32 protein-coding genes (1 of these 32 cut by a window edge) are annotated in these 41,757 nt (G+C 68.4%); 19 read left to right on the forward strand and 13 right to left on the reverse strand.

All coding sequences use genetic code 11. From position 1 onward, the window contains the following. Nucleotides 1–25: the final stretch of a microaggregate-binding protein 1 gene (gene mbp1, locus DMB80_RS14310; protein ID WP_046364325.1), read on the forward strand. 212 nt of this gene lie to the left of the window's left edge; the window shows 25 of its 237 coding nt (coding positions 213–237); its start codon lies off the left edge, out of view; it ends in the stop codon at nt 23–25. Nucleotides 26–113: 88 nt separating this feature from the next. On the opposite strand, the gene DMB80_RS14315 is transcribed toward mbp1, so the two are convergent. Continuing rightward, nucleotides 114–968: a type IV toxin-antitoxin system AbiEi family antitoxin gene (locus DMB80_RS14315; RefSeq protein ID WP_162938532.1), complete on the reverse strand. Its 855-nt coding sequence runs from the start codon at nt 966–968 to the stop codon at nt 114–116. A gap of 144 nt (nt 969–1,112) precedes the next feature. Continuing rightward, a complete protein-coding gene (locus DMB80_RS14320; protein WP_240431196.1) occupies nt 1,113–1,463 on the reverse strand; it encodes a helix-turn-helix transcriptional regulator in 351 nt (116 codons plus the stop codon). Between the two features lie 103 nt (nt 1,464–1,566). On the opposite strand from DMB80_RS14320, the gene DMB80_RS14325 reads away from it, so the two are divergent. Genes DMB80_RS14325 through DMB80_RS14340 form a run of 4 tightly spaced genes read left to right on the forward strand, consistent with a single transcriptional unit; the run spans nt 1,567 to nt 6,453 of the window. Continuing rightward, the gene (locus DMB80_RS14325; RefSeq protein ID WP_111510457.1) at nt 1,567–2,970 is read left to right on the forward strand and encodes a proton-conducting transporter transmembrane domain-containing protein; all 1,404 of its coding nucleotides are present in this window, start codon (nt 1,567–1,569) and stop codon (nt 2,968–2,970) included. After that, on the forward strand, nt 2,967–5,501 hold the full coding sequence (locus DMB80_RS14330; protein ID WP_111510458.1) for a DUF2309 domain-containing protein: 2,535 nt from the start codon (nt 2,967–2,969) through the stop codon (nt 5,499–5,501). The genes DMB80_RS14325 and DMB80_RS14330 overlap by 4 nt, the downstream gene beginning before the upstream one ends. A 44-nt stretch (nt 5,502–5,545) precedes the next feature. Beyond that, complete coding sequence (locus DMB80_RS14335; protein ID WP_046364320.1) at nt 5,546–5,845, forward strand: P-II family nitrogen regulator; 300 nt, start codon at nt 5,546–5,548, stop codon at nt 5,843–5,845. Nucleotides 5,846–5,868: 23 nt separating this feature from the next. Beyond that, nucleotides 5,869–6,453, forward strand: coding sequence for a carbonic anhydrase (locus tag DMB80_RS14340; protein ID WP_111510459.1), 585 nt, complete (start codon nt 5,869–5,871; stop codon nt 6,451–6,453). Nucleotides 6,454–6,463: 10 nt separating this feature from the next. Here the strand turns inward: DMB80_RS14340 and DMB80_RS14345 are convergent, their stop codons facing one another. Further along, nucleotides 6,464–6,820: a hypothetical protein gene (locus DMB80_RS14345; RefSeq protein ID WP_111510460.1), complete on the reverse strand. Its 357-nt coding sequence runs from the start codon at nt 6,818–6,820 to the stop codon at nt 6,464–6,466. Between the two features lie 68 nt (nt 6,821–6,888). On the opposite strand from DMB80_RS14345, the gene DMB80_RS14350 reads away from it, so the two are divergent. Next, nucleotides 6,889–7,449 carry a restriction endonuclease gene (locus tag DMB80_RS14350; protein WP_111510485.1) on the forward strand — a complete coding sequence of 187 codons (561 nt, stop codon included), beginning with the start codon at nt 6,889–6,891 and terminating at the stop codon, nt 7,447–7,449. Here DMB80_RS14350 and lat read toward each other — a convergent pair. The 4 genes from lat to DMB80_RS14370 form a co-directional block, all read right to left on the reverse strand. Next, nucleotides 7,418–8,782: an L-lysine 6-transaminase gene (gene lat / locus DMB80_RS14355; protein WP_111510461.1), complete on the reverse strand. Its 1,365-nt coding sequence runs from the start codon at nt 8,780–8,782 to the stop codon at nt 7,418–7,420. The two genes, DMB80_RS14350 and lat, sit on opposite strands and share 32 nt — an antisense overlap. Before the next feature lie 68 nt (nt 8,783–8,850). Further along, the gene (locus tag DMB80_RS14360; RefSeq protein ID WP_111510462.1) at nt 8,851–10,290 is read right to left on the reverse strand and encodes a mechanosensitive ion channel domain-containing protein; all 1,440 of its coding nucleotides are present in this window, start codon (nt 10,288–10,290) and stop codon (nt 8,851–8,853) included. Continuing rightward, complete coding sequence (locus DMB80_RS14365) at nt 10,257–12,392, reverse strand: adenylate/guanylate cyclase domain-containing protein (RefSeq protein ID WP_111510463.1); 2,136 nt, start codon at nt 12,390–12,392, stop codon at nt 10,257–10,259. Before DMB80_RS14365 ends, DMB80_RS14360 begins: the two co-directional genes overlap by 34 nt. A gap of 171 nt (nt 12,393–12,563) precedes the next feature. Beyond that, nucleotides 12,564–13,034 (reverse strand): Lrp/AsnC family transcriptional regulator, encoded by a 471-nt coding sequence (locus DMB80_RS14370; protein ID WP_046364323.1) that lies wholly within the window; start codon nt 13,032–13,034, stop codon nt 12,564–12,566. An 80-nt stretch (nt 13,035–13,114) separates the two neighbouring features. On the opposite strand from DMB80_RS14370, the gene hglS reads away from it, so the two are divergent. From hglS to DMB80_RS14410, 8 genes are all read left to right on the forward strand, one after another. Next, entirely contained in the window at nt 13,115–14,314 is a 1,200-nt protein-coding gene (gene hglS / locus DMB80_RS14375) for a 2-oxoadipate dioxygenase/decarboxylase (RefSeq protein WP_240431197.1), read from the forward strand. Then, nucleotides 14,311–15,855, forward strand: a complete 1,545-nt coding sequence (amaB, locus tag DMB80_RS14380; RefSeq protein ID WP_111510465.1) for an L-piperidine-6-carboxylate dehydrogenase — start codon at nt 14,311–14,313, stop codon at nt 15,853–15,855. The genes hglS and amaB overlap by 4 nt, the downstream gene beginning before the upstream one ends. Nucleotides 15,856–15,946: 91 nt before the next feature. After that, complete coding sequence (locus DMB80_RS14385) at nt 15,947–16,765, forward strand: SDR family NAD(P)-dependent oxidoreductase (protein WP_111510466.1); 819 nt, start codon at nt 15,947–15,949, stop codon at nt 16,763–16,765. A gap of 318 nt (nt 16,766–17,083) precedes the next feature. Further along, the gene (locus tag DMB80_RS14390; protein WP_111510467.1) at nt 17,084–18,844 is read left to right on the forward strand and encodes an NAD(P)/FAD-dependent oxidoreductase; all 1,761 of its coding nucleotides are present in this window, start codon (nt 17,084–17,086) and stop codon (nt 18,842–18,844) included. Then, nucleotides 18,841–24,342: a type I polyketide synthase gene (locus DMB80_RS14395; protein WP_111510486.1), complete on the forward strand. Its 5,502-nt coding sequence runs from the start codon at nt 18,841–18,843 to the stop codon at nt 24,340–24,342. The genes DMB80_RS14390 and DMB80_RS14395 overlap by 4 nt, the downstream gene beginning before the upstream one ends. Further along, nucleotides 24,339–25,187 (forward strand): ABC transporter ATP-binding protein, encoded by an 849-nt coding sequence (locus DMB80_RS14400; RefSeq protein ID WP_205538684.1) that lies wholly within the window; start codon nt 24,339–24,341, stop codon nt 25,185–25,187. The genes DMB80_RS14395 and DMB80_RS14400 overlap by 4 nt, the downstream gene beginning before the upstream one ends. Continuing rightward, entirely contained in the window at nt 25,187–26,035 is an 849-nt protein-coding gene (locus DMB80_RS14405; RefSeq protein ID WP_111510468.1) for an ABC transporter permease, read from the forward strand. Before DMB80_RS14400 ends, DMB80_RS14405 begins: the two co-directional genes overlap by 1 nt. A 1-nt stretch (nt 26,036) precedes the next feature. Continuing rightward, nucleotides 26,037–27,380, forward strand: coding sequence for a cation:proton antiporter (locus tag DMB80_RS14410; protein ID WP_111510469.1), 1,344 nt, complete (start codon nt 26,037–26,039; stop codon nt 27,378–27,380). On the opposite strand, the gene DMB80_RS14415 is transcribed toward DMB80_RS14410, so the two are convergent. Genes DMB80_RS14415 through DMB80_RS14425 form a run of 3 tightly spaced genes read right to left on the reverse strand, consistent with a single transcriptional unit; the run spans nt 27,377 to nt 28,409 of the window. Beyond that, a complete protein-coding gene (locus DMB80_RS14415) occupies nt 27,377–27,706 on the reverse strand; it encodes a heme-binding protein (protein ID WP_420812183.1) in 330 nt (109 codons plus the stop codon). The two genes, DMB80_RS14410 and DMB80_RS14415, sit on opposite strands and share 4 nt — an antisense overlap. Before the next feature lie 29 nt (nt 27,707–27,735). Further along, nucleotides 27,736–28,077, reverse strand: a complete 342-nt coding sequence (locus tag DMB80_RS14420; protein ID WP_111510470.1) for a hypothetical protein — start codon at nt 28,075–28,077, stop codon at nt 27,736–27,738. Beyond that, nucleotides 28,074–28,409, reverse strand: a complete 336-nt coding sequence (locus DMB80_RS14425; RefSeq protein WP_111510471.1) for a hypothetical protein — start codon at nt 28,407–28,409, stop codon at nt 28,074–28,076. Before DMB80_RS14425 ends, DMB80_RS14420 begins: the two co-directional genes overlap by 4 nt. A 126-nt stretch (nt 28,410–28,535) precedes the next feature. Here DMB80_RS14425 and DMB80_RS14430 point away from each other — a divergent pair, with 126 nt between their 5' ends. The 3 genes from DMB80_RS14430 to DMB80_RS14440 all read left to right on the forward strand — a co-directional run bounded on the left by DMB80_RS14430 (nt 28,536) and on the right by DMB80_RS14440 (nt 37,015). Beyond that, nucleotides 28,536–33,074: an ATP-dependent helicase gene (locus tag DMB80_RS14430; RefSeq protein WP_111510472.1), complete on the forward strand. Its 4,539-nt coding sequence runs from the start codon at nt 28,536–28,538 to the stop codon at nt 33,072–33,074. Further along, nucleotides 33,074–33,835 (forward strand): endonuclease VIII Nei2, encoded by a 762-nt coding sequence (gene nei2 / locus DMB80_RS14435; protein ID WP_111510473.1) that lies wholly within the window; start codon nt 33,074–33,076, stop codon nt 33,833–33,835. The genes DMB80_RS14430 and nei2 overlap by 1 nt, the downstream gene beginning before the upstream one ends. A gap of 69 nt (nt 33,836–33,904) precedes the next feature. After that, nucleotides 33,905–37,015: a bifunctional cytochrome P450/NADPH--P450 reductase gene (locus DMB80_RS14440; protein WP_111510474.1), complete on the forward strand. Its 3,111-nt coding sequence runs from the start codon at nt 33,905–33,907 to the stop codon at nt 37,013–37,015. A gap of 64 nt (nt 37,016–37,079) precedes the next feature. Here the strand turns inward: DMB80_RS14440 and DMB80_RS14445 are convergent, their stop codons facing one another. After that, on the reverse strand, nt 37,080–38,231 hold the full coding sequence (locus tag DMB80_RS14445; protein ID WP_111510475.1) for a fatty acid desaturase family protein: 1,152 nt from the start codon (nt 38,229–38,231) through the stop codon (nt 37,080–37,082). Nucleotides 38,232–38,290: 59 nt separating this feature from the next. Then, complete coding sequence (locus DMB80_RS14450; RefSeq protein WP_111510476.1) at nt 38,291–39,346, reverse strand: ferredoxin reductase; 1,056 nt, start codon at nt 39,344–39,346, stop codon at nt 38,291–38,293. 71 nt (nt 39,347–39,417) lie between these two features. Here DMB80_RS14450 and DMB80_RS14455 point away from each other — a divergent pair, with 71 nt between their 5' ends. Both DMB80_RS14455 and DMB80_RS14460 read left to right on the forward strand, forming a co-directional pair. After that, on the forward strand, nt 39,418–40,119 hold the full coding sequence (locus tag DMB80_RS14455; protein WP_046364774.1) for a TetR family transcriptional regulator: 702 nt from the start codon (nt 39,418–39,420) through the stop codon (nt 40,117–40,119). Nucleotides 40,120–40,129: 10 nt separating this feature from the next. Next, nucleotides 40,130–40,909: an enoyl-CoA hydratase/isomerase family protein gene (locus tag DMB80_RS14460; protein WP_111510477.1), complete on the forward strand. Its 780-nt coding sequence runs from the start codon at nt 40,130–40,132 to the stop codon at nt 40,907–40,909. On the opposite strand, the gene DMB80_RS14465 is transcribed toward DMB80_RS14460, so the two are convergent. Further along, nucleotides 40,906–41,676, reverse strand: a complete 771-nt coding sequence (locus DMB80_RS14465) for an SDR family NAD(P)-dependent oxidoreductase (RefSeq protein WP_046364776.1) — start codon at nt 41,674–41,676, stop codon at nt 40,906–40,908. The genes DMB80_RS14460 and DMB80_RS14465 overlap by 4 nt on opposite strands. Between the last annotated feature and the right edge of the window lie 81 nt (nt 41,677–41,757).

Consider the following 41,757-nt stretch of genomic DNA (forward strand, 5'->3'; position numbering starts at 1 on the left):
GAAGCGCCAGGAAGCCAACCAGTAAGACGACTTTCTCGACGGGCCCGACCGGACATGACCGGTCGGGCCCGTTTCTTGTCGCGTCAACTCCGTTGACTGCCACCCCGGCGGCGTCAGTAGCCCTGCTGCTCGAGAGCGAGACCAACGCGACCGAGAACCTCACCAAAGTTGCTCTGACGATGCAGGACCACAAGAACCCACCCGAACTCCTTCGAGTAGCGAATCTTGTGCGCGATCTCGGGGCGGCACTTGGTGCCGTACGGCATCTTGACGAAGAGGTCGACGCCATCCACGTCTTTGACGTCGACGCCGACCTTGAATTCTTCATAGCCGAGATCGACGAAACCCCAGGCCGCCGATCCGACACGCACCCCTGCCCGGGGCACCATGGGCCAGCACTTGCGCAGAATGAGCCGCACCCGCGTGACCGCCGGCGTGCGCGAAGCGCCGTCCATCAGATTCACGGTGTCTCGCGCGTGGTCCAGCAGACGCGCTGACGGATAGCGGTCGGCAAGCGCCTGTACCTCATCGATCTCGATACCCGTGGCGCGAGCGAGGTCGTCGAGGCAGGTCACGGCCTCGACGCGGGGGTGGTGACGGGCGAGATCGAACGCGGTGCGCTGCGGAGTGGTGACCGGAACTCCGTCGACTGAGCAGATCTCGTCGGGCTCGATGCTCTCGTTGCGAACGATGATTCCGTGTGGCGGTCGGGGGAAACGACGGATCATCTCGATCGGTACGCCGTCGTCGATCCACCGGGCGCCGTGCAGGGCGGCGGCCGCACGGCCGGCGATCACGCCCTGTCCGCGAGACCAGATCGACGCGGCGTGGATACGGTCAAGCAGCGTGGGCGCCGTCTTGGCCGGTATGTAGACGTCGGGGAAAAGCCTGCGGTATCGACTCCGAAGCACACCGCGGGTCAGCGCACCGGTGGACAGCGCTTCGCTGCCTCGAAGTATGTCTGTCACGCAACGAATCGTGGCCGAAGGCGCCGACATCAGGTGTCAGGCGCAGGCCAGGCAGCACCGCTGCTCGGTGTTGTGGGCGAGATTGCCTTGAGGGTCGCGCGGACGACCCTGACGGCAATCTCGGTTACAGCATCCGGCAGCGGGTCACGTCAGAGCGTCGATCAACTCCCCGACGGTGTGCGCCGATTCGACCGGGTGCCGCATCCGACCCTCGCGGTTGACCGTGTAGCTGTTGCGGCGACCGACCTTCGATTTGTCGACGTACCCATCGACGATGAGGTCGGCGAGGATCGTCTGAACCGACCGTTCGGTGATCCCGATCAACACACTCAACTCGCGCGCCGTCAGGGACCGCCCTTGCGCCAGGCACAGCAGCACGTGCCCGTGATTGGTCAGGAAAGTCCACGTCCGCGTCGCCTGCGCGGGCTCGGATGCGGGAGGGGCTGCCGCCTTACGCGGTGCCACCTTGCCAGTGCTTTTCCGTGTGGCGGGCATCGGCCACAGCATAGGTGATTCGCGTAGTCGGTTTCGGCAATTGGGCCACGTCACATTTTACGAAGCTTGACACGTGAGACGTAATACACGTAATTTACTTCGCATGTTAGAGATCTTCGCGGCTCCGGCTCTGACGACACTGATCGTCGCCCCTGCGCTCATGGCCCTGGTGTCCGCGACGCTCGGGCGGCGCGCACCCCTCATGTCGGCGCGACTCGGAACCGCCACTGCGGCGGCAGGACTGCTGATCGCCGCCATCACGGCGCCGATCGCAGCCGACCACCTGGCCACAGCTCTGCTACTCCTGATCTTCGGAGTGTCCGCCATCGCACAGGGTTTCGCGGTCCGCTATCTGGCGGGCGACGATCGTGCTCCCTGGTTCACCTGCGGCGCACTGCTCCTCACTGCCGCAGCGGCAGCAATGGCCATGGCCACTACGCTCGTCGGCCTCGCGATCGGCTGGACCGGTGTCGGCGTGGCCCTGTGCTTCCTGCTGGCCACCTACCGAGAGCTGCCGACCGCCCGCGACGGGGTACGGCGTACGGCACTTGCCTTCGGTATCGGAGACAGCGCACTGTGGATCGCGGTGGGACTCCACGAATTCGCTGGCGACACAACACAACCCCTCGTAGCCGTGCTGATCGTCATCGCCGCGCTCTCCCGCTCCGCGCAGATCCCTTTCCACCGCTGGCTACCGGCCACGCTGGCGGCGCCGACACCGGTGTCGGCGCTGCTGCACGCCGGTGTGGTCAACGGCGGTGGCGTGCTCCTGGTGAAGCTCGGCGCGCTGGGGACTCCCCTGGCCTCCGGAGTCGTGATCGCCGCCGGCATGGCGTCGATGGCCTACGGCGCGGTACTGATGCTGGTGAGGCCCGATATCAAAGGGGCGCTGGCCTATTCGACGATGGCGCAGATGGGCTTCGTGATGCTGACCTGCGGCCTGGGGCTGTGGGCCGCCGCGGTGATCCATCTGATCGGACACGGCTTCTACAAGGCGACGCTGTTCCTGTCCTCCGGATCGGCGATCGCACGGCACCGCCGCCATCACGTGCTGCCTCCGCCGCCCGACCTCACCCGTCCTCGACGGTGGACCCTCGCCGCCACCGCGGTCCTGTTGCCGCCGCTCACCCTTGCCCTCGGTGTCGCGCTGGTGCCGACCTGGCAAGAAGGGCACGCCGCGGAATTCGCCCTGCTGCTCTTCGCCTGGGTAACCGGGTCGACCGCACTCTGGGGTTGGCTGCGCCGCCAGCCCACGATCGGCGGAATCGTAAGCGCCACAACACTGGTGGCGCCCACCGCGATCGCCTACGTCGCGGTCGTCAGCATCGTCAGCCGGTACCTGCAACCGGCGCTGCCCCCGCCGACGGCGTCACCGGCCACAGTGTGGGCAGTGCTCGCCGCGGCCCTGATCCTGCTGGGTGCGGTCGCGAGTCTGCGCACCTCACCGCGGCTCTACACGCACGCCCTTTCCGCCGGAACCCTCCACCCGACAGGAGCACCTCGATGACCACCGCCCTCGCCACCCGGCGTGCCCAGCTCCGCAGCGACATCCGGTTGGCCGCCCGCGCGCTGCCCACCCACCATCCGCTCGGCACCTTCATCGCGGTGAACCCGCTGGCAGGCCTGCAGACCATGCCTTTCGAGCAGGCAGTGCGCCGCGCGAGTGACGTGTACGGGATGCGCGGCACGCTGCCCGAAGAGCTCTACCGGGCGCTGTACCGGCAGGGCCGTGTCACCGACGCCGACCTCGACGACGTCTTGATCCGCCGCCACCCCAACCTGGCCGACGAACCGAACCTGCACGTCGGCAACGCCGCGATGACCGCGATCGAACTCCTGCGCGCCGATCTGCTGCACGGGGAGACGGCCCCACAACCGCTGCGCCGCTTCGTCACCCACGCAGAGCGGGCTTCCGCGGCCATCGCCGCCGACATCGATGCGCACGCGGCGACCTGGTGCGCCGCATTCCTCGGCGGCGGCAGCTGGCCGATGCCGGGACGCGACAAGGGTTTCTATCCCGCGTGGCGCGACCTGGTCCGCACCGAGCGCACGCTGCCGCGCGCGGTGCGCCGGCAGATGATCGCCCTTCCCGAGCGCGCCGATGACGCCAGCCTGCGCGCGCTCGACGCGCTGGGCGTCGGTGACGACGAGCGAGTCACGTATCTGCAGGCACATCTGACCCGGTTGCCGGGCTGGGCCGCGCACATCCAGTGGGGCGCGGACCGGGCCACGGGCATCGACCTGCTCCAGTATCTGGCGATGCGGTTGAGCTACGAGGCCGCGTTCGTGCAGGAGCCCTCGCCCGCACCGGCCCAGGAGCCTCGCCGGCCCTCGACTCCCACCGCACGCGATCGCGCAGCTCTGCTGCTGTCCACCTCGACCGGCACCGCGGTACCGGAGAGTGAATTGACTGCGGCCGCACGCATTCTGGCTGCGATGCCGGTCGCGGCCCGCGAGATGGTGTGGCAGCAGGCGTTCGAGAGCCACTACCAGAATCGGCTGCTCACGGCGCTGGCGGATGCGACGCCGCCCGCCCGTACCAAAACCCACACGCAGCTCGTCACCTGCATCGACACCCGCTCGGAAGGGTTGCGCCGCCATCTCGAGAGCCAGGGCGGCTACGAGACCCTGGGCTTCGCCGGATTCTTCGCGGTCGCCATCCGGTTCACGGGCCTGCTCGGCGGGGACTCGGCCGACCTGTGCCCGGTGCTGATCTCGCCGAACCACGACGTCCACGAGCACGCCGCAGCCAACCCTGCACGCCAGATCCGCGGCGCCACCGAGCTCGCCGCCGCCGAGACCGCATTCCACCATGCCAAGCACTCACTGACGGGGCCCTTCACGCTCGCCGAAGCCGCCGGCTGGCTGGCCGCGCCACTCGCGGCGGCGAAAACCGCGGCACCGGCCACCGTCGGCAAGGTTCGGCATCGCCTGCGGGACCTCATCGCTCCGTCGACCGCGACAGTCCTCGCGATCGACGGCATGCCGCTGGGCGAGCGAGTCCTGTTCGCGCAGACGGTTCTCCAGTCGATAGGGCTGGTCCGCGATTTCGGCCGCCTGCTGGTGCTCTGCGGGCACCACAGCACGACGGAGAACAACCCGTATCAGGCGTCGCTGGACTGCGGTGCGTGCGGCGGGCAGGGCGGCGGACCGAATGCCCGCACCGCTGCGCTGATCCTCAACGATCCCGCGGTGCGCGACGAACTGCGGGGCGCAGGGATCGACGTCCCGGCGCAGACCCTGGTCGTCGCAGCGGTCCACGACACCGCCACCGACCGGGTCACGGTGCTCGACCACCACCTCATCCCGAGCAGTCATCGCGACGACATCGCCCGGCTGGAGGCCGATCTCGCCCGCGCGGGTGAGGCACTGGCTGCCGAGCGGTGCGCCGAGCTCCCCGGTGCCCCGCGCCGTCGGTCCTCTGCCAGGGCTGCGCGTCACGTCGCGTCACGCTCGCTGGACTGGGCGCAGGTGTACCCCGAATGGGGACTGGCGGGCAACGCCGCGTTCATCATCGCCCCGCGCGAGATCAGCGCCGGAATCGACCTGCAGCGCCGGGCTTTCCTGCACTCCTACGATGCGGACGTCGACGTCGACGGCACCGCGCTGGAGACGATCATGACCGCACCGCTCGTCGTCGCGCAGTGGATCAACTGCCAGTACTACTTCTCGACAGTGGCACCGGATGCATTCGGCGCCGGGAGCAAGACGATCCACAACGTCGTCGGAGACGCAGGGGTGCTCTCCGGACACGTCGGCGATCTACGCCTCGGACTGCCCCGGCAGTCGGTCCGATTCGGCGACAGGCTGATTCACGAACCACAGCGACTGCTCGCGGTGATCCAGGCCCCGCTCTCGCGCATCGACACCGTGATCGAACGCAACCCCGCGCTGCGGCAACTGTTCGACAACGACTGGGTCGCGGTCGCCGCACGCGAGAACTCCCACGACAGCTGGCGGCGTCGCACCCGAACAGGTTGGCGCAGTTGGCTCGACACCCGCGACACCACCACCGAAGACAAGGAGATGATTCCGTGACACCGTCTGAGACACCCCCCAAGACACCCAGCACTCTGACCCGGATGACGAAAGTCGAGGTCGTCGTCTCCGGGAACGACGCCGCCGCAGTGCGAGACCTGATCGCCGGTGTCGGCGCCACCGGTTTCACCAGCCTGTCGGGGGTGTCCGGCCTCGGCCACCACGGCTACCACCAGGGCCGGCTGCTGTTCAACCAGCAGGCGACGCTGGAACTGATCATCACCGTGGTGCCCGACGACAAGGTCGAGGCGTTGCTCGCGGGACTGCGCCGCCTGCTCGACTCCTCCCCCGGCGTGTTGTTCGTGACCGAGACCTACGTCAGCCGCCCCGAGTACTTCAGCTGAAACCCACGAAAGGAAACAGGAAAATGGCACATGACAGCAGTGATGCGACCACCGTCTGGCAGAAGCTGAAGGCCGGTGTGCCCGCACCCGGCGACGGGCCCGTGGCGGCGGTGTTCCGCTGCGCCGACGCAGGCATCAGCAGCGAGAAGGTGTTCGGCCAGTCCGCCGGCGCGCTGCTCGATGTCAGCACGTGGGGGCACACGGTCGACACCAGTGTGCTGGCCAGCCTGGAGTACGCGGTCGAAGCGCTCGGCGTCCCGCTGGTGGTCGTTCTCGGCCACGACGACTGCCCCGCGATGACTGCGGCGCTGCGGGCGTGGCAGCAGGCCCAGCTTCCCGACGGTGCGATGCGTGCCGCGGTAGAGCACGCGCTGCTGTCCGTGGTGCGTCGGGGCGCGGCGGCCGATTCCGTGGAGTCGGTGGCCTCGGCCCACATCGTCGAAACCGGGCTCGGCCTCACCCAGCGCTCACCCGCGCTGGCCCGCAGGGTGGACCGGGGCGAGTGCGGCATCGTGTGTGCGACTGTCGATCCCGCGAACGGCGAGATAAGGGTGCACGCAACGCTGGGCGTCGAAGAGACCAACGGCGTTCTGGTGGAGATGGTCTGACAGCGCGGGTTCAGGGCAGCGCCGGGAGGGCGGTGATCACCGTCAGCGCGATCAGCGTCCACCCGGCCCCCTGCCACGCCCACCACGCGGACGTCTCGCGCTGCACCCGGGCTCCGCGGAGCAGTGACACGGCGCCGCCGAACAGCAGGATGAGCGGCGCGCCGACCGCGGCGCCCGCACGTTGGGGTGCGCCGCACGCGATCGCATCGATGGTCGAGCCCGTGCAGGTGCCCATCCACAGCGACGCCGTCACGAGAAAGAGCAGACCCGCCACGGCGAAACCCAGTCCCGTGCGCATCGCATCGCGCACGCCTCGATCTGCGAGCTGGCCCCCGAGCCGGCGCTCGTGACCCGACAGGTCCGTCATGCGATCGTGACTTCCCCGTGATCTGCGCTGGTAAACGTGCTGTCGGGGCCGAGTCCTACGATCCGGTGGTGACGCGGACTCGGTGGCGATGGGCGGGTGCACTCGGCCTCGCCGCCGGAGTCACCGCAGCGCTGTGGGGCGTACCACCGTGGTGGTGTCTGGCCATCGCCGTCGCCACTCCGCTCGTGCCGGGGTTTCTCACCGCCGTCGTCGTCGGGGCCGCCACCCCGGGCACGCGTGAGACCGACGCCCGAGACGAGATGTCGGGCACCGAATTCGAGGACTACGTGGCCCGCATCGCTCGCTCGGTCGGGGTGCCGGTGATCATGACACCGCTGTCCGGCGACTGGGGTGTCGACCTGATCGTCGGGCATCGGCCGAACCGACTGGCGGTGCAGTGCAAGCGCCAGTCACGCCCGGTCGGCACCGGCGCCGTCCAGGAGGTGGTGGCCGGCGCGCCGATGCAGGACTGCACCCGCACGATGGTCGTCACCAATCACCAATTCACCCCTGCAGCAAGGAAACTCGCCGAGCGTCACGGGTGCGAGCTGGTGGGCGGTGACGAGCTGCCCCGGCTGCGTTCGACGATCCGCCGACTCACCCGGCCGATGGAACCGACATCGACCTGAGCACCGCACGCACCGCGTCGACCGCGGCGTCGATCTCCCCGCGAGAGACCGTCAGCGCCGGCCGGAAGCGGACACTGTCGGAACCGCACCCCAGCATGATCACCCCGGCGTCCCAGAGCCGGGCCACCAGCGTGTCGCGCTGCGCGGACCCCGGCAGACTGAACGCACACATCAAGCCGCGGCCGCGCACGTCACGCACCAACGCCGGGAACGCCGCAGCCACCTCGTCGAGCCGCGCGAGCAGGTAGCGGCCGTTGTCGGCGGCACGCTCGAAGAGTTCGTCGGACTCGATGACCTCGAGGATGCGGCGCGCGCGCACCATGTCCACCAGGTTGCCGCCCCACGTCGAGTTGATCCGCGAGCTCACCGCGAACACGTTGTCCGCGACCTCGTCGACCCGGCCGCCGGCCATCACCCCGCACACCTGGGTCTTCTTACCGAAGGCGACCACGTCGGGCTGCACGCCCAATTGCTGGTAGGCCCAGGCGGTTCCGGTGATACCGCAGCCGGTCTGCACCTCGTCGAAGATCAGCAGCGCGTCGAACTCGTCGCACAGCTCGCGCATCGCGGCGAAGAACTGCGGCCGGATGTGACGGTCGCCGCCCTCGCCCTGGATCGGCTCGGCGATGAAGCAGGCGATGTCATGCGGCGCAGCCTCGAACGCCGCGCGCGCCTGCCGCAGCGACTCCTGTTCCAGCGCTTCGATGCCGGCCCCCGATCGCAGGTACGGCGCATCGATGCGCGGCCAGTCGAACTTCGGGAAGCGCGCGACCTTGTTGGGGTCGGTGTTCGTCAGCGACATCGTGTAGCCGCTTCGGCCGTGGAAGGCACCACGCAGGTGCAGGACCTTGGTGCCCAACTCGGGGTCGCGACCGTGCGCCTCGTTGTGGCGGCTCTTCCAGTCGAACGCCACCTTGAGCGCGTTCTCGACGGCCAGCGCCCCGCCGTCGACGAAGAACAGATGCGGCAGCGCCGGATCGCCGAGGACGCGGGCGAACGTCTCCACGAAACGGGCCATCGGCACGCTGTACACATCGGAATTGCTCGGCTTGTTCAGCGCGGCCGCGGTCAGCTCCGCGCGGAACTGCTCGTCGTCGGCCAGCGCCGGATGGTTCATGCCCAGCGCCGACGACGCGAAGAACGTGAACATGTCCAGATAGCCGCGGCCGGTGCGCGCGTCGATCAGATAGGACCCGTGGGAGCGCTCCACGTCGAGCACGAGGTCCAGGCCGTCGGCCAGGATGCTGCGGGCCAGAACCGGCCGCACCTCGTCGGGCGTGAGGTCAGCAGTGATCCGGGATGCGACAGCGGGAGCCGCCAGGACGTCGGTCATTCGCCGACTATAACGCAAAAATTCCGTTAATAAACGGTCTGCGTCCGAAAGTTTCCCGTTGCGGACCGCTACACGCGACTCTTTTCCGGCTCGAGCGCCTCTTCGGCTGCCCGCCGGCGGATATCGATGGTTCCGCCGATCTGCCGGGCCAGACCGGGGTGGCTCTGCACCACCGGCGCGACGACATCGCGCGGAATCGAGAGCACCGTCGTCTCGGCCACCGCCACCGCGCCGGTCAGCACCCGCTGGCGGGTCAGCGCCGTGGCCCCGATGAAGTCACCGGTCTGCACCAGCCCGATCGGCATGCGCGCGCCATCTCGCGCGGTGGCCGTCAGCTGCAGCTCACCCTCGAGCACGAACCCCAGAGCCTTCGGAATCGACCCCGTCGCCTGCACGATCTCGCCCTCGGCATAGGACTCGAGCCGGCCCGCCTCGACCAGTGCGGCCGTCGTCTCGTCGTCGAGCCCCAGCCTCGCCCCGATCCTCATCGCCTGCGCGGCGAGGTGCGGTGCCATGTCGTCCTGCGGCTCCACGCCGTCCAGGCGCACCCCCGCGCGCCGAGCCGCATACCAGACTCGATGCAGCAGAAGGTTCTTCGTCGGGGACTCGTCGGACGGGCCGATCACCGGGACCGACACGCGGTACTCCCCCGCGCCGAGCGCGCTCACCTTCGACGGTAGATCGGCGACTTTCGAGGGCAACGCGTCGGCCACCGCGCGCAACATCTCGACGACGGTGGCGGGTCGGTCTCCCGGGCTGAACGCCAACGTCGCCGTCGCCTGGAACGCGGCACCGGTCACCCGACTCAGGTTCGTGAAGGACCCGGTGGCCAGCGACGCGTTCGGCACGATCTTGATCCCGTTGCCGGTGTCGATGTGCACCGACCGCCAGTTGACCTCCAGGACCCGGCCGCGGGCCTCCGACGTGTCGAGCCAGTCACCGATCCGGAACGGCTGCTCGAACAGCAGGAACAACCCCGCGATCACAGGGCCCACGGCCGACTGCACAGCCAGGCCGATGACGATCGAGGTCACTCCGACCGCCGCGAACAACCCTCCGACGTCGGTACCCCAGACCCAGGAGAACAGCAGTCCGAGACCGATCACGATGACGACGAGCCGACCCAGATCGATGAAGATCGTCGGTAGCCGCTCGCGCCAGCTGCCCGGCCGCGCTTCCCCGAACAGCGCCGCGTTGGCGCCCGAGAGTGCGAACAGGATGAGAAGGAAGCCGAAGACGGTCGCGGCGATCCGCGGCCAGGTGGCCTCGACATCGGAGTCGTTGAGCTGGTCGATGAGGATGTACAACGCCAGCGCCGGCAGAACCGCATTGCGCAGCAACAGAACCGGCCTGGCGTAGCTGCTTCCGCGCCGGGCCAGCCACTGATAGACCTCGGTCAGGACCAGCAGCGCCACCGGCAGCGCGATCACGACCGACAGGGTCGGCCAGAACCAGGGCTGGGAGGTCAGCCCGGTCACGCCGACCTCGCCGGAACGCGCAGCGACCACACCGGCTCCTCACCCTCGGGACCGGCCAGCCTGCCCTCCTCGGTGAAGGTGTAGAGCGCCGTGAGATTCGCGTGCACACGATCGCTGACGAAGATCCCCGGCCGATCGGTCGCGGCGTGCACGCGGTGCGCCAGATCGACCGCTTCACCCCACAGGTCGTAGATCCTGGTGCGCTGCCCGATCAGACCGCTCGAGACCTGGCCGCTGTCGATGCCGATGCGCAGGGCCAGCTCGGCATCGTGCCGATCGTTGAACACGTTGATCACCTCGACGAGGTCGACGGCGAAAGCGGCTGTCCTGCTGGCGTGGTCGACACGGGGCACCACCAGCCCGCAGGTGGCCAGGAAACCGTTGTGCAGGTTACGCACTCGTTCGATGCCGTGCCGCTCGGCGGCCGCGTCGAACGCCTCGATCAGATCGTTGAGGGTGCGCACGGATTCCTCGGCCGACAGCGCGCGGGCGAAGTCCTGGAAGTGCAGCAGCTCGGCATAGATCACCGAGACGTCGCGGTGGTCGCCGCCGATGGCCTGCTCGCCCTGGCGGAACCGCTGCGCGACCGTCTCGGGCATCAGGGTGCCCAGTAGATCGTCGATCTCGCGCCGCTGCTCCTCGATGAGCTCCTGCTTGGTGCGGAGGCTCTCCGACATGTCGTTGAATTCGGCTGCCAGATCGCCGAATTCGTCCTTGGTGGTGACCGGGACGCTGACGCCGACCTCGCCGCCCCGAACCCTGCGCACAGCGTCGGCGATGCGCGCGACCGGGCGGGTCAGCATCCGGCTCAGCAGGAGCGCGAGGATGCAGACGACAAGGACGATCGTCGCTGTCGACAGGGCGATGTTGCGCGCGAACTGATTGACCGGGGCCAGCGCCTCGTCCTCGTCGATCTTGGCGACCAGCACCCAGTTCAGTCCCGGGATGTCGAGCGGCATGTAGGACACCAGCGAGGCCGGACCGATGTAGTCGTTGTCGGTCACCGTGCCCGACTCACCCTCCAGCGCTCGATCCACCGCGACCGTGTTCACGGGCTGCAACAAGGTGCTGCCCTTGACGGCCACTTCGCGTTCGGCCACCTCGGTGGGCGTGCCGTTGTCGACGACCTCGCCGACGAAGGCCTGGGGGTCGGTGAGCAGCCGCCGCGACACCGACCGCATCAACCGGTCCGGCCCGGCGAGGTAGGTCTCGCCGGTGGCGCCCAGTCCGTCGGCCTCCCACTCGCGGTTGCCGGTCATCACGTCGTTGATGCCGTCGATCGACAACTGCAGGGCGAGCACGCCCTGGATGGCGCCGCCGTCGCCGATCGGCGAGATCACCCACAGCGTCGGCTTGTCGTACGCCGGCGGGTACCGCTCGAAGTCGGTGATGAAGGTCTGGTCGACCGAGGTCGCCTGCAGCGCCTTGCGGTAGCTGTCCGCCAGCAGGGTCGCCTTGTAGGGCCCGGTGAACAGGTTCGTGCCGAGATCGGCGCCCTTGTACGCGGTGTAGACGACGTTGCCCGACGTGTCGATCAGCAGCGAATCCTCGAACGCGAATCGCGTGGTCAGGTCGGCGAAGAAACGCTGATAGCGATCGTTGGTCTCCGACCAGGCATCCGGCGGCCCCGCCGCCCGCAGCGTCAGCGCCTTCTCGAAGTCACCACCCGCGGGCACCGTGTAGGCGTTCTGCAGCGCGATCGCGGCGTTGCCGTTGGGAACGAACAGCGTCGGGTCCGCCGGTTGGCCGGACTGCTTGCTCAGCTCCGGCGCGAACACGGTGTCGTAGTAGCGGCGCACGGCGTCGCGGTCCTCCGGTGTCGGAGGCGTGGCGTCCAGCTCGCGATAGGCGGCCGCGAAATCGCGGGTCGCATTCACCGTCGTCGCTCCGTGCGTCACGATCGACGCGGCATCGCTGACAGTGCGGAAGTACTGGGTTATCTCGCGTGCTCGCGACTCCCGCACCTGGGTCATGTTCTTGAACTCGGCGGCGCGGAGCGAATTCGTGCCGGAGACGTAGCCGATCGTTCCGGTGACCAACACCGACAGCACGCTGACGAGGAGAAGAGCAATCAGCACTTTGGACTGAACGCCGAGCCCGATCCGTCCGCCACGTCTCCTGAGCAGGCTCATTCGGCCACGCCCTCCCCTCCGTCAGGTGGCTACTGTGGCACGAGGCAAACACCTCGGCCTGATTCGTTACCGAACCGAGCTGGACCGAGATCAGGCCGCGGAGGACGGCGATTACGGACAGGCGACGTTTTCGATCTTGAAATGTTCTGCTCACAGGCCCCATTGCAGGAACTACTCCGGTACAGAGCGCCTATCGCTGTAAAATTTATGTAAGATGATCGTGCTGCGGGTCTTGACGTCGGCCGCGGTACGGATGCGTTGCAGCAGGCCTTCCAGCGCCTTGGCCGACTTCACATGGACCAGCAGCACATAGTTGTCGTCGCCGGCCACCGAATAGCACGCCTCGATCTCGGAGATGTGTTCGAGCCGGGCGGGGGCGTCATCGGGTTGCGACGGATCGAGAGGGGTGATGGCGACGAACGCCGACAACATGTTGCCGACCGCCTCGGGATTGATCCGGGCGGTGTATCCGGTGACCACGCCGCGCGATTCGAGGCGACGCACCCGCGACTGCACCGCCGAGACCGACAGGCCCGCCGTCGCCGCAAGGTGCGCCAGGGTGGCCCGTCCATCGGCCACGAGTTCGCGCACCAGCACACGGTCGATCTCGTCCAGCGGCTGGCATTCGTCGGGCCCGGTCATGGCCGCACTGTATCGGAGGACCGGTGTCTGACGTCCAAACCTGGCAACTGCGGGCGCAATTCGCCGCTGGGCTGTCCGCCATGTACGGCGCCGAAGTGCCCGCCTATCACACCCTGGTCGAGGTCAGCTCCGAGGTGAACCGGGGCGTCGCCGCCGCCGACGGCGACGCGGAGCGACTCGGCTCCCTCGACCGCGTCACCGCCGAACGACACGGTGCGATCCGCGTGGGCAACGCCGCCGAACTGGCCCAGGTCGCCGATCTCTTCGCCGCATTCGGCATGTTCGGTGTGGGCTACTACGACCTGCGCGAGGCGGCGTCCCCGGTGCCCGTGGTGTCGACCGCTTTCCGACCGATCGAGCCAGAAGAGCTGGCCCGCAACCCCTTCCGGGTGTTCACGTCGATGCTGGCCGTGGCCGACCGACGGTTCTTCTCCGACGACCTGGCGCAACGAGTGACCGGCTTCCTCGAGACGCGGCAGCTCTTCGACCCGGCCTTGATCGCGACCGCCCGCCGCATCGCGGCGCACGGCGGCTGCCCGTCCGCCGAGGCCCACGACTTCGTCACCGCCGCCGTCTCGGCGTTCGCACTGTCCCGCGACCCCATCGACCGTGGCTGGTACGACGAACTGTCGGCGGTGTCCGCGGTGGCCGCCGACATCGCCGGGGTGCGGTCCACCCACATCAACCACCTGACGCCCCGGGTGCTCGACATCGACGCGCTACAGCAGCAGATGACCGCGCGCGGCATCACGATGATCGACCACATCCAGGGCCCGCCCCACACCGACGGCCCGCAGGTGCTGCTGCGCCAGACCTCGTTCCGGGCGCTGGCCGAACCCCGGCGGTTCCGCGAACCGGACGGTTCCGTCGTGGACGGGACGCTGCGCGTGCGCTTCGGCGAGGTCGAGCAGCGCGGCGTGGCGCTGACCCCGCTGGGCCGCGAGCGATACGACGCGGCCATGGCCGGCTCGGATCCCGCCGCGGAGTGGGACCTGCACTTCCCCACCACCGACGCCGAACTCGCCGCCTCCGGACTGGCCTACTACCACGGCGGCGATCCGGCCCGCCCCGTCGTCTACGAAGACTTCCTGCCCGCCTCGGCAGCCGGCATCTTCCGCTCGAACCTCGACGGCGACTCCGCAACCGCAGCGGCCAATCATTCGGCCTCCGCCGAGGGCGGCGCCGACCACACCGACTACAGCCGCGACTGGATGGCCGCCACGATCGGCCACCACATCCACGACCCCTATCACCTCTACGAGAAAGCAGCCTCTTCATGACCTCGACCGTCACCTCGACGCTCCCCACTTCGGATGCGCTGCGCGCCCGCGCGACCGACGCGCTGGCCGCGGTGGGCGCCCAGGTCCAACTCGGCGCTCCGAACGCCGGCGGCGTGACCGCCAGCTCCCCGATCAACGGCGACGTGCTTTTCACGGTCGCCGAATCCTCCGCCGACGAGATCGACGCGGCGATCGCAGCGGCCGCGGACGCCTTCACGACATGGCGGACGACACCGGCCCCGGTCCGTGGAGCGCTGGTCGCCCGGCTCGGTCAGCTGCTGGTCGAGCACAAGGAGGATCTGGGCGCGCTGGTGACCATCGAGGCCGGCAAGATCACCTCCGAGGCGCTGGGCGAGGTCCAGGAAATGATCGACATCTGCGAGTTCGCCGTCGGCCTCTCGCGCCAGCTCTACGGCAAGACCATCGCCTCCGAGCGGCCCGGGCACCGGCTGATGGAGACCTGGCATCCGCTCGGCGTGGTCGGCGTCATCACCGCGTTCAACTTCCCGGTCGCGGTGTGGGCATGGAACACCGCGGTGGCGCTCGTCTGCGGTGACACCGTGGTGTGGAAGCCTTCCGAGCTGACCCCGCTGACCGCGGTGGCCTGCCACGCGCTGCTGGCCCGCGCGTGCGCCGACGTCGGCGCGCCCACCGGCGTCTCCCAGCTGGTGCAGGGCGGCCGCGAGGTGGGCGAGCAGCTGGTCGACGACCGCCGCGTCGCGCTGCTGTCGGCGACCGGCTCGGTGCGCATGGGCCGCGAGATCGGTCCTCGCGTCGCGCAGCGCTTCGGCAAGGCGCTGCTCGAACTCGGCGGCAACAACGCCGCCGTCGTCACCCCCTCGGCCGACCTCGACCTGGCGGTGCGCGGCATCGTGTTCTCCGCGGCGGGCACGGCCGGTCAACGGTGCACGACGCTGCGCCGGCTGATCGTGCACTCGTCGATCGCCGACGAGCTGGTGGGCCGGATCGTGGCGGCCTACGAGCAGCTGCCGGTGGGCGACCCGTCCGCAGAGGGCACGCTGGTCGGGCCGCTCATCCACGAGAGGTCCTACCGCGACATGGTCGGCGCGCTGCAGCAAGCCCGGGCCGAGGGCGGCGAGGTGATCGGCGGCGATCGGGTGGATGTCGGGGACGAGGGTGCGTTCTACGTCCGTCCTGCGGTGGTCCGCATGCCGGCGCAGAGCGAGGTGGTGCAGTTGGAGACATTCGCGCCGATCCTCTACGTGCTCACCTACGAGACGCTCGACGAGGCCATCGCGTTGAACAACGCTGTACCGCAGGGTCTTTCGTCGGCGATTTTCACCCTCGACGTGCGCGAGGCGGAGCGCTTCCTGGCTGCCGACGGGTCGGACTGCGGTATCGCCAACGTCAACATCGGCACCTCGGGCGCCGAGATCGGCGGTGCGTTCGGCGGCGAGAAGGAGACCGGTGGCGGCCGCGAGTCCGGTTCCGACGCGTGGAAGGCCTACATGCGCCGGGCCACCAACACGGTGAACTACTCCGCCGAACTCCCCCTGGCCCAGGGCGTCCACTTCGGCTAGGCCCCCTTGTGCCGCGAGTGAGCGGGTTTGTACGCCGACACGCCGCGTCCGGCGTACATTCTGCGCGCGCTCGCGGTCGAGAATCGTCGGTATGGAACTGGACGGCAAGGTCGCGATCGTCACCGGCGCGGCATCGGGTATCGGCGCTGCGCTCGCGAGCGGGCTCGCCTCGCGCGGCGTACGCGTGGTCATCGGCGATCTCGATGAGGCGGGTGCACACGCAGGCGCCGAGGCGATCCGGTCGGGCGGCGGCCAGGCCATCGGCCTGCGGGCCGATGCCTCCGACGTCGTCGACATCGAGGGCATGATCACGTTGGCGAGCCGCGAATTCGACCCCGTCGACATCTACATCGCGAACGCCGGAATCATCGGCAGGCCGGGGCTCGGCACGGAGCAGGACTGGGACACGATCCTCGACGTCAATCTGCGCGCCCACATCCGGGCCGCGAGACTGCTTGTGCCGCACTGGCAGTCGAAGGGCTCAGGCTACTTCGTGTCGGTCGCCTCGGCGGCAGGGCTGCTGACCCAGCTCGGCGCGGCAGGCTACGCGGTGAGCAAGCACGCCGTCGTCGGGTTCGCCGAATGGCTGGCGATCAGCTACGGCGACGACGGGATCGGGGTCAGCTGCGTGTGCCCGCTCGGCGTGGAAACACCACTGCTGCAGGCGGTTCGGAGCACCGACGACCCCGACGCCCGACTCGGTGCATCATCGATCGAACAGTCCGCCGCGGTACTGTCCGCCGACGACGTTGCGACAGCGACGATCGAGGCGATGCTCGCCGACCGCTTCCTGGTGCTCCCGCACGCCGAACTGCTGGACATGTACCGGCACAAGGGTGGTGACTACGACCGATGGATTTCGGGGATGCGGCGCTACCAGCGCGCGCTGCGCGCACAGGGCGAGACGTAAGAATCCCGTCATCAACGTCGCCCCGCGATCACGGACGAGCCTCTGAGGCTCGGGCGAACCACTCACAGCAAAGTCGCTGACACCTGTCAGACCAGCTAGATTGCCACTCTCTCGGCGGCCGCTAACCCACGCACGGGACACCTGTCCCAACCGACAACGGCCGGGTACCTCGCGGCGCGGCCACCGGCGCCGCGGGCCACCTGCGCGACCTGCGCATACCGGCCGGTCAGGTCGTTTCATCGCCCGCGAGGGCACCCTCGCCGCGTGTAATCTCCGAACTCTGGACACCCGTTTGGGCTCTACGAGGAAAGGACGAATGTGGACGTCCGCGCGCAATTGTCACAACTCGACGAGACAGCGCGAGACGCCATCGCGCGCCGCATCAAGGCCCGACTCGCTTCTCGCGACGACGACACGAGCGATCACCACGTCGCGATCATCGGCGGCGGTGTCGCAGCCTTGACTCTGGCGCTGGAACTGCGTTCCGCCCGCCCCGGCACCCGCGTCCTCGTCGTAGAACCCACGCCGCACCCCGTCCCCGAGATCACCCACACCGTAGGAGAGTCGACGGTCGAGATCTCCGCGCACTATCTGCGCGACCGGCTCGGACTGGCCGACCATCTGCAGAACCACCAGATCCGCAAGATGGGCCTGCGGATGTTCTTCAGCCAGGACGACAACACCGACATCAGCCGCCGTGTCGAAGTCGGCAGCAGCGCATTCGTCCCACAGACCACCTATCAGATCGACAGGGGCCGGCTGGAGAACGAACTGCACCGCCGATGCCTCACCGCCGGCGTCGAATTCGCGACCGGGCGAGTCCGTGCCGTCTCGCTGGGTGACGATGCGACACCGCACCGGGTGACGATCCAGCGCGACGACGACGACATCGAGAGGACGGCCCGCTGGGTCGTCGACGCGTCCGGCCGCAATCGGCTGCTGCCGCGCGAGCTCGACCTCAAGCGCGCCAACGGACATCACTGCAACGCCGCCTGGCTGCGTATCGCCACCGAGATCGACGTCGGCCAGTGGAGTGACGACCCCGCCTGGCACGCCCGCCTGACCGAGGGACGACGCGAATACTCGACGAATCATCTGATGGGCGAGGGCTACTGGGTGTGGCTGATCCGGTTGGCCTCGGGCGCCACCAGCGTCGGCATCGTCGCCGACCCGGCCTTCCACCCCTTCGACGGCTTCAACACCCTCGACAAGGCCATGGTCTGGCTGCGTGAGCGCGAACCGCAGTGCGCCGCGGTCCTCGACGAGAACGCCGGGCTGATCAAGGACTTCCGCGTCATGAAGCAGTACAGCCACACCGTCGAGAAGGTCTACGACGGGCAGGCACGCTGGTGCCTCACCGGCGATGCGGGGGTGTTCCTCGACCCGCTCTACTCCTCCGGTCTCGATCTGGTCGCCATCGGCAACGGTCTGGTCACCGACATGATCACCCGCGAACTCGAAGGGGCAGACGTCATCGCCCGCGCCGCGATCGGCGACTCGATGTTCCGCTCGCTGACCGACATGTGGTGCAACATCTACCGCGACCAGTACGTGCTGATGGGGTCACCGACGGTGATGTCGGTGAAGGTCATCTGGGACATCGCGTTCTACTGGGGCTTCATCGGATTCCTCTACAGCAACGACCGTTTCACCCAGGTTGCCGACGACCCCGAGCTGGTGCCCTATCTGCAGGGTCTGATCGATCTGAGCAATCGCATGCAGCTGTTCTTCCGCGAATGGGCCGCCGTCGAGCGCGATCCCGCCCCCGCCCGGTTCGTCGACCTGTACGTCCCGCTCAACTTCATGCCCACGCTGCACCACGCGATGATGGGGACCTCCGACGCGGTCCGCGAACAGTTCGACGCCAACGCCCTGCTGCTGCGCCAGATCGCGGGCCAGGTGATCGACACCGTCGTCGCCGACAAGGCCTCCCGGTTCTCCGACGACGACGTCATGGTCCAGGCGCAGGCATGGCAGCGCGACGGGCTGCTGCGGGAATTGCGCACCATCTTCCGTGAGCAGCAGGAGATCGATCCCATCTCCACCGGCTGGGTGCTGTGCGCCGCGGCAGCCCGATGACGACAGCTGACCACGACGATCGCGAGGCACTGGCGATCGTCGGCATCGGATGCCGGTTACCCGGGGGCGTCGACTCCCCCGACCAGTTCTGGCGGCTGCTGCTCGATGAAACCGACGCCACCCGCGAGGTACCCGAATCCCGCTGGCACGCCCCGCGATTCCACGACCCCGCGCCCGGCAAGGCCGGCAAGATGGTGACCCGCCGGGGCGGATACCTCGACGACATCGACCAGTTCGATGCGGCGTTCTTCGGCATCTCTCCCCGCGAGGCCAACCTGCTCGACCCGCAGCAGCGACTGCTACTGCACGCCACCTGGGAAGCCTTGGAAGACGGCGGAATACCCGCCGACACGCTGGCCGGCACCGACGTCGGGGTGTTCGTCGGCGGGTTCACGCTGGACTATCAGCTGCTCCAGAACCAGGGCCGCACCAGCAGATTCCGCTTCAAGCCGCATTCGGCGACCGGGATGATGATGACGATGCTCGCCAATCGCATCTCCTACGCGTTCGACTTCCGCGGTCCGAGCATGGCCGTCGACACGGCGTGCTCCAGCTCGTTGGTCGCTGTTCACCTTGCCGCACAAAGCATCTGGAACGGCGACTGCCGACTCGCACTCGCCGGCGGCGTGAACATCATCGTCGGCCCCAACACCGCGATCGCCGAATCCAAGAGTGGCTTCCTCTCTGGCGACGGCCGCTGCAAGGCCTTCGACGCCTCGGCCGACGGGTACGCCCGCGGCGAGGGCGGCGCCGTCGTCGTCATCAAGCCGCTACAGCAGGCGGTGCGCGACGGTGATCGAATCTACGCGCAGATCCTCGGTACCGCGGTCACCCAGGACGGCCACACCGACGGCATCACGGTGCCCAGCGAAGACGCCCAGCGCGCCGCGATCAGCACGGCGCTGCGACGGGCCGGTGTCGCGCCCTCCGACGTCGGCTACGTGGAAGCCCACGGCACCGGCACGCCGGTCGGCGACCCGGTTGAAACCCGCGCTCTGGCAGGCGCACTCGCGACCGACCGGACACCGCAGAATCCGCTGCTGATCGGGTCGGTCAAGACGAACATCGGTCACCTGGAAGCCGGCGCCGGGGTCGCGGGACTCATCAAGGCCGCGCTGACCCTGCAGCACGGCCAGATTCCCGCCAGCCTGCACCTGAGAACCCCGAGCAGCCCGCTCGCCGAGTTGAACCTCGACATCCCCCGCACGACGCGCCCCTTCCCGCCCGGGCAGCGGCGCATCGCCGGGGTCAACTCCTTCGGCTTCGGCGGCACGAACGCCCACGTCGTGCTGGCCGAACCCCCCACTGCCGCAACACCGTCCGACGAGCGCGCGACCGACGGGCTCACTCTGCTCCCGGTGTCCGCCCGCTCCCCGGAGGCGCTCGCCGCAACGGCGCGCCAGCTGGCCGACCACCTGCTGGCCCACCCCGACATCCGCCTCGCCGACCTCGGCTACACCCTGAGCCGGCGCCGCAGCCATCTGAGTCACCGCCGAGCGCTGACCGTCGCCGGGGTCGACGAAGCGCGCGAGCAGTTTCTCGAACTAGCCGATACCGGCGGGGACTCGGCGATCGGTCGCACCGGCGCCGACGCCCCGAAGCTGGCGTTCGTCTGCACCGGCATGGGCCCGCAGTGGTGGAAGATGTGCCGCGGCCTGCTCGACACCCACCCGGTGTTCGCGGCCAGCATCGAGCGCACCGATCGCGAACTCTCCCGCTACACCGATTGGTCGCTGCTCTCCGAACTCCGCCGTGACGAAGCCGATTCGCGGATGGGCGAGACAGAGGTGGCCCAGCCGGCCAACTTCGCCATCCAGATCGCCCTGGCCGAGCAGCTCGCCCACTACGGCGTCACGCCCGATGCGGTGATCGGGCACAGTGCCGGCGAAGTGGCTGCGCACCACCTCGCCGGCCTACTCACCTTCGAGCAGGCAGTCGAGGTGATCTACCACCGCAGCCGCCTGCAGCAACGCACCACCGGCATGGGACGCATGCTCGCGGTGGGCCTCAGCGCCGAGACCCTGATGCAGACTCTCGACGCCGATGCTGCCGCCGAATTCGGGCACCGCGTGTCGATCGCCGCGATCAACAGCCCGTTCGCCGTGACGGTCGCGGGCGACGAGGACGTGCTCGCCGAGATCGTGCGCCAGCTCGACGAGGCAGAGGTCTTCAACCGTTATCTCGCGGTCAAGGTGCCCTACCACACGCACTACATGGACCTCGTCCGCGACGACCTGTTCGCCGCGTTCGACGGATTGTCCTCAGCTCAGAGCCGCATCCCGCTGTACTCGACCGTCACCGGGGAACGGCTCACCGACTACGCGGCAGGTGCCGCGTACTGGTGGCAGAACTGTCGTGCCACAGTACTTTTCGAGGCCGCCGCCCGGCGGATGCTCGACGACGGTTACACCCACTTCATCGAACTCGGGCCCCACCCCGTGCTGGCCTCGTCGATCCTGGAGATCGCCGGATCGCAGGGCGTCGCAGTGGTGGCGACCCAGCGCCGAGGGGACGACGACGCCCGCACCCTGCTGGGTGGTCTGGCGGCGCTGTACAACCACGGCCACGACATCGATTGGCAAGCATTCCATGGCGACGGCGATGCCCATCTGCTGAGGCTGCCGACCTATCCGTGGCAGTCCAAACGCTTCTGGCACGAAACACAGGAGGCGGCCGAAGACCTGCACTACACGCCGGTGCACCCGCTGCTCGGCCAGCCCGTGGCCGGTCCTCACCCCACCTGGGAGGTCGAGCTCAGCGTCGTCTCGCTGCCCTTCCTGGCCGACCATCAGGTACAGGGTGCGGTCGTGGTGCCCGGCGCCGTCTACCTCGAGATGGCGCTCGCAGCCGCCAGCGAAACCTATGGGAGCGCCTGTAGCGTCGACGATCTGGTGCTGCATCGAGCGCTCCTGCTCGACGACACCTGCGATCCGCTGGTGCGGACCACGCTGAACGAGGACAACGGCAAGATCGAGTTCACCGCGTTCACCGGGATCGGAGACGGGGACTTCGGCTGGATCGTCACCGCGACGGCCGAACTCAACACCCTTCCCCCCATCCCGACCCACGACCACGGAGCCGAAGACCACTCCGTCGCCGCGCTGGACTCCGACGAGTTCTACGCGCGCACCACGACTCTCGGGTTCGCCTACGGAGACGCCTTCCGGCCGGTGCGCGACGTCACCGGTGGCGACGGCTGGGCACGAGCGCGGTTGCGTCTACCCGCCGCGGTGGCCGACGAGATCGACATGTTCTCCTTCCACCCGGCGCTGCTCGACGGCGCGCTGCAAGGCTTGTTCGGCACGTCGACGGTGGCCGAGAATGCCACGCAGGCAACATACCTGCCGACCCGCATCCGGCACTGCGCGGTCTATGGGCGTCCTGAGTCCGACATGACCGTGCACGTGCGGGTGGTCGCCGCCACCCGGGAGGAGATCGAGAGCGACATCACCGTCGTCGATCGACTCGGTCAGGCACTGGTGGTCCTGCAGGGATTCACCGTGCAGTCACTGAGCGCCTCGTCGGCGATGTCGACCGAACGCATCGACCGGGGCCTCTACAGCGTGCAGTGGCGCGACAGTGCACCCGCGCAGATGCCTGCCGAGCCCACCACCGGGACCTGGGTGATCCTCTGCGACACCATCGGATTCGGCTCGGCACTGGCCCGTCAGCTGTCCGGGCACGGGCACCGGGTCATCGAGGTGGCCCACCAATCGGTGGCCGACATCACCGAAACGGACACCGGATACGCCGTCGATCCGCTACGCGGAGAACAGCTTCGAGAGCTGATCACGCAGATACACCAGCGCGAGGGCGGGCTGAGCGCCGTCGTCGATCTGTGGCCGGTCGACATCTACTCCGGTTCCGATCACCGCCTCGGTGTGCACACCCTCCTGCACGCGATCAACGCCCTGGCCACACGCGACGGCTCGCCGCCGCGCGTGCACATCGTCACCGCGAATGCGCAACCCGCCCTCGGCACCGAGGACCTGGCCGTGGATCAGGCCACCGTGTGGGGACTCGGCAGAGTGGTCGGGCACCAGGAGTTCCCCGAGATGTGGGGCGGTCTGGTCGACATCGACGACGCCGACGATCCCGACGTGGTCGCCGGGCGCCTCTACGCACACCTGCTCGACGAGGACGCCGAGGACCAGATCGCGCTCCGCGGTGACCGCACCCTCGCGCCGCGCCTGCTTCCGTGCCCGGGACTGACAAAGCCCTTCCCCACCAAGCTCAATGCCACCGCGACCTACGTGGTGACCGGTGGCACCGGTGCGCTGGGACGCAGTGTGGCGCTCTATCTCGCCGAGCGCGGGGCTCGACACATCACGTTGCTCAGCCGTCGTGAGCTGCCGCCTCGCGCCCGCTGGTCGCACCTCGACCCCGCGGACGCCCAGCACGCCACCGTCGAGACGATCCAACGCATCGAACGGCTCGGCGCCCAGGTGCGCTGCGTCGCTGTCGACATCACCGACGCCGAGCACGTGGAACGCTGGCGCGACGAGCACGACGGGGCCGGTTGCCCGCCGATCCGTGGCATCGTGCACGCCGCCGGGTCGGTCGACGACCGCCTCCTGGTCAGCATGACCAAAGACGACTTCGCCACCGTCATGGCGCCCAAGGTGATCGGTACCCGCCTGCTCCACAACGCATTCGAGAAAGAAGATCTCGACTTCTTCGTGATGTTCGGCTCCGCCGGTTCGGTGATCGCGTCCCCGGGGCAGGCCAACTACGCCGCAGCGAACGCCTTCCTGGACGCCTTCGCCCACTTCCGTCGAGCCCGCGGCTTGCCGGCGCTGACCATCGGCTGGGGACCGTGGTCGGTCGGGATGGTCGAGGAACTCAAACTCGAGAAGATCTACGCCAACCGGGGTATCGAGTTGATCACCCCGCGGGCCGGGGTTCGGATACTCGATCGTCTGCTGTCCCAGAAGGTGGCCCACGTCGTCGCGATCACCGCGGACTGGAATCGCGCCCGCCAGGGGTTCGGCGCGCACCTGCCGGCGATCTACCGGGACCTCGAGACCGGCGGCGACGCGTCCGGCGAAGCCGGGGCGGCGTCCCTGCTCGACGCACTCTCCGCACTTCCGGACGCCGAGCGGCTCCCCGTCGTCACCGAGCACGTCCGGGGCATCGTCGCCGCGGTGTTCGACTGCGCGGCAGACGATGTCGAGCCCGATGCCATGCTCGACGATCTCGGGCTGGACTCGATGATGGCGATGGAGTTCCGCGTCCGCATCAACACGATGTTCTCGATCGACCTGCCGGTGCTGGAGATTCTGCGTGGGGTCAGCGTGAACTCGCTCGCCGCGCGAATTCTGGCGGAGCTGCGGCAGATCCACGCCGAGAGTGTCGAGACCGAAGCAGTCACCGTGCCGTCTGAGATGGCGGCCTCCGATGAACTCGACGACCTCATCGCCACCCTGTCCGACGACGAGCTGCGGGCGCTGCTGGCCGATATCGAAAGCGGTGCCGAAGGAAGTCCGGACACGCAGTGACCGCAGCAGAACTCGCACCGGCCGTGCAGGTCCGGGGACTGAGCAAGTCCTACGGCCGGTTGCAGGCCGTCCGTGACCTCGACCTCGACGTCGCCTACGGCGAGGTGGTCGCGATCCTCGGGCCCAACGGCGCGGGCAAGTCGACCACCATCGAGATCCTCGAGGGCCACCGCCGACGCGACGCCGGGGAGGTCCGGGTGCTCGGCGAAGACCCCGGCACCGCCGACCGGGACTGGCGCTCACGCATCGGCATCGTGCTGCAGGACGCCAGTGATTTCGGCACATTGACCGTGGCCGAGACCATGCGCATGTTCGCCCAGTGCTACGGCAGAGCCCGCCGACCCGGGGACGTCCTGGAGCTCGTCGGGCTGTCCGCCAAGAGCGCGGCACGGGTGCGCACCCTCTCGGGTGGGCAGCGGCGGCGGCTCGACGTCGCGCTGGGCATCATCGCCAGCCCGGAACTGCTGTTCATGGACGAACCGACCACCGGCTTCGACCCCGAAGCGCGGCGCCAATTCTGGGATCTGATCCGGGTTCTCGCCGCCGACGGCACCACGATCGTGCTCACCACCCACTACCTCGAGGAGGCCGCCGCGCTGGCCGACCGGGTCGCCGTCATCGCCGCCGGACGCCTGGTGGCCGTCGACACCCCCCACCGGCTGACCGCGGCCCACACCACGGCGACCGTACGTTGGGTCGAGCGCGGGCAGGAACGCATCGTGCACACCGACCGTCCCACCGAGTTCATCAGAGCCCAGGCCGCCGGCGGCGGTGAACTCACCGAGCTGACCGTCACCCGACCCAGCCTGGAAGACGCCTACCTGCAACTGATCGGGGCGACGTGATGACGACATCGTCGCAGTCGTCGCGGGCCCGCCACAGCTCACGGTCCACCACGGCACTGCCGTCGCCGTTGCGCATCGGACTGTCCCGCGTGATCCCCGAGTTGAAGATGTTCTACCGGCGTCCTGAGCAGCTGGTGCTGACCTTTTCGATGCCCGCGATCATCTGCCTGCTGCTGGGATCGATCTTCTCGGCGAAGATCGCCGGCACCGACACGACGACCAGCGCGGTGATCGCCGCCAGCATGCTGGCCTACGGCATCCTGTCGACGTCGTTCATCAACCTCGGCATCAGCGTCGCTGCCGACCGCGAAACCGGTGCGCTGCGGCGGCTTCGGGGCACGCCCGCGACCGCGACCTCCTACTTCGTCGGAAAGATCGCTCTCGTCGCCGTCGCCAGCATCGCCGAGGCAGTGATCCTGCTCGCGGTCGGACTGTTCGCGTTCGGGCTGCGACTACCCGCCGGGATCAACGAATGGCTCACCCTCGGTTGGGTGTTCGCGCTCGGCATCACGAGCTGCTCCCTGCTGGGCATCCTGATCAGCAACGTCGCCAACAACGCCGTCTCGGCCGCGGTGCTGACCAACGGCCCGGCGGTCAGCCTCCAATTCATCTCGGGCACCTACGTCCCGGTGATGGTGCTGCCCACCTGGATGCTCGTCATCGGCTCGCTGTTCCCGGTCAAGTGGATGGCACAGGGTTTCCGCTCGGTGCTGCTGCCGCCCGAGATGGAAGCGTTCGAGCCGGCCGGCAGCTGGGAACACGGACGCATCTTCTGGGTGCTGGCGGCGTGGACCGTCATCGGTCTGCTGGCCTGCCTCAAGGTGTTCCGGTGGACGGAAAAGCGCTGACATGCCGCCGCTGCTGACCATCACCTACCAGTTCTTCCTGCAGATCGTCGTGATCCTGGCGACCTACCGGCTGCTGTGGCCACTGTTCCGCCGCCTGGGCCAGGTGCAGGTGGTCGCGATCATGGTCGCCGGCTTCCTGCTCGGTCCCTCTGTGCTGGGTGCGATCTGGCCGCAAGCGCAGCACTGGTTGTTCCCGACGAAACTCACCATCGGCGCCGAGACCATCACGCACCCCAACCTGATTGCCATCTATGTAGTCGGCCAACTCGGGTTGGTGCTCTACATGTTCCTGGTGGGGTCATCGTTCAAGCTGGACATCCTCGGCGCCCACACACGCCAGGCAGGTGCCACGTCGGCCGCCGGCATCGGCGTCCCGCTCGTCCTCGGCGGCGTCGTCGGGTGGTGGATGGTCGACTCCGGCGGCTATTTCACCGACAAGGTCGCGCACTGGCAGGGCGGGCTGTTCGTCGCTGCGGCAGTGGCCATCACCGCGTTTCCGATGTTGGCGTGGATCGTGTACGACTCGGGGCTGCTCAACACCCGGCTGGGCACCATGTCGCTGTCGTGCGCAGCCGTCGACGACGCGTGCTCGTGGGTTCTGCTGGCGACGGTGGTCGCGACCGCCAAAGGCAGCGTGTTCGGTGCCGTGATCGCCGTCGGTGGCGGTCTGTTCTATCTGCTGTTCATGATCTACCTCGGGCGGCCGCTGTTGGCGCGCCTGGAGACGTGGACCCCCCGCCGCGATTCCGAACGCACAGGCGGCCTGCCGATCGCGAAGCTGAGCATCGTCCTGCTGGTCCTGCTGACCGCGAGCTGGTTCACCGATCTGGTCGGAATCTATTCGGTCTTCGGCGCTTTCGTCGCCGGGCTGATGATGCCGCGCGGCGAACTCCTCGACACGATCCGTGAACGCTTCGAGCCGCTGACCGCCTACCTGCTGCTGCCCGCGTTCTTCATCTACAGCGGGCTCAACACACAGCTCAGCCTCATCCTGGACAGCTCCACGCTGGTGATGGCGGGCGTCGTGCTCGTCGTGTCGTTCGCCGCGAAGTTCGGGGCCATCGGGCTGGCCGCACGCTGGCAGGGCATGAGCTGGTACGAGGCCGGCTCGATGGGGGCACTGGCCAACGCCCGCGGCCTGATGGAGCTGATCCTGCTCAACATCGGCCTGGAAGCCGGGCTGATCTCGGGCAAGCTCTACACGATCCTGGCCGTGATGACGATCATCACGACATTCGTCGCGACGCCACTGCAACGGCTGTTCGCCCGCCGGCTGGAACGCACCGGGGCGCGGTTCGGCCCGGACGGCGTGGAACCGATCGACGCGGTCGCGACGCGCGGCTAACCGCAGCGATTGCGGAAGTCGACAGCGGGCTGCCGAATTCCCTGGAGCTCAGCTTGCACCTGCGGGTTGGCGGCGCCGTAATCCGCCAGTGCCGCCTGCCGGTCCTCCTTGGGCACGTCCTTGAGCGAGGTGAAGAAGTCGTTCACCTGGGGATGAGTGAACAGGTACGCCGACGTCGACGCGGTCACTCCCGCCATGATGCCCGCGAGATCGGCTGCGGTGCAGTTCGGTTGAGCCTGCGCCGGCGTCGCGGTGCAGACCAGGACGGCGCCGGTACCGAGCGCCGCCGCGATCATCCGCCGCGCCCTGATGAGTGATGTGGCCACTGTCTTCTCCTCGGTTACTCGGGGTTCCGTCATCGTCGTCCGCCTCGTCCACCGCCACCGGGCCGGCCACCGCCGCCTCCCGGCCGGTTGCCTGGCCGTCCTGGCGCCCCGATGCCCACACCGGGATCCCAGTCCATGTTGATGTCCCACGTGACACCGTCGTTGCAGTACCAGTCGTACTCACAGGGATAGGGCATGTACGGGCCCGATGATCCGCTGGGTCCGTTGCCCGTGTTGGCGCCCCGCACCTCGCCTTGAGAGCAGATGGTCGTCCCACCCGCGCTGGTGCAGTCAGCGGCCGCGGGGGGTGCCGCGTCCACCAGAGCGGCGACGAACACACCCGCCGCGAACACACATGCTGAGCGCCTCATCGGAGACCGCCACCACCGCCGGGTCGGTTACCGGGCGTACCGGGTCGACCGACATCCGGCCGGCCGGGCCGACCGATGTCCGGTCTGTCCGGGGGTGGCGACGGCGCCACATCGAGGCCGAGATCCCAGGTGGAACCGTCGTAGCAGTACCAGTCCAGATCGCAGGGGTACGGCACCACAGGACCGGTCACGCCCGCATCATTCTGATCGCAGACGGTGATCCCGCTGCTCTTGACACATCCGGCGGCGGCCATCGGTGCACTGACCGTCGGCGTGACGGCGAATGACGCCAGAACGAGTGCCGACATCCCCACGATCTTCGTGCTTCTCATCGCTGGCCCCGCTTTCCGGTTCCGATGCAGCGAAGCAGGAACCGCACCTTTGAAGGCTAGGCATCTGCGCGCCATCGTCGCAGGTGAACAAGGGTGTTGAAACGATTGTCGGAGGTCCTTGGCACCATGGACCACGTGCCCTTGACAACCGACCCGCTCGCGCGCTTCAGCGCGCTGACACGTGAGTGGTTCGCGGGTACCTTCGTCGAGCCGACGGCCGCGCAGGCGCAGGCCTGGAACGCCATCGCCGACGGGGACAACACCCTGGTCATCGCGCCGACGGGGTCCGGCAAGACACTGGCGGCGTTCCTCTGGGCGATCGACGGTCTGGCCCGGTCCCCATCGAGCGAGCCCACCACACGGGTGCTGTACGTATCGCCCCTCAAAGCGCTGGCCGTCGACGTCGAACGCAACCTGCGTACCCCCCTGACCGGCATCTCACGGATCGCCGAGCGCGCCGGTCAGGAACCGCCGAAGATCAGCGTCGGTGTCCGGTCCGGCGACACCACGCCGGCGAAGCGTCGTGAGCTCATCACCAAGCCACCGGACATCCTGATCACCACGCCGGAGTCCCTGTTCCTGATGCTGACCTCCGCCGCGCGGGAAACGCTCGCCGGGGTGCAAACGGTGATCGTCGACGAGGTGCACGCCGTCGCAGGTACCAAGCGGGGCGCACATCTGGCCGTGTCCCTCGAGCGCCTGGACGCCATGCTCGAACGACCCGCGCAACGCATCGGGCTCTCGGCGACTGTGCGCCCGCCCGAGGAAGTCGCGCGATTCCTCTCCGGCGCCGCCCCCACGACGATCGTGGCGCCGCCGGCGGCGAAGACCTTCGACCTGACCGTGCAGGTCCCGGTTCCCGACATGGCGAACCTCGAGAACAACTCGATCTGGCCCGATGTCGAAGAGCGCATCGTCGATCTGGTCGAGGCGCACAACAGCTCGATCGTGTTCACCAACTCGCGCCGGTTGGCCGAGCGCCTGACCGCGCGGCTCAACGAGATCCACGCAGAGCGTCTGGGCATCGAGTTGGGCGGCCCCAACCCGGGAGTCGCCGGCGGCGCCCCCGCGCACCTGATGGGCAGCGGGCAGACATTCGGTGCCGAGCCGCTGCTCGCACGGGCCCACCACGGCTCGGTGAGCAAGGAGGCCCGCGCCGACGTCGAGGACGCGCTCAAGAGCGGCCGGCTGAAGGCCGTGGTCGCCACGTCGAGCCTGGAGCTGGGTATCGACATGGGCGCCGTGGACCTGGTGATCCAGGTCGAGACGCCGCCCTCGGTCGCCAGCGGGCTGCAACGCATCGGCCGTGCGGGCCACCAGGTCGGCGAGATCAGCCAGGGCGTGCTGTTTCCCAAGCACCGCACCGACCTGATCGGGTGCGCGGTCAGCGTGCAGCGCATGCTCGGCGGCCAGATCGAGACGATGCGTGTGCCGGCCAATCCACTCGACGTGCTCGCCCAGCACACCGTGGCGGCCTGCGCGCTGGAACCGATCAACGTCGAGGCCTGGTTCGACACCGTGCGGCGCAGCGCGCCTTTCGCCACCCTGCCGCGCAGCGCGTTCGAAGCCACGCTCGATCTGCTCTCCGGCAAGTATCCGTCGACCGAGTTCGCCGAACTGCGCCCGCGGATCGTCTACGACCGCGACTCCGGCACGCTGACCGCACGGCCCGGTGCCCAACGACTCGCCGTCACCTCCGGTGGCGCCATCCCCGACCGCGGGCTGTTCACAGTGTTCCTCGCCTCCAGCGCCGACTCCGAAAAGCCCTCGCGCGTCGGCGAACTCGACGAGGAGATGGTCTACGAGTCCCGGCCGGGTGACGTCATCTCGCTCGGCGCGACGAGCTGGCGGATCACCGAGATCACCCATGACCGCGTTCTGGTGATCCCCGCACCGGGCGAGCCGGCGCGGCTTCCGTTCTGGCGCGGCGACGGGGTGGGACGACCCGCCGAACTCGGTGCCGCGATCGGCGCCTTCAACGGCGAGCTGGCCCGGCTCGACCGCGCTGCTTTCGAGAGTCGTTGTGCAGAGGTCGGTTTCGACGCCTACGCCACGGACAACCTGTGGCAACTGATCGACGAGCAACGAAACGCGACCTCCGCGGTGCCGTCGGACACCACGCTGGTGGTGGAACGGTTCCGCGACGAGCTCGGCGACTGGCGGATCATCCTGCACTCCCCTTACGGCCTGCGGGTGCACGGCCCGCTGGCGCTGGCGGTGGGCAAACGGCTCTACGAGCGCTTCGGAATCGACGAGAAGCCCACCGCTTCCGACGACGGGATCATCGTCCGGCTGCCCGACACCGACGACACCGCGCCAGGCGCCGACATCTTCGTCTTCGAACCCGACGAGATCGAGCCACTGGTCACCACGGAGGTGAGCTCCTCGGCGCTGTTCGCCTCGCGATTCCGCGAATGCGCGGCGCGGGCGCTGCTGTTGCCCCGCCGCCATCCCGGCAAGCGCTCACCGCTGTGGCATCAGCGCCAACGTGCCGCGCAATTGCTCGACGTCGCGCGCAACTATCCAGACTTCCCCATCGTCCTCGAAGCCGTTCGCGAATGTCTGCAGGACGTCTACGACGTCCCGATGCTGACCGACCTGATGTCTCGCATCGCGCAACGTCGGGTGCGCCTGCTCGAGGTGGAGACGCCGACCCCGTCCCCGTTCGCGGCGTCACTGCTGTTCGGATACGTCGGCGCGTTCATGTACGAGGGCGACAGCCCGCTCGCCGAGCGCCGCGCGGCAGCACTCGCACTGGACCCCACGCTGCTGGCCGAGCTGCTCGGCCGGGTCGAGTTGCGGGAGCTTCTCGACGCCGACGTCATCGCCAGCACCACCCGCCAGTTGCAGCACCTCACCGACGAGCGGAAGGCCCGCGACGCCGAGGGCGTGGCCGACCTGCTGCGGATGCTGGGGCCGCTGACGGTCGACGAGATCGTGGCGCGCTGCACCGTCGAGGACGTCGGCGGCTGGCTCGAAGGACTACTGAGCGCCAAGCGGCTGGTCACGGTGTCCTATGCCGGGCAGACCTGGTGGGCATCGGTGGAGGACATCGGGCGGTTGCGGGACGGCGTCGGGGTGGCGGTGCCGGTGGGTGTTCCGGTCGCATTCCTCGAACCGGTGATGGACCCGCTGGGCGAGCTGCTGTCCCGCTTCGCCCGCACCCGTGGACCGTTCACGACGGCCGAGGCGGCGACGCGGTTCGGGCTCGGGGTACGGGTGGCCGCCGACGTGCTGGGCAGGCTGGCCGCCGACGGAAAGCTCGTGCGCGGCGAGTTCACCGACGTGCCCGGTGACACCGGCGACCAGTGGTGTGACGCCGAGGTGCTGCGCATTCTGCGGCGCCGCTCGCTGGCTGCGCTGCGGGCGCAGATCGAGCCCGTCAGCACGGCGGCGTTCGGTCGTTTCCTCCCGGCCTGGCAGCAGCTGGGAGGCGACCGCGTGTCGGGGGTCGACGGTCTCGCATCGGTGATCGATCAGCTCGCCGGGGTGTCGATGCCGGCCTCTGCGGTCGAGCCGTTGATCTTCGGGCAGCGGGTGCGTGACTATCAACCCGGCATGCTCGACGAACTCCTCGCCTCCGGCGAAGTGTTGTGGTCGGGCGCGGGCGCGCTCTCGTCTGCCGACGGCTGGGTGGCCCTCCACCCCGCCGACACCGCGCCGCTGTCCCTGGCACCTCCTGGCGAGCTCGACTTCACCGACACCCACCACGCCGTCCTCGGCGCGCTCAGCGGCGGCGGTGCGTACTTCTTCCGCCAGCTCGCCGTCGACGGCGTGAGCTCCGAGAACCTCAAAGAAGCTCTGTGGCAACTGATCTGGGCGGGCTATGTCGGGGGCGACACGTTCGCACCCGTGCGCGCCCTGCTGGCAGGTACCCGCGGGCCAGGGGCTCGCCGGTCTGCGGCGCCGTCGCACCGGCACCGCCGCGCTCCGCGGTTGAGTCGCTACAGCATCAGTTCGGCCGGCCTCGGCGCGCACCGCGACGCCGATCCGACCGTGGCGGGCCGATGGGCGGCGCTGCCCACCGCCGAGGTCGACACCACACTGCGGGCGTCCTATCAGGCCGATCAGTTGCTGGCCCGCCACGGTGTGCTGACCAAAGGTGCGGTCGCCGCGGAGAACATCGCCGGTGGGTTCGCCTCGATGTACAAGGTGCTCAGCACGATGGAGGAAGCCGGGCGCTGTCAACGGGGCTATTTCGTCGAGTCGCTCGGCGGGGCCCAGTTCGCGACCGCGAGCACCGTCGACCGGCTGCGCAGCCACGCCGACAGCATCGACGACAAGCAGCAGAGTCTGCGCGCGGTCGCGCTCGCGGCCACCGATCCCGCCAACCCCTTCGGCGCGGCGCTTTCCTGGCCCAGTCAGGGTGAGGGCGCGCACCGCCCGGGCCGCAAAGCGGGTGCGTTGGTGGTGCTCGTCGACGGCGAGCTGGCATGGTTCGTCGAACGCGGCGGCAGGTCGTTGCTCAGCTTCACCGACGACACGGGCGTGCACCATGCCGCCGCCGCCGCGCTGGCCGAACTGGTGACGCGGCAACGAGTCCCGGCGCTGCTGGTCGAACGCATCGACGGGGTCCCGGTGCTCGAGAGCCGCGAGTCGACGGTGGTCGAATCACTGGTCCAGGCGGGATTCTCTCGGACGCCACGCGGGCTGCGGCTGCGCTGATGCCCGAAGGTGACACTGTCTTCCGCACCGCGGACAAGCTGCGAAAAGCGCTGCAGGGCAAGACGTTGACGCGCTGCGATGTGCGGGTGCCGCGGTATGCGGCGGTGGACCTGAGCGGACAGGTCGTCGACGAGGTTCTCAGCCGCGGCAAGCATCTGTTCATTCGAGTCGGACAGGCGAGCATCCACTCGCATCTGAAGATGGATGGCGCCTGGATCATCGGCCGGGTCAGAGTGCCGGCCTACAAGATCCGGATCGTTCTCGGCACCGCCGACTCGGTGGCCTCAGGCATCGACCTCGGTGTGCTCGAAGTGCTGGACCGCGACCACGACATGGATGCCGTCGCACACCTGGGGCCCGACCTGCTCGGCAACGACTGGTCGGCAGCGTCGGTGAGAGAGGCGGCGGCGAATCTGACGAAAGACCCGGATCGCCCGTTCGCGGAGGCACTGCTGGACCAGCGGGTGATGGCCGGAGTCGGCAATGTGTTCGCCAACGAACTGTCGTTCGTGTTCGGGTTGCAGCCGACCACCAGGGTCGGCGAACTCACCGACCCGCTGCGAGTGGTCACCCGAGCGCAGCAGATGTTGTGGCAGAACCGGTTACGGATCAACCGCACCACCACCGGCAACACAAGGCCCGGCCAGGACGTCTGGGTGTACGGCCGGGCGGGGTTGCCGTGCCGCCGCTGCGGCACACGCGTCGAGACCGACAAGGACGGTGACCGGGTGACCTACTGGTGCCCCACCTGCCAGCGCTGACGACGGACGCGGACGGGAAAATTGCCGGAGCCGTCAGATAAGCCGTCACACGCGCCTAAGCTGCGCGGCATGACCGAGTTCTCCCCCTCCGAAGCGCCGGTCCTCGACGACGTGCCGGTCGTGGAACTGCCGGGCGCCGAGCACCTCGCCGGGCGACCGTACGCCCTGCCCGTCGACGTCCTCGCCGAACTCCACGGACCGATCTTCTACGGAGAGTGGACCGGTACACGCAAGCTGTACGTCTGCTCCCTGGAGCTGGTCGAGGAGCTCTGCGACGAGAGCAAGTTCGCCAAGAATCTCACCGCCTCGCTCGCGCGAGTGCGCCCGCTCGCCGGCGACGGCCTCTTCACCGCCTTCCACGGAGAACCCACCTGGCAGAAGGCCCACGACGTGCTGCTGCCGGGATTCAGCTACGCCGGGCTGCGGGCCTACCACGACTCGATGCTCGACATCAACGACCAGCTGATCGCCCGCTGGGACGCCAGCGCCGGCGGCCGGCCCGTCGACGTCTCCGCCGATCTGCAGAAGCTCGCGATGGACACCGTCGCGCTCGCGGGCTTCGGCGCCCGCTTCGACTCCTTCGAACACGACGGGTTGGCGCCGATCCCCCAGGCGTTCACCGATGCACTGACCGAAGTGGTGACCCACGGCGAGACACCGACGTTCCGCGACGGACTCGCCTCGCTGCACGCCTCGTTCGACGAGATGATCGCCGACCACTCCGCCGGCGGTGCCGGGGACCTGCTCTACGTCATGCTCGACGGACAGCTCGACCCCGACAACGTCCGCAACCAGATCATGACGTTCCTGATCGCCGGACAGCTGACGACGTCGGAGCTCATGCCGAACACCGTCTACAACCTCGTCCACCACCCGGCCGTGCTCTCCCGCGTCCGCGCAGAGGTGGACGCGGTGTTCGGCAACGACGACGATCACGTGCCGACCTTCGACGACATCGGCAAGCTCACCTACCTGCGCCAGGTGATCAGTGAGACCCTGCGCCTCTCGCCGCCTGTCCTGATGTTCGACCGAATGGCCTTGACCGACACCGTTCTCGCCGGACGCTACCCTGTCGCGCGCGGCGAAGCGGTGACAGTTCTGACCGGTGCGCTGCATCGTCAGCCGCAATGGGGGGACAACCCCGAGGTGTTCGATCCGGCGCGGTTCGATCCCGCAGTCGCAGAACACCGTTCGACCGCCCTGTTCAAACCGTTCGGCACCGGGGAGCGGTCCTGCATCGGCCGTCAGTTCGCCCTGCACGAGGCGGCGCTGCTCGTGGCGCGCGTCGTGCACCGCTACCGCCTGATCGACTCCGCCCACTACGAGCTGCGCTGGGACGGGCTCAGCCGGCGACCTGTCGGCTTCACCGTCGACCTGCTGCGCCGGACGCCTGCCGACCGGGGCACCACGACCCCGACGCCTACCGCTGGGCCTGCGCCGTCATCCTCGGCTCTTCTTCCCGTCAAGGCCGGCACGACAGTGGCCATCCTGCACGGATCCAATCTCGGCACGTGCCGGGCCCTGGCCAAGCAATTGGCCGACGACGCAACCGACTTCGGCTGCACGGCCACCGTCGCACCGCTGGACACCGCCACGGGCGGACTCCCCGCCACCGACGCCGTCGTGATCGTCGCGTCGTCCTACAACGGCCAACCCACCGATGACGCACGGGAGTTCACCGCGTGGTTGCAGTCCGAAACCACCACGCTGCAGGGTGATCCGCTGTTCGCCGTGCTCGGCGTGGGCGACCACAACTGGGCCGACACCTACCAAGCCATCCCGATACTCATCGACGACCGGCTGCACGCCCTCGGCGGACAGCCCCTGGTACCGCGGGCTTCTGCCGACACCTCGGGTGACCTGACCGCGACGGTCGAGCAGTTCGAGGCCGCGCTGTGGGCAGCACTGGCGCAACGCTTCGGCGATCCGGACGCCTTACCGCTGACCGCCGCGGACGAACCGCTCTACGATCTGCGCCTCATCTCCGGACCGGTGACCAGCGCCATCGACCAGCGCTTCGCGGTGCAGCCGATGACCGTCACCCTCAACGACGAGCTGGTGGAGGTGCCGGGACAGCAGAAACACTATGTGCGGGTGGCACTTCCCGACGGTGTCGACTACTCGACCGGAGACCACCTCACGGTGCTGGCCGACAACCCACCGGACGTCGTCGACACGGTGCTGGAGATGCTGTCCCTGGACCCGGAGCTGCGGCTGTCGGTCAACCCGCGACGGTCCTCGCGGCGATCGATCGCCCTCGACCGCGAGGTCAGCGTCCGCGAACTGCTCACCCACTTCGTCGAACTGCGCAAGCCGGCCACGAAGAGCCAGCTGCGCCGCCTGGCCGCGACGAACCCCTGTGACCCCGAACGCGCGGCCCTCGAACAACTCGCGGACTCCGACGAGCCCTGCTGGCTGAGCCCAGTGGAATTGCTGCACCGGTTCCCTGCCTGCGCGCTGACCGGCGCACAACTGCTGGAACTGCTGGAACCGATGACCCCGCGCCACTATTCGATCGCCTCGTCGTCGCAGCTGTCGCCGCGGGAGGTGGCGCTGATCGTCAGCGTGCTCGACACCCCGGCGCGATCAGGCTACGGATTGTTCAAGGGTGTGGCGTCGAACCACCTCGCGACGATGCCCCCCGGGACGTGCGTGCGGGCGCGAATCGATCCGGCGCGTCAGGCTTTCCGGGCCGGCGCGGACCCGCAGCGCAATGTCATCCTCGTCAGCGCGGGTACCGGCGTCGCCCCCTTCTGCGGCTTCCTGGGCGACCGGCTCGCCGCCAAACAGGCGGGGGAACCCTTCGCTCCGGCGCTGTGCTTCTTCGGCGTGCGCGACCCGGACGTCGACTACATCTTCCGATCGCAATTCGAGGACGCCGAGCGCGAGGGCATCGTGGCGATGCGGCCGGCCTTCTCGCGGGCGCCGGAACACGGTGTGCGCTACGTGCAGGACAGGATCGCGGCCGCCGCCGACGACGTCTGGGAGCTGCTGGGCGATCCGTCGAAGAACGCCCACGTCTTCATCTGCGGCGACGGCGCGCGGATGGCGCCAGCGGTGCGGGCCGCGTTCCGTGACATCTACCGGTCACGCACCGGGGCCGACGAGGCCGGCGCGGTCGCCTGGCTCGACGGCCTGGTGGCCTCGGACCACTACGTCGAAGACGTCTGGGCGGGTTAAGGGGCCGGAAAAACGCCAAAGCTGAACCCCGCTCGGCGGGATCCAGCTTCGGCGAATCAGTCGGTCAGTTCCAGGGCATCGCCAGCTTGACGATCTTGCGGACCACCGTGGCGAACTGCCGCGGCAGCGGGCCCGTGTTGTAGGGCACACCGTAGCGCTCGCAGATGTCGCGCACCTTGGGTGCGATCTCCGCGTGGCGGAACGCCGGGATGTCCGGGAACAGGTGGTGCTCGATCTGGAAGCTCAGGTTGCCACTGAGGATGTGGAAGAGCTTGCCGCCGGTCAGGTTCGCCGAACCCAGGATCTGCCGGAAGTACCACTGGCCTCGCGTCTCGGCCTTGGTCTCCTCGATCGAGAACTCCTGCACGTCCTCGGGGAAGTGACCGCAGAAGATGATCATGTAGGACCACACGTTGCGCATCAGGTTCGCCGTCATGTTGCCCGCGAACACCCAGGGCGCGAACGGCCCGGCCAGCAACGGGAACGCCACGTAGTCCTTGAGCGTCTGCTGTTTGGTCTTGCGCCAGATGCCTTCGAGGATCTCGCGCTTGTCCCGCAGCGTGATCTCACGCGATGCGATCTTCTCGCTCTCGAGTTCATGCAGCGCGACACCGTACTGGAACAGCACCATCAGCAGGAAGGCCCACAGCGGATTGCCCAGGAAGTAGGGCTTCCACTTCTGATCGGCGCTCATCCGCAGGATGCCGTAGCCCACGTCGCGGTCCATGCCGACGATGTTGGTGTAGGTGTGGTGCATGTAGTTGTGCGAGTGACGCCACTGATCGCCCGGGCAGGCGTTGTCCCACTCGAAGCCGCGCGACGAGATCGCCGGATCGCCCATCCAGTCGTACTGGCCGTGCATGACGTTGTGGCCGATCTCCATGTTGTCGATGATCTTCGACAGACCCAGCATCGCCGTGCCGGCCAGCCAGAACGGCGGGATGATCCCGCCGAACAGCAGTGCCCGGCCGCCGATTTCGAGGCCGCGCTGCGCCTTGATCATGCGGCGGATGTAGGTGGCGTCACGCTCGCCGAGGTCGGCGATCACGCTTTCCTTGAGCGCGTCGAGCTCCCGGCCGAATGCTTCGGCCTGCTCGGGGGTCATCGTGATCGTGCGGCCGCCGACCGTCTTCGACAGCGTCTTGGGCTGCGGCGCAGTGGTTTCCAGAGTTTCAGCGGTTTCCAGAGTTTCGGTGGTGTCCAAGGTCTCGGTCATCTCGGTTCCTTTCGCAGGGAGTGACGAACTGGGTCAGGTCTTTTACAAAGCTCAGGTCTTTACAAAGCGATGTCGACGTCGCCGACAGGAGCGGTGACGCAGATCTGCACGTCTTCCTCGTCCGGGGACGACACCGCACCGGTGACGACATTGCGGACCACGCCGCTGTTCTTGCGTCGCGTGCAGGAGAAGCAGATGCCCATGCGGCACCCGCTCTCGGGAGTCAGGCCCGCGTCCTCGGCCTGGTTGAGCAGCGGCCGGCCGTCGTCGGTCAGCTCGAGTCCGCTGTCACTGAACGTGACCTGCCCGCCGGAGGCTTCGCCGTCGAACACCGGCGGGACGAAGCTCTCGTGGAGAGCGTCGGGGAACATCTCGCGGACCGCCTCGACCAGGGCCGGCGGACCGCAGACGAACACCGCTTCGGGATCGGCGAACGGCAGATGGTCGGCGCCGAACCGTCCCGTGAGATCCGAACCCGCGGCGTCGCGGGTGAACCCGTGGCGCACCGTCACGTTCGGCATCGTCGCCGCGATCTCGGCGAGCTCGTCGCGGTAGCACGCCTCCTGCGCCGATCGCGCGTAGTGGACGAACGCGACCTCACCTCGATGGTCGCGTGCACGCAGCGTGCGCAGCATCGACATCACCGGGGTGATACCGCTGCCACCGGAGACGAAGAGCATCCGATCGGGCAGCGTCTCCGGCAGGGTGAACTCGCCGGCCACGGAGTCGAGGAAGGCGACCATGCCGGGGCGGGCGTGCTCGTAGAGGTAGGTGGACACGAGGCCGCCGTCGTGCCGGCCGACCGTCACTTCGATGTGTCCGTCGGTTTCGGCGCCCGCCGGCGAGTACGGCCGCGTGCGACGACGACCGTCGATCTCGACCGACAGATTGATGTGCTGCCCGGCCCGGAAGCCGGCGAAGGCGCGATTGGGCGCGAGAGTCAGAGTCACGCTGCGGGGTGTGCTGCGGCGCACCGCCACGACCCGGGCACGAGCGTCGCCACGAGTCCAGGTCGGGTCGACCAGTTCGGTGTAGCGGTCGACGCCGTGCGGTCCGGTCAGGAGGTCCAGCAGCCTCGACCGCCGCGTCCGGGTGGTCAAAGTTTGAGTGAACATGTGTATACCGTGCGCGCTTTCCGACCCCTCCGTCAAGAGATCGGCGCAGCGTGTGGTAGGTTTCACAGACAGTGAACAGTCGTACGCCCAGGTCACACTCTGACCGATCCGGGAGGTCGAGCAGGTCACGCGAATCGTCTCGGACCAGGGAAGACGACAAATCCCTGTCCCGCGAGGAGCGCAAGGAAGCGACCCGCCGGGCGATCGTCGATGCCGCACTGCACCTTCTCGCCGAACGAAGTTTCAGCGCCTTGAGCCTGCGCGAGGTGACCCGCGAGGCGGGTATCGTGCCCGCCGCCTTCTACCGGCACTTCGAGTCGATGGAAGCGCTCGGCCTGGTGCTGATCGACGAATCCTTCCGCACGCTGCGCGACATGCTGCGCGGCGGCCGTGCCGGCAAGCTCGACCCCAACCGCGTGATCGAATCCTCGGTGGACATCCTGATCGAGGGTGTGCAGGCCCGGCGGGAACACTGGCTGTTCATCGGGCGGGAACGCTCCAGTGGCGTCACCGTGCTGAGGTATGCAATCCGCACCGAGATCCGGCTGATCACCTCCGAGCTGGCCATCGACCTGGCCCGCTTCCCAGGACTGAACACCTGGAGCGGCGAAGATCTCAACATCCTGGCCAGTGTCTTCGTCAATTCGATGATCTCGATCGCCGAGGCTCTGGAAGACACCACCGACCCGGTGGCGGTGGCCGAGATCCGCCGGATCGCCGTCAAACAGCTGAGGATGATCACCATCGGAGTGTCGGAGTGGCGCAGCAGCTAGCGTGACGCCCATGGCGTCCGTTCTGGAAGTGACACGACCACAGCCCGAGATCACCGTGCTGACGTTCAACCGGCCCGATTCGCTGAATGCCCTGTCCTACGAACTCGTCGAGGCGCTGCACTCGGCGCTCGACGCCGTGGCGGCCGACAACACGTGCCGGGTCGTCGTGCTGACCGGTGCGGGCCGCGGCTTCTGCGCCGGACTGGACCTGCGCACCACGAACCCCGAGCAGACCGGTGGCGGCCTGGAATTCCCCCGCTCGGGGATGCGCTGGCAGGAACGCATCGCCGACCTGACCGCGAAGATCCACCGGCTCCGGCAGCCCGTGATCGCCGCCGTCAACGGCGTCGCCTACGGCGGCGGGCTGGGCATCGCGGCCGCATGCGATCTGCGCGTCGCCGCCCCCTCCGCCCGATTCTGCACGCAATTCATCAAATTGGGGCTCGGCGGCTGCGACATCGGCGTGAGCTACACGCTGCCTCGAATCGTGGGCGCCGGGCAGGCGTTCGACCTCATCCTCACCGCGCGTGTCGTTGACGCCGATGAGGCGCTGCGTCTCGGCCTGGTGTCCCGGCTGGCCGACGACGCCGTGGCCGAGGCTCTGACGATCGCCGAAACACTGTGCGGATACGGCAGATTCGGCGTGGAATCGACCAAGCAGGTGCTGTGGGCGAACCTCGATTCCGGCAGCCTGGAGGCCGCGCTGCACCTGGAGAACCGCAGCCAGATCCTCGCGACCACCAGCGGCGAGATGCGCGAGGCAGCCGCGAAGGTGTTGCGCAAGAGCTAGCGCGGTGTCCCGCCGCCGTCGACGATGATGACCTGGCCCGTCAGGTAGCTTCCCGCATCGGAGGTCAACAGCAGTGCCGGACCGACCATTTCGTCCGCACTGGCCAACCGACGCATCAGCGTGGCGCCGACCATGCCGTCGATCGCCTCCTGCGGGTTCTTGCGCATCATGTCCGTGTCCACCGGTCCTGGCGCGAGCGCGTTGACGCGGATACCGTCATGCGCCAACTCCGCAGCCATCGACCGCGTGAACGACATCAGCGCCGCCTTCATCGACGCATAGATCGCGAGCATCGGCGCGAAGACGAACGCCCCCACCGACACCATGTTCAGCACCGCCGCGTGCTCGCTGGCCCTCAGGTGCGGCAGCGCCGCTTGCACGAGGAACACCGGTCCCCGCAGATTGACCTCGAACGACTTCGTGAGCCCGTCGGCGGTCATCTGCCCGAGCGGTTGAGCCAGCGCGTTGGCGGCGTTGTTGACGACGACGTCCACCCCGCCGAATTCGGCGACGGTGCGCTCGACGAGCGCGCCGAGGTCGTCCACCTCACCGAGATGGGTGGGGACACCGATCGCCTCACCCCCGAGTTCGCGCAGGTGCGCGGCGGCCTGCTCACAGGCCTCGGCCTTGCGGCTGGCCACCACCACGCGCGCACCGGCGAGCACGTAGCCCTGCGCCAGCGCCAGCCCGATGCCGCGGGTACCGCCGGTCACGATGACAGTCCGGTCGGACATGTCGAAGAGCCGGTCGAACGTCGAGCGGTCCATCACACGCACCCGCTGACGCTGATCCGTCGGCCGACATCGGCGCACACGCTGACGTTCGGCGTCCACGCCACCGGCGGAGGC

It is taken from the genome of Mycobacterium kyogaense (assembly GCF_003254575.1).
Classification (GTDB): Bacteria; Actinomycetota; Actinomycetes; order Mycobacteriales; family Mycobacteriaceae; genus Mycobacterium; species Mycobacterium kyogaense.

Bases quoted from the DNA above. Each gene is read 5' to 3' on its own strand.
- DMB80_RS14370 (WP_046364323.1), bottom strand. From the start codon at position 13,034: ATGACCGGGCCCGACGAATGCCAGCCGCTGGACGAGATCGACCGTGTG.
- DMB80_RS14320 (WP_240431196.1), bottom strand. From the start codon at position 1,463: ATGCCCGCCACACGGAAAAGCACTGGCAAGGTGGCACCGCGTAAGGCG.
- DMB80_RS14460 (WP_111510477.1), top strand. From the start codon at position 40,130: ATGGCGTCCGTTCTGGAAGTGACACGACCACAGCCCGAGATCACCGTG.
- DMB80_RS14465 (WP_046364776.1), bottom strand. From the start codon at position 41,676: ATGGACCGCTCGACGTTCGACCGGCTCTTCGACATGTCCGACCGGACT.
- DMB80_RS14385 (WP_111510466.1), top strand. From the start codon at position 15,947: ATGGAACTGGACGGCAAGGTCGCGATCGTCACCGGCGCGGCATCGGGT.
- lat (WP_111510461.1), bottom strand. From the start codon at position 8,782: ATGACCGACGTCCTGGCGGCTCCCGCTGTCGCATCCCGGATCACTGCT.
- DMB80_RS14420 (WP_111510470.1), bottom strand. From the start codon at position 28,077: ATGAGGCGCTCAGCATGTGTGTTCGCGGCGGGTGTGTTCGTCGCCGCT.
- DMB80_RS14445 (WP_111510475.1), bottom strand. From the start codon at position 38,231: ATGACCGAGACCTTGGACACCACCGAAACTCTGGAAACCGCTGAAACT.
- DMB80_RS14345 (WP_111510460.1), bottom strand. From the start codon at position 6,820: ATGACGGACCTGTCGGGTCACGAGCGCCGGCTCGGGGGCCAGCTCGCA.
- hglS (WP_240431197.1), top strand. From the start codon at position 13,115: ATGTACGGCGCCGAAGTGCCCGCCTATCACACCCTGGTCGAGGTCAGC.
- DMB80_RS14430 (WP_111510472.1), top strand. From the start codon at position 28,536: ATGGACCACGTGCCCTTGACAACCGACCCGCTCGCGCGCTTCAGCGCG.
- DMB80_RS14425 (WP_111510471.1), bottom strand. From the start codon at position 28,409: ATGAGAAGCACGAAGATCGTGGGGATGTCGGCACTCGTTCTGGCGTCA.
- DMB80_RS14335 (WP_046364320.1), top strand. From the start codon at position 5,546: ATGACGAAAGTCGAGGTCGTCGTCTCCGGGAACGACGCCGCCGCAGTG.
- DMB80_RS14340 (WP_111510459.1), top strand. From the start codon at position 5,869: ATGGCACATGACAGCAGTGATGCGACCACCGTCTGGCAGAAGCTGAAG.
- DMB80_RS14325 (WP_111510457.1), top strand. From the start codon at position 1,567: ATGTTAGAGATCTTCGCGGCTCCGGCTCTGACGACACTGATCGTCGCC.
- DMB80_RS14410 (WP_111510469.1), top strand. From the start codon at position 26,037: ATGCCGCCGCTGCTGACCATCACCTACCAGTTCTTCCTGCAGATCGTC.
- amaB (WP_111510465.1), top strand. From the start codon at position 14,311: ATGACCTCGACCGTCACCTCGACGCTCCCCACTTCGGATGCGCTGCGC.
- DMB80_RS14365 (WP_111510463.1), bottom strand. From the start codon at position 12,392: ATGAGCCTGCTCAGGAGACGTGGCGGACGGATCGGGCTCGGCGTTCAG.
- DMB80_RS14405 (WP_111510468.1), top strand. From the start codon at position 25,187: ATGACGACATCGTCGCAGTCGTCGCGGGCCCGCCACAGCTCACGGTCC.
- DMB80_RS14450 (WP_111510476.1), bottom strand. From the start codon at position 39,346: ATGTTCACTCAAACTTTGACCACCCGGACGCGGCGGTCGAGGCTGCTG.
- DMB80_RS14330 (WP_111510458.1), top strand. From the start codon at position 2,967: ATGACCACCGCCCTCGCCACCCGGCGTGCCCAGCTCCGCAGCGACATC.
- nei2 (WP_111510473.1), top strand. From the start codon at position 33,074: ATGCCCGAAGGTGACACTGTCTTCCGCACCGCGGACAAGCTGCGAAAA.
- DMB80_RS14395 (WP_111510486.1), top strand. From the start codon at position 18,841: ATGACGACAGCTGACCACGACGATCGCGAGGCACTGGCGATCGTCGGC.
- DMB80_RS14440 (WP_111510474.1), top strand. From the start codon at position 33,905: ATGACCGAGTTCTCCCCCTCCGAAGCGCCGGTCCTCGACGACGTGCCG.